The sequence below is a fragment of the Streptomyces sp. NPDC002793 genome, assembly GCF_040295485.1.
In the GTDB taxonomy this organism is placed as follows: Bacteria; Actinomycetota; Actinomycetes; order Streptomycetales; family Streptomycetaceae; genus Streptomyces.
Map to the genome: position 1 here is coordinate 1 of NZ_JBEOVL010000047.1, position 54,421 is coordinate 54,421.

General features: G+C 68.9%; 41 protein-coding genes. 33 read left to right on the forward strand and 8 right to left on the reverse strand.

Annotated features, from left to right (window positions below; translation table 11 throughout):
* Positions 1-178: 178 nt before the first annotated feature.
* The 3 genes from ABT001_RS30480 to ABT001_RS30490 form a co-directional block, all read right to left on the reverse strand.
* Entirely contained in the window at positions 179-703 is a 525-nt protein-coding gene (locus ABT001_RS30480) for a hypothetical protein (protein WP_351284164.1), read from the reverse strand.
* 313 nt (positions 704-1,016) lie between these two features.
* The gene (locus tag ABT001_RS30485; protein ID WP_351284167.1) at positions 1,017-2,153 is read right to left on the reverse strand and encodes a peptidoglycan-binding domain-containing protein; all 1,137 of its coding nucleotides are present in this window, start codon (positions 2,151-2,153) and stop codon (positions 1,017-1,019) included.
* A gap of 584 nt (positions 2,154-2,737) precedes the next feature.
* Entirely contained in the window at positions 2,738-3,337 is a 600-nt protein-coding gene (locus tag ABT001_RS30490; protein ID WP_351284170.1) for a L,D-transpeptidase, read from the reverse strand.
* A gap of 265 nt (positions 3,338-3,602) precedes the next feature.
* On the opposite strand from ABT001_RS30490, the gene ABT001_RS30495 reads away from it, so the two are divergent.
* Positions 3,603-4,808 carry a hypothetical protein gene (locus ABT001_RS30495; protein WP_351284173.1) on the forward strand — a complete coding sequence of 402 codons (1,206 nt, stop codon included), beginning with the start codon at positions 3,603-3,605 and terminating at the stop codon, positions 4,806-4,808.
* A gap of 127 nt (positions 4,809-4,935) precedes the next feature.
* Here the strand turns inward: ABT001_RS30495 and ABT001_RS30500 are convergent, their stop codons facing one another.
* Together ABT001_RS30500 and ABT001_RS30505 are read right to left on the reverse strand one after the other, a co-directional pair.
* Positions 4,936-5,373 (reverse strand): Tn3 family transposase, encoded by a 438-nt coding sequence (locus tag ABT001_RS30500; RefSeq protein ID WP_351284176.1) that lies wholly within the window; start codon positions 5,371-5,373, stop codon positions 4,936-4,938.
* A gap of 287 nt (positions 5,374-5,660) precedes the next feature.
* Positions 5,661-6,560, reverse strand: a complete 900-nt coding sequence (locus ABT001_RS30505; protein ID WP_351284179.1) for a site-specific integrase — start codon at positions 6,558-6,560, stop codon at positions 5,661-5,663.
* A gap of 536 nt (positions 6,561-7,096) precedes the next feature.
* Between ABT001_RS30505 and ABT001_RS30510 the strand changes: the two genes are divergently transcribed.
* From ABT001_RS30510 to ABT001_RS30525, 4 genes are all read left to right on the forward strand, one after another.
* Positions 7,097-8,032 (forward strand): ParA family protein, encoded by a 936-nt coding sequence (locus ABT001_RS30510; protein WP_351284182.1) that lies wholly within the window; start codon positions 7,097-7,099, stop codon positions 8,030-8,032.
* Complete coding sequence (locus ABT001_RS30515) at positions 8,029-9,018, forward strand: hypothetical protein (RefSeq protein ID WP_351284184.1); 990 nt, start codon at positions 8,029-8,031, stop codon at positions 9,016-9,018. The genes ABT001_RS30510 and ABT001_RS30515 overlap by 4 nt, the downstream gene beginning before the upstream one ends.
* Before the next feature lie 993 nt (positions 9,019-10,011).
* Positions 10,012-10,689: a hypothetical protein gene (locus tag ABT001_RS30520; protein WP_351284187.1), complete on the forward strand. Its 678-nt coding sequence runs from the start codon at positions 10,012-10,014 to the stop codon at positions 10,687-10,689.
* Complete coding sequence (locus tag ABT001_RS30525) at positions 10,686-11,090, forward strand: MarR family transcriptional regulator (RefSeq protein WP_351284190.1); 405 nt, start codon at positions 10,686-10,688, stop codon at positions 11,088-11,090. Before ABT001_RS30520 ends, ABT001_RS30525 begins: the two co-directional genes overlap by 4 nt.
* A 74-nt stretch (positions 11,091-11,164) precedes the next feature.
* Here ABT001_RS30525 and ABT001_RS30530 read toward each other — a convergent pair whose 3' ends face one another.
* Complete coding sequence (locus ABT001_RS30530; RefSeq protein WP_351284192.1) at positions 11,165-11,947, reverse strand: GntR family transcriptional regulator; 783 nt, start codon at positions 11,945-11,947, stop codon at positions 11,165-11,167.
* Positions 11,948-12,766: 819 nt separating this feature from the next.
* Between ABT001_RS30530 and ABT001_RS30535 the strand changes: the two genes are divergently transcribed.
* The 11 genes from ABT001_RS30535 (at position 12,767) to mobF (ending at position 28,089) form a co-directional block, all read left to right on the forward strand.
* Entirely contained in the window at positions 12,767-13,243 is a 477-nt protein-coding gene (locus ABT001_RS30535; RefSeq protein WP_351284195.1) for a hypothetical protein, read from the forward strand.
* Positions 13,244-13,471: 228 nt separating this feature from the next.
* Positions 13,472-14,932 carry a DUF2637 domain-containing protein gene (locus ABT001_RS30540; protein ID WP_351284197.1) on the forward strand — a complete coding sequence of 487 codons (1,461 nt, stop codon included), beginning with the start codon at positions 13,472-13,474 and terminating at the stop codon, positions 14,930-14,932.
* 162 nt (positions 14,933-15,094) lie between these two features.
* The gene (locus ABT001_RS30545) at positions 15,095-15,616 is read left to right on the forward strand and encodes a hypothetical protein (RefSeq protein WP_351284200.1); all 522 of its coding nucleotides are present in this window, start codon (positions 15,095-15,097) and stop codon (positions 15,614-15,616) included.
* Positions 15,616-15,843: a hypothetical protein gene (locus ABT001_RS30550; protein WP_351284202.1), complete on the forward strand. Its 228-nt coding sequence runs from the start codon at positions 15,616-15,618 to the stop codon at positions 15,841-15,843. The genes ABT001_RS30545 and ABT001_RS30550 overlap by 1 nt, the downstream gene beginning before the upstream one ends.
* 150 nt (positions 15,844-15,993) lie before the next feature.
* Positions 15,994-18,054, forward strand: a complete 2,061-nt coding sequence (locus tag ABT001_RS30555) for a hypothetical protein (RefSeq protein ID WP_351284205.1) — start codon at positions 15,994-15,996, stop codon at positions 18,052-18,054.
* A 3-nt stretch (positions 18,055-18,057) separates the two neighbouring features.
* A complete protein-coding gene (locus tag ABT001_RS30560) occupies positions 18,058-18,477 on the forward strand; it encodes a conjugal transfer protein TraB (RefSeq protein ID WP_351284208.1) in 420 nt (139 codons plus the stop codon).
* 88 nt (positions 18,478-18,565) lie between these two features.
* On the forward strand, positions 18,566-20,857 hold the full coding sequence (locus ABT001_RS30565) for an ATP-binding protein (RefSeq protein ID WP_351284211.1): 2,292 nt from the start codon (positions 18,566-18,568) through the stop codon (positions 20,855-20,857).
* A 39-nt stretch (positions 20,858-20,896) separates the two neighbouring features.
* The gene (locus ABT001_RS30570; protein ID WP_181396786.1) at positions 20,897-21,043 is read left to right on the forward strand and encodes a hypothetical protein; all 147 of its coding nucleotides are present in this window, start codon (positions 20,897-20,899) and stop codon (positions 21,041-21,043) included.
* Between the two features lie 97 nt (positions 21,044-21,140).
* Entirely contained in the window at positions 21,141-21,725 is a 585-nt protein-coding gene (locus tag ABT001_RS30575) for a hypothetical protein (protein ID WP_351284215.1), read from the forward strand.
* Between the two features lie 520 nt (positions 21,726-22,245).
* Positions 22,246-23,073, forward strand: coding sequence for a DUF3825 domain-containing protein (locus tag ABT001_RS30580; protein ID WP_351284218.1), 828 nt, complete (start codon positions 22,246-22,248; stop codon positions 23,071-23,073).
* A gap of 768 nt (positions 23,074-23,841) precedes the next feature.
* Positions 23,842-28,089 (forward strand): MobF family relaxase, encoded by a 4,248-nt coding sequence (mobF, locus tag ABT001_RS30585; RefSeq protein WP_351284221.1) that lies wholly within the window; start codon positions 23,842-23,844, stop codon positions 28,087-28,089.
* A gap of 218 nt (positions 28,090-28,307) precedes the next feature.
* Here mobF and ABT001_RS30590 read toward each other — a convergent pair whose 3' ends face one another.
* Positions 28,308-28,862 carry a hypothetical protein gene (locus ABT001_RS30590; protein ID WP_351284224.1) on the reverse strand — a complete coding sequence of 185 codons (555 nt, stop codon included), beginning with the start codon at positions 28,860-28,862 and terminating at the stop codon, positions 28,308-28,310.
* Between the two features lie 56 nt (positions 28,863-28,918).
* Entirely contained in the window at positions 28,919-29,968 is a 1,050-nt protein-coding gene (locus ABT001_RS30595; protein ID WP_502967549.1) for a peptidoglycan DD-metalloendopeptidase family protein, read from the reverse strand.
* 1,163 nt (positions 29,969-31,131) lie between these two features.
* Here ABT001_RS30595 and ABT001_RS30600 point away from each other — a divergent pair.
* The 17 genes from ABT001_RS30600 to ABT001_RS30680 all read left to right on the forward strand — a co-directional run bounded on the left by ABT001_RS30600 (position 31,132) and on the right by ABT001_RS30680 (position 54,270).
* Positions 31,132-31,446, forward strand: a complete 315-nt coding sequence (locus ABT001_RS30600) for a hypothetical protein (protein WP_351284227.1) — start codon at positions 31,132-31,134, stop codon at positions 31,444-31,446.
* A 2-nt stretch (positions 31,447-31,448) separates the two neighbouring features.
* Positions 31,449-32,222, forward strand: a complete 774-nt coding sequence (locus tag ABT001_RS30605) for a hypothetical protein (RefSeq protein ID WP_351284230.1) — start codon at positions 31,449-31,451, stop codon at positions 32,220-32,222.
* 22 nt (positions 32,223-32,244) lie between these two features.
* Positions 32,245-34,065, forward strand: coding sequence for a hypothetical protein (locus ABT001_RS30610; RefSeq protein ID WP_351284233.1), 1,821 nt, complete (start codon positions 32,245-32,247; stop codon positions 34,063-34,065).
* A gap of 3 nt (positions 34,066-34,068) precedes the next feature.
* Entirely contained in the window at positions 34,069-35,598 is a 1,530-nt protein-coding gene (locus tag ABT001_RS30615; RefSeq protein WP_351284236.1) for an SCO6880 family protein, read from the forward strand.
* Entirely contained in the window at positions 35,598-37,151 is a 1,554-nt protein-coding gene (locus tag ABT001_RS30620) for a putative type IV secretion/conjugal transfer ATPase (RefSeq protein WP_351284239.1), read from the forward strand. Before ABT001_RS30615 ends, ABT001_RS30620 begins: the two co-directional genes overlap by 1 nt.
* A gap of 4 nt (positions 37,152-37,155) precedes the next feature.
* On the forward strand, positions 37,156-38,892 hold the full coding sequence (locus ABT001_RS30625) for a type IV secretory system conjugative DNA transfer family protein (protein ID WP_351284242.1): 1,737 nt from the start codon (positions 37,156-37,158) through the stop codon (positions 38,890-38,892).
* Positions 38,885-39,397 (forward strand): hypothetical protein, encoded by a 513-nt coding sequence (locus tag ABT001_RS30630; RefSeq protein ID WP_351284245.1) that lies wholly within the window; start codon positions 38,885-38,887, stop codon positions 39,395-39,397. Before ABT001_RS30625 ends, ABT001_RS30630 begins: the two co-directional genes overlap by 8 nt.
* A gap of 77 nt (positions 39,398-39,474) precedes the next feature.
* Positions 39,475-39,762, forward strand: a complete 288-nt coding sequence (locus ABT001_RS30635; protein ID WP_351284248.1) for a hypothetical protein — start codon at positions 39,475-39,477, stop codon at positions 39,760-39,762.
* A gap of 83 nt (positions 39,763-39,845) precedes the next feature.
* Positions 39,846-47,243 (forward strand): helicase-like domain-containing protein, encoded by a 7,398-nt coding sequence (locus tag ABT001_RS30640; protein WP_351284251.1) that lies wholly within the window; start codon positions 39,846-39,848, stop codon positions 47,241-47,243.
* An 82-nt stretch (positions 47,244-47,325) separates the two neighbouring features.
* The gene (locus tag ABT001_RS30645; RefSeq protein ID WP_351284254.1) at positions 47,326-48,048 is read left to right on the forward strand and encodes a ParB N-terminal domain-containing protein; all 723 of its coding nucleotides are present in this window, start codon (positions 47,326-47,328) and stop codon (positions 48,046-48,048) included.
* 40 nt (positions 48,049-48,088) lie between these two features.
* A complete protein-coding gene (locus ABT001_RS30650; RefSeq protein ID WP_351284257.1) occupies positions 48,089-48,367 on the forward strand; it encodes a hypothetical protein in 279 nt (92 codons plus the stop codon).
* Entirely contained in the window at positions 48,360-49,784 is a 1,425-nt protein-coding gene (locus ABT001_RS30655) for a zeta toxin family protein (RefSeq protein WP_351284260.1), read from the forward strand. Before ABT001_RS30650 ends, ABT001_RS30655 begins: the two co-directional genes overlap by 8 nt.
* Before the next feature lie 217 nt (positions 49,785-50,001).
* On the forward strand, positions 50,002-51,276 hold the full coding sequence (locus ABT001_RS30660; RefSeq protein WP_351284262.1) for a pentapeptide repeat-containing protein: 1,275 nt from the start codon (positions 50,002-50,004) through the stop codon (positions 51,274-51,276).
* A gap of 188 nt (positions 51,277-51,464) precedes the next feature.
* A complete protein-coding gene (locus ABT001_RS30665) occupies positions 51,465-51,953 on the forward strand; it encodes a hypothetical protein (RefSeq protein ID WP_351284264.1) in 489 nt (162 codons plus the stop codon).
* The gene (locus ABT001_RS30670; RefSeq protein ID WP_351284266.1) at positions 51,950-52,876 is read left to right on the forward strand and encodes a recombinase family protein; all 927 of its coding nucleotides are present in this window, start codon (positions 51,950-51,952) and stop codon (positions 52,874-52,876) included. The genes ABT001_RS30665 and ABT001_RS30670 overlap by 4 nt, the downstream gene beginning before the upstream one ends.
* 199 nt (positions 52,877-53,075) lie before the next feature.
* On the forward strand, positions 53,076-53,402 hold the full coding sequence (locus ABT001_RS30675; RefSeq protein WP_351284268.1) for a hypothetical protein: 327 nt from the start codon (positions 53,076-53,078) through the stop codon (positions 53,400-53,402).
* Between the two features lie 88 nt (positions 53,403-53,490).
* Complete coding sequence (locus ABT001_RS30680; protein ID WP_351284270.1) at positions 53,491-54,270, forward strand: DUF4145 domain-containing protein; 780 nt, start codon at positions 53,491-53,493, stop codon at positions 54,268-54,270.
* Positions 54,271-54,421 lie beyond the last annotated feature (151 nt).

Here is a 54,421-nt window from a genome sequence, read left to right on the forward strand (position 1 = left end):
CGGCAGTTCCTCTCCCCGGCCTGTCCGGTGCCCTCGGACACCAGGCCAGCGTAGGACGCCAGGCTACTCAGAACCGGGGCTTAGAAACAGGCTCTAACTGAGGCGACCCCTCCGGCGTGCACCGGAGGGGTATGGAAGGACAAAGACTTGACGCGGTTCGGCTTCGTCTCTGCTGCGCTCAGTGGCGTGGTCGGCTGAACCAGGCCACGCCGTCCTTCTGAGCCATGAAAACGATCAGCAGAACACCGGCGGCCAACTCTGCGAGGGCTGCCATGACCATGGTGGCGGGGGCGGCACTGGCGGTGAGGCCGAGAGCGAAGGTGCCGACTACGCAGAGCCAGGCGCCGTAGACAATTGTGCAGATGCGGAGGGCGTTGCCTCCCTTGCCGAATCGTGCGGCAAGGACGAGTGCGAGAGCGGCGTAGATGGTGCCCCAGATCATTCCGACCTGAGCGAGCACCATCTGCGATGCCGCCTTCTGCTCCGCCTCCTCGACAGCGGGGGCCATGAACCCCGAAGAACCGCTGTAAGGGTCGAGGGAGCTCTGTGCTGCATCGGCTTGAGCGAGCGCGGCCAGGCCCAAAATGATCAGGAAGCCCGCCAGCAGGAACAAGACGATGCGAGCTGCCTTGACCCGCTGGGGCATGCCCGGGGAGCCGCTGGCGTACCCCGGCTGCTGCACGTAACCGAAGCCGGGTGACATCTGAGGCTGCGGAGGGTAACTCGGCGGAGGCGGCATATGCGATCCCGGCTGCTGGCCAGAAAGGTTGCTCTGCGCGGACTCCGGACGGGGTGCCTCGTTCATGAGGATCGTTCTCCTTCGGTCTTGAAATTGGCGGGGTCGGATGTCGATCTGATCGGCATGGGCTGGCAGTCGAACCGCTACCGGGCTTGGGGGCGGGAGGTGGGGCTTCCGCCGGGTGAACCCGGCGGAAGCCCTCGGCTGGGGGCCGGCGGCAGCGCCCCGGGGGATTCAGCCACGACCGTCACGTGCTCGTGACCTGCGAAGTCCGGGCCTAGTTGAAGGTGATGTCCCAATGGACGCCGCCCTTCGTGGGAGTCTCGTAGATGTACTCGACCGCGATGTCGCTGAACTTGCCCCTCCAACGCGGGTCGGCCTCGCGGTAGCCGTCCCTGCGCTGGGTGTTCTTGATCCAGTTGGTGATGCAGGTATCGATGCGGAGGTCGAGCTTGTAGCCCTTCGTGTGGGCCTTCGTGATCGTCTCGTCGTGAACTCCGTACTCGGTGCCGCCGGTGATGACGAGGGGACACCCGCTGGCCTTGCGCAGGGCGATGACCCCGCGGATGGAGTCGCTGCGGATGTCGTCCAGGCTCGTGCAGTCCCTGTTGTTGCGGTCGTCGCAGCCGTCGCTTGACGATGTGGTGATGCCGACGGGCCGCAGCAGGGCCATGGCCTGGGCGTGGGTGAGTTTCTCGGAAAGCTGGGACGGCGCAGCCGGGGCTGGGGCAGGCCTGGCGGGGGTGCCGGACTTGGCCAGCGCGGTCCCGCTGATGAGCTTCTGCCACGTGGACGGACCCACGATGCCGTCGGCCGGCAGGCCGCGACTTTGCTGGAACTTCGTCACGGCGGCCGCGGTGGCAGGTCCGAACGCTCCGTCGACGGCGAGCTGGTTGCGGTACATGTTCAGCTGGACCTGCACGGCCTTCACTGCGGGGCCGGATGCTCCGCGGCCGATTGTGCGTCCCAGTTTGTTCCAGGTGGGTTCGTCAATGGAGCCGTTCACAGTGAGGCCGTGCCCGCGCTGAAACGCCGATGTTGCGGCGGCGGTGGCCGGGCCGAAGATTCCGTCGGCAGCGAGGCGATAGCCGCTGGAGGCGAGCAGCAACTGGGCGCTGCGAACGTTCTCGTTGCGCTGGCCCGTCTTGAGGACGGGCCAGCGCGTGCCGCTGGACGACGGCTTGGTCAAAGGCGTCCCGTGCAATCCGGGCTGTGGGTGTCCACCAGCGTCGCTGTTCCCCGCGGCGGCAGAGGCACTGTCGTTCCGTGCCTGGCCGTCACCGAAGGCGTCGAAAGTACTGAGCGAGACGTCGGCGCTGTGTGTTTCTCCCTCATGGGCCACACCGAATACGACGGCACTGACAACAGCGGCTGCCACCGTGGGCGCCATCAGATTCCTGATTGTCTTACGCATATCGCATCCTCATGTTCTAGGCCCCTGCCTATCCGGCGGGGCAATCGGTGGCGGGCGCGCTGATGTGGGCCAGTCGCGTCCGCGATGTCTGAGGTGGTGAGGGCTTGTGCCGGGTGGCAGAAGCCCTCATCGAAAAGCAGGGGTCAGGTCACCCTGTGGCGTTCATGCGGTTAGCCACGGCCGCCGCCCGCCTTGCAGTCGCCGCTGCTGCGGCAGCTGTCGCGCTTCCACACGCCGCGGTGGCCGGATCCGTCGCAGGTGGTGCTCAGCCGCAGCCGTTCAGGCATGCACCAAGCGAAGCGTTGGGGCTGGTCACCAGCCCCAGGACTCTCCGCGGCCCTTGCACGAGTGGCACACGCCGTCACCGCCGCAGGCGTCGCACTTGGGTCGGGAGAAGAAGCCGTCCAGCTCTCCAGTTCCGTCGCACTTCCGGCACTCGCCGTTTCCTTCACATGACTTGCATCGGGGCATGAGTCGATCTCCTCCTGTGGGTTGGAGCAGGCAATTGGATCGGCCCGGGGCCCCTCAGTGGGCGAGGCCCCGGTGATTCGAACGTCTTGGCGCGTCGTTCGGCCTTGAGTGGGTTAGCTGACGACCTTCAGCGTCTTCGGCCATCCGATCCGGTCGAGCAGCCGGAACAGCTTCTTGATCTCTTCGGGCTGCATCTTGATGCAGCCGTTGGAGAGGAAGTCGTTCGGGTTCTTGTCGGTCCACTTGCGCCGCTCGGTGCTGCCCTGGCTCCCGTCCCTGTTCATCTCGCTGTGGATGAACAATTGCGTGCGCAGGCGGCCGGTGCCGTTGTTGCACCTCTTGTCGGACAGACGGATCGCGTAGCCCTTGATCAGGTCGCCGTTGTAGGTCTTGTAGTGCTGCCCGACCGTGTAGGTGCCGTTGGGCAGCCAGCCGCGGCCCGTCGTGCACTCGTTCTCGGTGATGCCAGAGCCGGCCCGGAAGTTGGCCCATACGGTGCTGCCCTTGACGACGGACAGCTTGGAGTAGAACGGGTACTTCGGGTTCTTGTCGAACTTCAGATAGACGGTGTTGGCCGCAGTGACACTGCCCTTGGCGGCGGCACCGATCTCCTCGGCCTGAGCGGCGGGCGTGAGGCCCGCGAGGAGAATGATCGAGGTGGTCGCCAGGGCGGCCGTTGCGGTACGCGCCAAGCGCGTCGTGATGGTGCTCATCAGCGTCGCTCCTTAGTGAGTTGAGAAAGCGGCCCGCGATGATTTATGTCGCTAGGCTCGGCGGATGCCGATGCGGTGAGAGTGGGGGTGACCTGCGAGCTCGACTAGCCATGTGGGCTTCGCGAGATCCAGGGTGCAGGGACATCCAGCAGCTGCACCAGAGCTGTAGGGGGCGCGGCTTCCCGTGCTTGTCCCGTTCCGATCCCGTTACCGCTGCACGGCATCTACCTGCGGAAACGTTGGAATATGGGATGGCGGAGGGACGATGGCGGGAAACGGGGACACGCTCGACGGTGCGGATGTCGAACCGGATGGCGCGCCTGACGCGGCGAGGGTGATGCTTGCTCGGAAACTGCGCTCAGCGTGGGAAGCGTCGGAATCCAAGCTGGCGTTGGACCGGCTCGAAGCGAAGCTCAAGGAAAGGCTGCACGGCCAGAACGTCAAAGGACTGGGCCGCTCGTCTATCGGCCGCTATATGGATCCGGAGCACACGACCCTGCCTGACAAGGCTGTACTCACGGCGCTGGCAGAGATCTTCAGGGTGAGTAACGAAGAACTGGCGGCGTGGCACCGGCTGCAAACCGAAGCGAAGGCCGCTCAACGGCAGCGCCGGCTTCAGCGTCCGGCCGCCGACCACCAAGGGGTCTCCGCCCTGCCCCAGGACGCTGCCGACTCTCCGCCTCCTTCGCAGGAGGAGGACGTACCAGGTGATGCCGATCCAGTCGTGGACGCTTCAGCCGCCCCGTGCATGGACTCCGACCGCGAAGAGTCGGAAGGCCACGATCAGCCTGTCTCTGTAGATTCGCCCGCAGGGCGCTCTCCCGGAGCCCGAAGATCCCGGCCCCGAATCCCCGTGGCGGTGAAATACGCTCTGTACGCGGTAGCCACGGCCGGAGTGATCGCTTTAGGCGTGGTCACGGCGGTAAACGCCGGGGACGATTCGCCTGACCGGACACCAGCGAAGAGCCAGGCACCACAGTCCTCGGCAACGACCGAAACACATCCGGGTGCGGCCGGCTCGTCGACCGGAAACAGCCCCTCTTCCGCCTCGGCGGCAGTCTCGCCCGGGGCCGTGAGCGGAAACTTCCGGTGCGGCCGGGAACGCCATGTGAGCACCGTGACGTGGGCGCCGTGCACACAGGTACGCGGCAACTCGCTTGTCTTCGCAGTGCAACTGAGCAACACCGGGTCGTCGCCGGTCACCGTGAAGGCGAAGCTTGCCTATGTCCAGACCCAGCAGGCACATAGTTGCCCAGCCCCCTGGGGGGCCGGTGCGCAGGTCACTGTGCCGGCGGGAAAGACGGTCACGAGTACGGCCGATGCCTGCTCCGTGACCAAGATCCCCACCACAGCCTTTCAGGGCAAGGCATGGGTGATTGCCACGGATGAGCCGTCCTGGGGTTATCGGGAGATGTCCCAGACGGTTCATGTCCAGCCCGACGCCAGCGTGAGGTGGGCTGACGAGGAATGACCTGGGTGCATTGCGCGATGATGGGATCAAAGACGTCAGCTCTGTGACTACCGGCTCCCCGAGGGGAGCCGGCCCTTCGCTGTACAGACGCGCCCCGTAGCCCGGCACCGGACATTCTCGGTCCGCCCTACAGCCCGGCTGCGGGGTCGTCGGCGGCCAACGTCTGCAGCGGCCTGTGGCCCTTCTCATCGAGCTGGGCGAGTTCGCGTTCGTAGTCGACGGTGATGGAGCCGTAGTAGTTCACGGCCGAGCTGCGGGCCGGGGAGATGTGCGCCAGGACCTCGGCGTCCACCTCGCGGCCCGCGTCGCGCAGTTCGCCGACGGCCAGGCCCAGATACTCGGTGTGCCAGCAGACCACTGCGTTCGTCACCACCGTCAGGCACCACGCCTGCTCGTTCTGCTGCTCGGGCTGGCGCCGGGTGACCTTGCCCTCGCGGGCGTAGTGGAGCTGACGGCGCAGCGAGTGGAGCGACACGCCCTTGTTCAGCTGCCGGGCGATCTTGCGCCGGTACACCGGATCGGACAGGTACTTCGCCGCGTAGACGTGGCCATCGGCCCCTCCCACCCTTATTCGATCATAGCGGGACGGCGCACAGCTGCTGCGGCCCGTCGTGCGCGACGCGGGCCGCGAGGTGGACACTTCGCCGCGTAGACGTGGCCATCGGCCCCTCCCACCCTTACTCGGCATGCACGGCCCGGAACGCCATCCGCCCTCCCAGTTCGGTGATCACCTGAGAGTGTCGCGGCGGCCACCGACAGTCGACACCATCGGATTCGGACGCCCGGCCGAAAGCCGATCGCCGCTTCCCCCGGCGAGGGCGAGAGGGCTGAGGTCACCGTGTCGGAGCGCGGTCAGTCCTGTCGATCCCGGCCGTCGTCCGCGAAGGGGCTGGGGGAGTGGGCCACGATGTCCGGGAGGAGGGTGCGGGCGATGCCCTCGAGGTCGGGGTGGGTGGCGGCGACGTCGCGCAGCAGGCGCGGGAAGGTGACCCGGTCCAGGCCTCTGCCGGTACGGGAGAGCAGGAGAGGGCCGGTCGTCTCGGTGGAGTGCGGGGCTTTGTGGGTGCGCACCGGCAGGTATTCGTCCAGGGCCCACACCACGGGGCGCGGGATGGGCCGGGGGGTGGTGACGGCGGAGGTGCTGTGGTTCTTCGCCGGGAGGCGCCAGGTGGGGCCGGAGGCGTCGTGGCGCTGGACGTGCTGGAGGACGAGGGTGATGGACTGGCCGGGGCGCAGGCCTGCGAGGGTCATGTAGAGGGCGAGCCGGGCGCGTTCGGGGTGCGGGCCGCGGTAGCGGTCGGCGGCGGTGCGCAGCGCGTCGGTCTGGTGGGCGGTGAGCTGGTCGCGTTCGGCGGGCGGGGTGGGCCCGGCGAGCGCCCGGCGGGGAGGGAGGTTCCACCGGGCGGAGCCGAGGTCCTGCTCGCAGTGGGCGTAGAAGCTGCGGACGGCGGAGACTGCGCGGCCCCGGGACGCGGCGGCCATGAGGCTTCCGTCGAGGTTGGTCAGGCGCGTGGCCCAGTCCTGGATGTGCAGGGGTTCGAAGTGCCAGACGAGGTCGCCGATGTATGTGAACCAGTCGCGTTGCCAGCCGGCGGGGGCGTCGATTCCGGCGAGCACCAGGCCGTAGCGGTAGCGGGTGTCCTCGTCCCAGGCGCGGCCGAGGACCTGCTGTCCGTCGGGGCGGGTGTAGGCCCCGGAGAGCCAGGCGTGCAGGATCGCGTGCGGGTCGGGGGAGTCGGTGGCGGGTGTCACCCGCCCACTCTATGGACCTGGTCCCGCACGGCCGCCGGGCATCCCGCGGACTCCGGTGCGAAGCAGGGCTGCAGGCGGCTGGGAGGTTCGGTGGCAACTGGATCGTCCGGCCGCAGCCACTCCGAAGGGGCATTGAATTTTTAGGTTTGAACTTTACGGAACAGACCAGCCCACCCCGGCAAACCGCCATGGAGCGGGCTGGTCTCCGTACCGAAACTGACGGAGCGGCGCCCCGCCCTGGGCGGCCCGGAGGGGGCTAAGGTAGCTGGTCTGTTCCGTAAAGTTGGATGCCTCCAGCCCGGGACGCCTGGATCCGAGGCCGCCGGGGTCTGCGAGGGTCATCGCAAGACCGCGGAGCGAGACGATGGCCACCGCAGCTCCTGGCGAGCACGAAGAGAACGTCGACGCGGCGCCCACTGCAGATCGACCGGTCACGCTCGTGACGGAGTTGGTCGCCCGTAGATGCATGGAGACGATCGACGGTCGTGACGGGGTGGGTGTTCCGGGCAAGTCAAGTGGCCGGTTAGGTTCGCCGCATGACCGAATCACCACGAACGGCACTGCCACCTCTCGACAGCCCTCCTGGCGACCGGCTGGACGTCGTCTCGACCTGGGACGCCGACACCCCGTATCAGGCCTGGCGGCCACAGATCCTGGAACCACCGACGTTCCGCCCGGCGACGCCGCCCCGGGTCTATGTCGCCGTGAACCAGAAGGGCGGGGCGGGCAAGACCACCACGGCGGTGGAGCTCGCCGCCGCCTGGGCCGCTGCTGGCCTCCGGGTCCGCGTGATCGACGCCGACCACCAGGAGGCCGCCCTGTCGGTGTGGTTGCTGCCTCAGTATCCGGAGGGCTCGCCGCGCCACTCGCTGCGCAGCGTCTTCTTCGACGAGTGCACGCTGGCTGAGGCGACCTACCCGACCCTGTTCGAGGGCGTCGACGTCGTGCCGTCCGGGCTGGACCTCTCGCGGGTCGAGTACGAGCGGCCGATCGGTGCGGAGAACGCCATCGCGGCCGCCATCGCTCAGGAAGCGCAAGAGGCCGGCGGACACTCGCCGTACGACGTGACCCTGATCGACGCGGCCCCGTCGCTCGGCCTTGTCACTGTCGCAGCCCTCACCGCCGGGGACGAGGCTCTCGTCCCCGTGAAGGTCGGCGGCCTGGACATGAAGGCGATGGCGTCGCTGGACCGCACGATCCGCAGCGTCCAGCGCAAGACGAATCCGAAGCTCAAGGTCGGGGCCGTCTTCCTCACCGCGTGGGACAAGAGCGACTTTGCCCGGCAACTCGCCACCAAGGTGTCCGAGGATTACCCGGACGCGGTGGTCGTGCCGATCCGGCGCAGCGTCCGGGCAGCAGAGGCCCCGATCGCGGAGCAACCAGTACGCCTGTACGCGCCGAAGTCGACAGCGGCCGGGGACTACGACCAAGCCGCGCACCTCTTCCTGCAGACTCCGGAGGCCGGAGCGTGAGCCGTCGTCCCACTCTGACCATGCCGTCGACCCGCAGCGCCGAGCCGGACGACGAGGAGCTCGAGGCTGGCACCGGCCAGAGGGAAGCCGCGGCCGCGCAGTCCGCTGGAGTCGTCGCGACGCTGACCGGCGCGGACGTGTCGACGCCCGTATCCGTAGCGCAGCTCCCGACGCCGTACGACGTCGCCGAGACCGTGACGGCCCCGCTGGACGACCAGCAGCGCGCGCACTTGGTCGTGTGCGAGCAGGCACTGACCGGCTTCCGGAAGTCGGTGATCGTCGCGGGCAAGGCCCTGGAGGTCATCAGCCGGGGCCGCCTGTACCGGGAGACGCACGCGACGTTCGTGGAATACCTGGACGACGTGTGGGAGATCCGGAAGTCACAGGCGTACCGGATGATCGAGGCGTGGCCCGTCGCCGCCGCAGTGTCCCCAATTGGGGACATCAACGAGGGGCAGGCCCGGGAGCTGCGGCCCGTCTTCACGGACTACGGCCAGGAGGCGGCCGTCGCTCTGTACCGCGAGGTGAAGGAGCTGCGGGGCAATCGGAAGGTCACGGCGGCCGACCTCGCAGAGGCCCGCGCAGTACTGCCTCCGGCCCGGCAGATCTCCCGGCCGGACCAGGTGCGCGACGTCCTCACCACGGCCGCCGCCGAAGGACGCGCACCACGTCTCGCACCGGCCGCTCTCCCGGTGCCGGCGCAGCCCTCCGGCAAGGAGCACGACGACCCGGAGCAGGCGAACAGCGCCAACGTCGACCAAGAGCGCCTGGACCCAGGAGCGGAGGCCGTCGCCACGATGGAACGAGCCCTCGCTCAGCAACGGCAGATCTACGACGCGGTGGGGGACGGAATCCTCGCAGCCGCCCTGCTGTACGACCCGGGTCGAAGTGAGCGGCTGCGTCAAGAGCTGCGCCAGTACGCGAACCGGACGGCGTACCGGATGCGGGACCCTGCCGCCGGGGACAGTGCTGCTCCGGGGGCCTGACCCGGAGTGCATACTCTCCGCCTCCTGCTCGCTGGTGGGCATGGAGACGGGGTACGAGGGGCCTGGCATCGAGCGGCGCGCTGGGCCCCTCATCGCGATGAGGCCGGGCTCTTCTCGGCTGACCGTCCGTGGTGGGCACCGGACCTGCCGGCCCGGTCCGGCCGTGCGTCACCTCCGTCGACCGGACCCTGTCCGGCAATGGTGCCGCGCCGTGGCGGTCGACTACTAGCGACCCCTCCGCTGCGCTCCGGGGCTACGGGCTACGCCCTTGCGCGTCCGATGGGGGGCTCCTCCGGACCCCACCCCCCATCGCCTGGTTCCTGTGACCGGTGCCGTCGTCGATCAGGACGTTCCTGTGGAAGGTGCCCACCTCCCGCTCCCCTGTGGCTGGTGTCGACTACTGCGGATGATCAATTGGGCGGGGGAATGAAGCTCAGCCACAACACGGCAACCCCTGCGGCGCAGCAGGCAGCAACGGTGGTTCGGAGATACCTCAGCTGGGGACGGCAGCGACCCCTTTGATTTGGCTTGTGAAGCCACAGTCGTCCGCAGCCGCTGACGGTGCCCGGGTGCCACAGCGGGGCCCGCAAGCCCTCCAGGGCTGAGGACACGCCGCCCTCCCGCGAAGCCGAGAGCAAGCCGCACCTTTAAGAGGAGCGGAGCTGTGCAGCCTTGCTGCTAAGGCCCAACACGCCGGAGTAACGAGAGTGCTTGCGTTAAGCCTGCACAGAGGGTAAACACGCGCGCGCATTCTGATACAAGAAGGGGACGGTGCCTCTGACCTGGGCGAACGCTGCTGTAAGGCACGAAAAAACGTGCCGTAAGGCCCGGAAAAACGTGCCTTAGCCTCTTTCGCTTGCAGGACGCACCGTGACAGGTCTCTGCTATAGCCCGATCTTTCGGAGGCGGATGTGTAAGATCACGCCTGTAAGGCATCAACGACCGGAGCTAAGGCACGAAAAAGCGTGCCTTACGGAAACTGGACGGAGACCCATGGCAGCCACGCGCAGCGCAGCCCGGCGGCTGGAGCTGGTCGACCTCACCACAGGGGAGGTCGTTGAGCGGAAGCAGCGGGTCCCCCATGCCTTCGACGGCAAGGGCTACACGATCGAGGGCCACGGGGCCGAGGTGCCGAACTTCAGCCTCAACCTCAGCGGCACCGAGTGGGACGTCCTTGACCTGATGAAGCAGCGCGGCGGCTGTGCCAACCCGATTCGGCTGGAGCCGGCAGAGGTCGCGCCACTGCTGTGCAGCACCCCGAACACCGTCAAGGCCGCAGTCGCCCGCCTGATGAAATTGAACCTTCTGCTTCGGATCGGTGGTCAGCGCTCAGGCACCTATCAACTCAACCCGCGCCGATTCTGGGAAGGCAGCGGCGAGGCCCACGTGAAGGCGTGCGCCCGTCTTGATCCACCTGCCGTCGCACCGGACGCCAAGGCCTTGACCGCCGCGCTCAAGGCCGCGCAGAAGGCGGCGGACACGGCACGCGCGGCAGCCGAGTCGGCAGATGAGGCGGAGGAGCTGATGCCTGGCAGCAAACTCGCTGATAAGACCCGCTCCACTGCCGACGCCACCCAGGCATCGGCGATCCTGGCAGTACAGATCGCCGCCAACCTTGGCGCTCAGCTCCCCATGCAGTTGCGCCGTTTCGTGCAGGAGGCCTCGAAGTGACTGCCCCAATCAACGCCGCTGACCTGACCATGGCGCACCCGATCTACACGCTCAGCCTGTCGGCGGCGCAGCGCTCCACACTGGAGTGGCTGACCTGTAACGGCGCTCTGTATGCGCCGCTCGCCGCTGACCCCGAGCAGATCGCGAAGGACTGCGGTAATTCCGTCTCCACGATCTACGAGGCGCTGAACCGATTGGCCGCGCTCCGGTTGATCGAGCGCAAGGGCCCCGAGCTCCGTGTGAATCCGCGGTTCTTCTTCGCACAGAACCCGGAGGTGCTTCAGCTTGTGCTGGACGCACTCCAGGCCCCTGACGTCGAACCCGACGAACGAGCGCAGCAGCCGCGCCGGACTTCACCAGCCGACGCCCGCAGGCGCCGCCAGGTTCGCTCCGTCTCCTGACCCGCACCTATGCCAGTGCCCCCCGCTCTCATTGAAGAGCGGGGGGCACTGGCACGTGCGGTGCCAGGTAAGACCTAGCTCGGCGCTTGGTGGAGCGGCAGGCCCTCGTAGACCAGCTCTAGGCGGTCGGCCGCTCCGGTGACCCGGGCGACCTCCAGCACGTTGCCCTTGTCGTCGCGGGTGACCCGCTCCACGACGAGGACAGAGACCCGTGCGCCGAGGGACAGTTCGGATGCCTGCTCAGCCGTGGGCACCCACGCGGTAACCCGGTGGTCGGTGGAGGTCGGAAGAAAGCCGGCGCCGGTCATGGCGCCGAGGATGCCCCCGACGATCTTCCCAGGCGCGTCCAGTCCGGCCGCGGCTGCGACATCGAGCGGATACCAGGCGTCCTGAATCTGGACCACCTCGTCTCCGATCGTCGCGCGGCGGCGCCGGTGAATCACTGGCGTTCCCGGCTCCACACCGAGGGCCTGGGCGACTTCGGCCGGTGCCTCCTCCTGCTCCGGGGGCTGGACAACCATGCCGCCGGCGAGACCCTGCGCGGCAGTGGCACGTTCCCATGGGCCAAGGTCCCCGCCCGGGGCAAGTACCTCGCCGTACGTACTGAATGGCACACGCACCCGGCGCTGGTCACGGACGACCGTGCCCACGCCCGGCTTCGACTGTGTCAGCCCCTCGGACTGCAGCAGTCGGTAGGCCCGGTTCACGGTCGTGATCGTCGCTCCGAACTCGTCACAGACGGCACGCATCGACGGCAGAGGGTCCCCAGGACTCAGCTCGCCGTCACTGATCTTGCGCCGGAAGTTCGAGGCGATGGCCTCGTAACCGCCCTCCCGGCCCTTCCTTCTGCTGGCCATTGCTTCCTCCTGCTCTCGCGTCGTGGCGCTAAGTGTAGTGCTTGATTTTTGTTAAGTGTAGTGCTCTACTTAATGCCGGGCGCGGTTGCCACGCAGAGTGGCAGCCCGCAAATGAGCTCCCCTCGCAGGTCAGGGGGGCGCACCAACTCCACAACGGTCACCCGGACCAGAACACGGGAGGTCACGCGGACTACCTGGTACGGGTTCGGACCTATGCAGAGGGGGGTCACAGCCCGGGCGCCGGAGAATCACCGTCACTGGTGGAGAGCAACGCAATGCATGACAGAACACCCCGAACGGATTCGATCCGGCGCGCTCCTCATCACGAGCCCGCCGCGGTCGTGGCCGCTCGGTCACCCTTGCGGCCCGATGGCGCTAACGACACTCGGGCTGCGCACCCACCAGCACCGATCACCACCAGGAGGTCCTCATGGACTGGGTCATTCGCCATTGCCCGCGACGCGCCCCTCCTGGTTGCGGGATGAACGCCGCGCAACCAGAACAGCCGTACTGGTTTGGATGCCGTGACGGGTGGCGACCGTGCGGTTCGTCCGCGCGGTCCGTACCGGCGGCGACCTTCCGCAGTTGAGCACGACGTCCCGTGTCACCAGGACGGACCCTCACCACCAACTGACCCCGCATAAGCGGGCGGCCCCCGGAGGCGCTTACGACGCCGCCCGGGGACCTTCGCGTCCGACCGATCACCAAAAACGGAGATGAACGCATGAACGACCGTATCAATGCCCTAGCCGCATACCCGAACGACTCCGACCCGGACATGGACGAGGCGCTGCGCCGGGTCCGGTCGGGCGGTGCCCGATGACCGACACCCCGGAGCACGAGAGGACCAGCGACGGCGATAGGCGGCCGCCGCAGTGGCTGGAGGACGCCGCGCATGAGCGGCTGGTCGCCGAGACGTACACCCGGCTCCAGGCGGCCGAGGACGCCGCGGCCGCCGTCGACCGGATCCGCGCCGAGATGGCCCGGACCCATCCGTCCTTGCCGGCTGACCGGCCACATCCGCTGCGGCGCCTGGTACTGCGTCTGGAAACGTCCCTCGCCGTCGTCCTGCTGCTCCCGGTGATCCTCGCGGACCACGCCCACTACGCCGTGACCCGCCGCTTCACCCACCGATTCGAACCGGTGACCCGCCGGGCCGACGACTACCTCTACCGGCTGCAGACCCGTATCACCGAGAGCGGCGACATCCGGTTCATGGACGCGGTCGCCCGCTGGATGGACCGTGCGGTCGACGGGCTGGACGCGCTCCTCGCCCGCTTCGGCTACCCCCGCTGACGATTCCCGGTACGGCCCCGCCCGGGGCCGTACCGGGCGCACCGGCCGCCGTTCCGGCACCAGTGCCCACCGTTCCGCCCCGTCGCATACCCCGCCTTGGAGGACCCCGCCGTGACCACAGCAGCGCTGCCCCGACGAGGGGCTGATAGCGTCCCCGCGCCGAGCGCCCCGGCCGCCGTTCCGGGAACGCCCCGACCAGTTCCGGTCGCACCGGCCGCCGTTCCGACCATGCCCCCGGCGGCGACCCGCCCCCGCCTCGTCGGCTCGCTGACCCGGCCGCAGCAGATCACCGCCGGGTTGATCGTTGCCGCCGCCCTGGTCCTCTCCGGGATCGGCCTGTACCTCTCGTTCGAGCATGTCGCCGAGTTCGCCCATGACCGGCTCCGCTTCCAGTCGCTGGACAAGGCGCGGCTGTTCACGGTCGGCGTCGACGTCGGCATCCTCGTCCTGATCGTCCTGGACCTGCTTCTTGCCTGGCTCCGCCGCCCGGTCGCCTGGATCCGCTACCCCGTGTGGCTGCTGACCGGTGCCACCGTGGTCCTGAACGCCGCCTCGGCCGCCCCGCCAGAGGGCGCCTGGCAGCGCATGGACTACGTTGCCGGGTTCGCCCACGGCATCGTCCCGCTCCTGTTCATTGTGGTGGTGGAGGTCGGCAAGACCGGCGTCGACCGCATCGTCCGCCCGGACAGCGACGAGACGGCCGCACGAGTGCCGTTGTACCGCTGGTTCCTCGCACCCCTCCCTACGTTCGCCCTGTGGCGCCGTATGCGCCTGTGGGACGTCCCCACGTACGCGGAGGCCGTCCAGCGGGACCAGGACCTCCGGGTCTACAGGGTGATGCTGGAACGCCGCTACGGCCGCAACTGGCGGGCCAAGGCGCCGGCGGACATCCGGCTCCCCCTCACGATGGCCCCGTACGGCCTGACCATCGAGCAGGCCCTGGCCCAGCCCCGGGAGGCCGAGGAGCGCGAGGCCAAGCTGAGCGAGGCCAAGAAGGAGGCTCAGGCGGCTGCGGACGCCCGGGCCGCCGAGAGGGCCGCACAGGCCCGCATCACCGCCCTGCGGACGACCGGAGCCGTCACGGCCGTCGAGCATGAGGTGAGCGCCGCCACCCAGCAGGCAGCCATCGCCGCACGAGCCGGGCTGGTTGCCACCGAGCGGGCCGCCGAGGTCGAGGCGCAGGCGGTGGAGACAGCGGCCGCGGCCGAGGCCGAAGCCCGCCGCGCGGCCGCCGAGAAGCGCGCCGCAGACGACCGCGAGGCCGCCGCCGAAGCGGACCAGCGCGCAGCCGGAACGGAGGCGGCCGCAGCCGAAGAGCGCGAACGCGCTGCCGGAATTCTCGCCCGCGAGGCGGCAGCCACCCGGCGCGCAGCCGAGGACAGGCGGGCCGCGCAGCAGGCCGAGAAGGACGCCGCCGAAGCCGAGCGGACCGCAGCCGAAACGCGGCTCCTCGTCGCCGGAATCGAACGGCGCGCAGTCGAAGCCGAGGACGAGGCGCGGCTGTTGCCCCGTGAGCGGGCCGTCCGCAAGGTCGCCCGCCTGGCCCTGGCCCGGACCGGTGGCGACGTCGAGGCGCTGCCCCTGGAGGACATCGCCGACGTACTCGGAGTGTCCACGTCGACCGCGTCCGAGCGACGCCGCGAGGCGGCCGACCTCCTCGCCACCGGCTACCAGCCGGACGCGAGCTGACCGACCAGCACCCGCCCGGAGGGCGGCCCGGCCACATGCCGGCGCCGCCCTCCGGCACGTCTGGCGCTGCTGCTGCCGTCCCCGGACCGACCGGGTGCGGCTGCGGGACCACCAGGCCCCACCCCCTTCTGACCGATCACCCCGACCCCGACGGAGGGCACCGTGTCCAACTCCCCCGACATCAACCGGCTCGAGCAGTACGAACGACTCCTCGCCCTGCCTGCCATGACCGCTTGGACGGCGGCCCGGCAGCAGGAGCACGCTGCCGACGCCGCCACGTACGACGCGGCCCTCGCCGCTCTGCAGTCCGGTCTCCGCTCTCAGCACGTCGCAGGTGACGGCCGCTGGTCTGCAGTCCTGCGGGCCCGGAAGGTGGAGAAGCACCTCCGAACCATGGCCAAGGCCGCCCGGCAGCAGGAGCGGGCAGCGGAGGCCCTGCGCACCACGTACGCCGGACACGTCGCCCACGTCGCCGCCCTCCCCGCCCAGCGCGAGGAGAAACGCCAGGCCAAGGAACTCCGGAAGGCCGGCGGCCGCCAGGCCCTCGCCGCCGCGACGTCCAAGAGCCTCCACAAGACGGCCGCGGCCACCGCCCCGCAGCAGACGGCCGGAGACACCGCCACCCCGGCCGCCGGTCCTGCCCCGGCACGCGGCATCAGCGACCTGTGGCAGCGGGGCGCCTGATGACCGACCGGCCGATGACCAAGGCGGAACGCACCGCGTACAACCAGCGGCGGCACGCCATCGCCCGGCAGCAGGCACAGCAGAACCGGGGGCCGCGCGGCGTCGCGGAACTCTGGTGGGACCAGGCCCGCAAGCTCGCCAGGGACCGGGCCCACCAGGGAGACGAGGCCGCGTGGAACGACCTCGCGGTGACGCTCAAGAACTACTGCGACCGCTACGCCCAGTAGGCGCCCCGACCCTCACATTCATCATCATCACCATCCGCAGAGGGTGACCGGCCTCGCGCATAATGCGATCGCGTGAGCGCAGGAGCGCACGAGCGCGTGCGCGCATACGTGTACCGGTCACCCTCTGTCAACCGGAGGGACCGCGAGTTCATGACTGACGACACCAACGTGATCACGTTCCGACCCCGGGCGGGGGACCCGCCGAGTCCCCCGCCACTGCCTCCGCTCCCCGGAGCAGCGGCCCCGCCCCCGCTCCCCTCGTCGGCCCCGGCCCCGGACCCTGCTCCGGACCCTGCTCCGGACGCCGGGGCCGACGTCGTCCCCGGCCGGGTCCGCCGGTCGGCCGCCGGGTCCCTCGCCGACGTCCTCGCTGGACCGGCGCCCCTCCCGCCGCTGCCTGCGCAGCCCACGGGCGACGCGCCGGCGACCTTCCGCTCCGAGGGTCTGGACGACGGCCCCAGGCAGCAGGGGCCGGGGCTGGCAGCCTTGTCCCTCTCGGCCGTCCTCGCCGTCGCCCTGGCCGCCCTGCGCGGCACCGTGACCGTGGTGTCCGACTGGCGGCAGCGGCGCATGGAGCGTGCGGCCGAGGAGGCGGCGTGGCGCGAGGCCAAGGTGAAGCGGCGCGCGGCCGAGGAGGACGCCCGGGCCAAGCTCGCCGCCGTCCCGACGTCCGCCGAGTTCGGCCGTAGGGCCGTCCAGGACGGACGCAAGGCGGCCGCCGGGCCGTCCGGGTCGGGGAAGTCCGGCAAGGGCAGCAGCGGCACGGCACGGGGCTCCACCGGCGCCCCGACCCGGAAGCCGAGCAGCAGTCCGAGCAAGGCACCCGCGCCTACAAAAGGGCCGGACAAGCCGCGGCCTTCCGTCGACTCGCCCAAGCCCAAGACGCCTGACCGCACAAGGGATGGGAAAGGGTCGGCGCCCGGCAACGGAAAAGGCGGGGGGGCGACGTCTCCGGAGAAGCCCGGCAAGCCGTCCTCTGGGAACCTCGCCCCGAGCAAGGGCAAGACGCTCGGCGGGTCCGGAAAGGGCGTTTTGGAGCGGGCCAGGGACCGTCGCCCCACGAAGCCCGTCGACGGAAAGGGCGGAGGGGCGCCGTCCCCGGAGAGGCCCGGCAAGGCTCTCGCCCCCGGCAAGGGCAAGATCCCCGGCGGACCGGTGAGGAAGACACCGAAGCCGGAGGCGACGCCAGGCGACGACAAGCCCGGCAGCACGAGGAGCACCCCGAAGGCTGGCCGGTCCCGGTTCCGCCGGAGGAAGCCGCGACCGGTCAAGCCCGTGAAGAAGATCCCCGGAATCCAGCACGGCACTGCCGAGGGCCACGACGTCCACGAGTGCCGGTGCCGCCACTGCCGCAAGGCCGTACGCAACCGGGATGCGTCGACAGGCCCGGGCCCTTCGTCCCCCGGCAGGGGCAACGGGGCGTCGCCCCGCCCGACACAACCACCACGGGGACCGGGCGCCGGCACCGTCCCGCCCCGGCCGACGACACCACCACCGGGAGCAGCAAGCGGCCCGCCGCCCGGCGGTTGGGCGCCGCCTCCTCGAGGGGCGCGGCGCAGCGCGGACGAGGACCTGCACCGCGCGACCACCTACACGGAGACCGTGATCACCGTGGAGCGGGTCGACCGCCCGGGCGACCAGGCCCGCCGCTGGGAGGAGCCCGCTCCCGCCGGTGCCGTCACGACGGGTGCGCCGGGCTTGCCCCGCGCACCTGAGCACCCCGCCGGGCCCCGCCCCGGCACGACCAGCACGACGGAGGAGAACCCCATGGGCGCACCTGCCCCCCGAGCCCACGTACCCGCCGCCCGCAGCGGCGGGGCAGCGGCCGAGCACCTGACGGAGGTGACCCTGGACGACGTCCTGGACCACCTCGCCGCGTCCAAGACCCGGTGCTTCGCCACGTACGACGAATGCGCGGTCCTCGCCGACCAGGCCCGGAAGCTGCGCCGCTCCTTCGAGGACCTGGCCTACGAGCTCGCCGAGCGTCACAACGTGATCGGCCGCCTTACCTCCGGCGCGATGGCCCGGCTGGCCGAGCTGATGGACGTCGTCGCCCGTAAGGCCGAGGAGATGCGCACCAGGTCCCTTGGTGCCGCCGAGTCCGTTGAAGTCGCGCACGACGCCATGCACGACGCGTACCGGCCCGTCCAGCAGGCGACTGCTGACGCCGGTCTCGTGATGCCCTCCGCCCGCATCCACAACGAGGACTGACCCATGAGCGACCTGGTACCGCGCCCCGTCCACCTGCCCGACACCACCGCCGCAGGGCGGCCCTCGTTCCTGGCCCTGGCCGCCCGGGTGACCTCGTTCTCCGCCTCCGCGTTCGCCCTCGTCGAGGGACTGCGGGCGCTGCGGCGGCAGATGGAACACGACGCCGACGACGCCGACCGCTTGGCCGAGATGTGCGACCAGGCCGAGGTAGAACCCCGGTTCACCTCGCTCATCCGGGAGGCCGGCGGGGAGCTGCGCGCAGTCGCCACGGCGTCCGGCGAGATGGCCACCGCAGTCGACGACATGGCCACGGCCGCCGACGACCTGAGCACCTCGCACGACCGGGAGTACCGGGGCGTGTACGAAAGCGTCCAGGCATCTGGGGCCCGACAGGCCCGCCCCGGGTTCTACCGCACCCGCTGACCCGCACCACCACCCGCGAGGGCCCCGACCACATCGGCCGGGGCCCTCGCCCCATTCCCTGCCCCGCGCCGTCCAGGAGGACCGCACCATGACCGCTGTCGAGACCGTTCCCGCCGCCCTTCCGGCCGCCCGGCCGCAGGGACTCACCCCTCGTACCGTCCGGCGCCTGGCGACCGCTGAGCGCGTCCTGTACGGCGCCGGGGGTGTCCTCGTCGCGGCCGGCCCGCACACCAGCCACCTGCCCCTCCACGCGGCCGCCCTGGTCGCCGGAGCGGGCACCCTGGCACACCTGTGGCGCCGGACCCGCAGCGGCGGCAGCGGCCTCCTGACCGCCTGCTACCGAGCCCTGCCGGTCCTAGGCCTGTCCGGCTGCTACACGGCCGCCCTCGCCGCCCCGGGCGCCGCCTGGTGGGAGTTCGCCGCACCCATCGCCACGGCAGCCGCGGCCGGTATCGCCGCACCGGTAACCCGCTCCCTTGGTCTGCAGCAGGCAGCGGACGACCTCCCCCAGCTGGTCGTCGCGCACGGTGCGGAGCTGGACGTCGTCACCCCGGCCGGGCCGATGCCGGCCGACGCGTACGCGGCAGGTCTCCACCACATGTGGACCGCCTCGTCCGCGACCGGCGAGACCGCCCTGACGGCCGTTCACCGGCCCCACGACGACCGACCCGACTTCACCGCCGTAATCCTCGCCCCCGCCGGGGAGGCCGTCCCCCGCAACCTGGACCGGCACGCCGTGGCCGCCGTGTTCGACGTCCCGCCGGACGCCGTCATCCTGACCCCGGTCAAGGACTCCGGCCCCGGCCGTATCGCGCTGCGCGTCGCCCCCGCCGAGACCGATCAGGACGACGACGAGGTCCGCTCCCTATGGGAGCTGCGGGTGTCCGGCCCGTCCGGCGTCGCCCCCGGGATGCTCCTCGCCGACTACCGGCTGACGGACGACCGCCTCGTCGTCCGGGTCCAGGCCGCCGAGGACCACATGATCGACCTGCGCCGTAAGCCGCTGGCCCGGGCGCTGCGCATCGAAGACCCCGAACTGATCATGATCGAGACGGACGGCCTGGCCCACGGCGTCGTCACGATCTACCGGGAACACCCGCTCATTCACATCCGCGATGCGACCCGCGACGACCTCACGATGGACCAGGACGGCCGGGTGACCGTAGGCCTCCGGCATGACGGCCGCCCGGCCCGCATGAGGCTGTACGACCCGGAGCTGGGCGCTCTGACCGACCTCCTCGTCGGCGCCCCCGGGTCCGGAAAGTCGGTCACGCTGCTGACGCTCATCGCGGCTGAGCGGCTGTCCGGCGTCGTATCCGTCGTCGCGGACGCACAGGACGGCATGAGCCTCCCGGAGGCGGACGGCCGGGTGTTCCGCTTCGGCAAGGGCCGCGCCGCCATGGGCGCCACGCTCGCCGCGCTCTGCGCCGTCGCCGACTACCGCGAGCAGATCTCCGCCGCGAACGGCTGGGGCTCCTTCACGCTGGGCGACCCGTGGCCGCTGGTGATCGCGACCCTGGACGAGATCAACCGCGTCCTGGCCGCCGACGCCGACGTCCACGCCGACTTCCGGAAGTGGGTCGCCGGGATGATCTCCCGCGTCCAGCTCACCGGCCGCAAGCTCGGCATGGGCATCCGGTTCGCCGGCCAGTCCATCCACCTGGCCGACCTGGGCGATTCCGACAAGATCCGGAGCGGCGCACGGCAGGGCATGGTCTGGCTCGGCCGGGTCAACGGCACCATGACCAGCCGCATGGCGCAGGACATGACCGACCGCACCGTCGAGGTGACACCGATCCCGCCGTACTTCGGGGCAGGCGGCTCCTCGGAAGTCGCCGCGGCATGGACCGGCGAGGAGACCCCGCCCGGTCCGGTGACCGCCGGATGCGCCTGGATGATCCAGGGCGGCCACCCGGCCATGACCCGCGTGTTCCGCGCGGTGAAGAAGAACCGGACGTACCCGGGCCTGATTGCCCTTATGGAGGCCGCACCGGTCCCCGGTCTCACCCCGGAGGAAGTCGACGTCTTCGCCGTCGCGTACGCGGAAGCGCTGCCGTACGCGGAAGACCTGATGGTCAACGGGAAGGACAAGCCCGCCGCCAAGTCGTCCCCGGACGGCGAGCCCGGAGACTACGACGCCCCCCGCACCCGCCGGGCCGTCACCGTGACGAAAGCGTCGGCACCCGCTCTGTCCCTCCGGGATCGCGTCCTCGCCACCCTCGCCGAAGGCCCGCGCCGCACCCGGGAGATCCGGCAGGCGGTCGGCGTCGGCACCGACGGCGGCCCCGCCTCCGGGTCCGTCGACAACGCCCTGTCGAAGCTCGCCGACGAGGGGCACGTGGTCCGGGCGGGTCACGGAATCTGGTCACGTCCGCAGTAACCGGCCCCGCGGAGTCCATGCCGCCGCCACGATGGCGGCATGGACTTCGAATTCGACTGCTGGCGATGTGACACCACATGCGTCGTCTACGGCCGGCAGGTGGGCTTCTGGGTCGACCGCTACCGCCTCCCCGGCGAGTGGGAGTGCTGGAACTGCGGCGCCACGAACACCACACCCGACGACTAATGACCGCCCATCACACAGCAGCACACAGCAGGCCCGGAGCACCCCCCGCTCCGGGCCTTTCCCATGCCCGCGCACCGCCCTGTAGGAGGACCCCGCCATGTACGAGCCGACCACCGCCGAGCAGCTCCACGACATCGTCCAGTCCCCGACCGTTTACCAGCCGCAGCACCTCGCCCCGCCCGCCTACGCACATCAGCTGCACCCCGCGTTCCCCGCCCCGGCCGCCGACCCGTGCCGCGCCCTCGTCCAGATCGAGGAGACCGGCGCATGGGTGCTGGCCCGAGTGCCGGCCGCACCGCCCGTCCTCGTCCCGGCCGCCCCCGACGCCGCGCCCCGCCGCCCGCTGTCCGCCCTGGAGCGCGGCGCGATCGTCGTCGTCTCGTCCATCTGCGCCTTGACCCTCTCCGTTGGAGGAGCGCTCGCCATGGCCGGGCCGTACCTCGCCGACGTCGCCACGCTGCTCCTCGGTACCGCAGCCGTCATCGGCGCGGCGGCCGCCACGTGGGCCGGGCTCCGCATCTTCGGCGGCCTGTCCGGCGCCACCCGCGACCAGGCGACGACCGCACCCGCCCCCTCTCCGGTGGAGGTCAACATCACCGGCCATGGCGGGCCAGGCGGCCGCTGGGGCTCCCGTGGCGGCACCGGCGTCCGTATCGACCGGCTCACCATCAAAGGCCGCTGAGCAGCACTGTGACATCTCCCCGCTGACTACCGGGCTCCCGGGTCCTCCCTCGCGAAGGGGGCGACCCGGGAGCCCTTTTCGCGTTCCATGCGTGTGGTCACGCGAACGCGGCCGGCACGGCGGCAGGTCCAAGGCCGTCGATGAAGGTGTGGCCATCTACGCGCGATTCCTGCGGGCCAACGGGGTCACCGTCCCCGAGATCGCCCGCAAGCTGGTCATCACCTCGGGCAAGAACCAGGGCAGTGGCCCTCGGTCGCCACCTTCTACCGCATCCTCACCGAAGACACTGGCAACAGCACTTCATGAAGCCCCTGATGATGTCCAGGTACATGGGAAAGACTGTCGGACACTTCCGACACACGACCTTGAGAGAGTTCCTGTGACCAGCGAGAACCGCCCCTTGGCGTCACCAGCAGACCTTGCTCGTCTGAAGCAGCATTTCGACAGTGAGACGTCTCCAGCTCCGCCGACGCCGACGTCTGCGCCACGATCACCCCGCCCGTTTGGAACGTCTGGCAACGTGCTCTACGAATACGCACACATGGGTAAGGTCCGTTCGAGTCTCAACCTTCGCGAGGGCGCTGGTGATCCCGACTTGTTCGATCGCTTGGCGGATATAGCGGAGCCTGAGAACTGGGATGGGCGGGAGGCAGACTCGCCGGGCGGCAACCGCATTCTGCGCAACTACATCCGCTGGACGTTCGAGCGTGCACACCAACAGGGCAAGATCTCGTCGAGCAGCGATGCTTCCTACTCCGCCTTCAATACAGGGCTTGCAACCGCCCGACAGGAGACGATCTACGGGCTCTTCCGCCGCAACGACCGGCCCGACAGCCAGCCGTGGGTCTTCAGCGACTGGCGTTTGGAGAGCAAGCGCGACTTCATGGATCACTTCCCACCCTCCCTCCGCCCCGACTTCGTGACCTACACCGACAACCCGGCGGATTACATCTATGACTGGCGTCGGGAACTCGTTGTCAGCGTGGACCACATCCTCGACGATCAGGGAAACCTTGCCCGATTTCCCACAACACTCCAGGGAAACCCCCACCTTGCACGCATGGCGCTGAAGGGGGCCGTCGACGGAGCGGAGGACCGAGTCCGCCGCAACTACAAGGCAGCAGTGCCCACCTGGTACCCGGCACAGGACACGGTTCAGCTCCTGCTCCCGCTGTCGCTCCTTGACGCCAGCGTGGTGGACCTTGCGCTGGCGGTCTCTCGGCAAGGGGAGTTCTATCGTGGTCACACGGTTCTCACCACCGCCATGGCATACAACAACGCCCGGCTGCTGGCTCGCCCCGACAGCGATTGGCTGCAACCCGCTGCCGACGAAGAAGCTCCGTCGTAGCGAAAGGAACGCCGCCCAGCGGGTGTCGGCGGACATCCGCTGACACCCGCTGCGTTCAAGATCAACTCATTCCCTTTGACGCGTATCTGGGTCACACCCCACGCACGTCCGCCGTGTGCCGGTCATCGCTCCTCCCCGCCGGCGCCCACGAGGTTGCCGAGGCCATCCGGGCCTTTGTAAACGGAGAGCTCGGCGACGTCTTCCCCCGCTGGACCGCCACCGGGTCTCGACCCGGCTGCTGTCGGGCACCTCTGGCGCTCCCGATGAACGTCGCGCCGTCCGCCGTCGAGCCCCCTGGCCCTGTCTAACGACGCAGACTTTTCGTTCCCGCTGACATAGCCCTGCGCATCCCACTGACGCCCACTCCGCGCACGGCAGCAGGGTTCACCCGCAAGAGACACCTACCTGTCCGTTCCCGCGCGAGGCTGCATCGCTCGGCGACGGTGACCAGTGGGGTGAAGGAATGAGTTGGACGACTGGCGGCGCGGAAGATCGGAACGACTCTGCATCTTCGACGTCGAGTACCGACCCGTTCCGCCCATCGCACGGCGAGGCCGCAGCTCGATGCAAGGTCAGATCGACCAGTGCAGACCCGGATGCAGAGTCAGGCTGACATGTGCAGGGTCACCCGGTACACGGCAACACCGATCCGGAGGTACTGTCGACGGACCCAAAGATCAAAAAGAGAAGTACCAAGGTATGGCTGCGCCATACGTCAACGAACTTCAAGATCATCGACGCGGGAGGGGGTGAGTAGCGATGGCGTGGGTGACCACATTGGGCCCGGACACGCAACAGGTGGAGTACCGGCTGACCGGGCAGTGCGGATGCGACCTGGAGCACCAGGAGCAGCGCGAGGGGGAGGTCGAGGAGACCGACGCGCAGGTCGACTACCGCCTCGGCGAAGCGCGTGATCTGGAGTGGATCGGCGGCGGCCTCGCCGATGTCGGCCTGGTCGCCGGGCAGAGCGTCGACAAGGACCAGGCGCGCCTCCTGATGGACGGCCGGCACCCGCTCACGGGCGAACTGCTCGTGACGCCGAAGGTCGCCGTCGACCCGCGCGGCAAGGTTCAGGCGCGGCCCCTCGCCGTGGCGATCGAAGCGGCGGCCGCCGAGCACGGCGTGAGCACCGAGCAGATGCTCGGCGACGACGAGAAACTGGTGAAGCGCCTCGCCCGGCTGCAGCGCGGCGTGCACCGCGAGGGCGACCGTCACCGTGTCCCCTTCCGCGCGGCGGAGCAGCTCGCCGAGGCGACCGGCATCGACCTCGCCGAGCTGTACGGACGCGGCGGCGTGGCGAAGGCCCGCGAGTACGCCGACGTTCGTATCCGCGTCGGCAACCGCGGCTACGACGTGACTCTGGATCTGTCCAAGACCTACAGCACCGCCGTGGCGCTCGCCGGTGAGCAGATGTCCGAGGAACTGCGCGGCGCCTTCCTCGAGGTGGCCCGCGAAACGTTCGGCGCGATGGAGGGCTGGGCCGCGTACGCGATGGCGGGCGAGCACGGCAGCGGCAAGACCGCCGACCGCGTCGACACCTCCGGATTTCTCGGCTGGATGACCGTGCACTACTCCGCCCGCCCGGTGGATGGCGAGGTCGGCGACCCGCACCTGCACGTCCACGGCAACCTGGCGAACATGGCGTACGCCGAGGACGGCAAGTGGCGCACCGTTGGGGCCGGCGGCCGCGACATCCTGCGCCACGCGCACGCCGCCGATGCCCTGGTGAAGGCACGGCTGCGGCAGGTGACCGGCGAGCGGTTCGGGATGCGCTGGGAGCGACACGCCGAGACCGGCGCGTGGGAAGTCGTCGGCATCGACGAGGACCTGCGCCGTGCGTTCTCCCGACGCAACACCCAGATCACCGCGGCGGCCGCCGAGGAGGCGACGACCGGCGAGCAGAAGCTGATCGCCCGCCAGCTTGCCGAGGGCAAGAACATTACGATCACCCAGGCCGATGTGCGGGCCGCCTGGCGGGAGCGCGCCGAGGGTGTCGTCGATGACGTCGACGCGATGATCCGGCGTGCGATCCCCGGCCCCGAAGGCCCCGACGGCCCGTCCGTCGCGGGTCCCGGCGGCGGCCCCATCGTGCCCTCCCCCAGGGAGATCGCCGCGTTCATCTGGCGGCGCGAGGGCGGCCTGACCGAGTCGCGGAAGTCGGTCACCCGCGCCGACGTCCTGGCCCACGTGATCGACGCCTGCCCGTTCGGTGTGCCCGACATCGCGGCCGCCGAGGACCTGACGGACGCGGTGCTCGCCGTCGACGGTGAGGCGGTCGCGCTGCCGACCAAGGGCGCGGCGCACCTGACCAATCCTCAGCGGTACACCCACGCCTCGATCCTGGCTGCCGAGCAGACCATCGCCGAGACGACCGCCGAGCGGCTGAACGAGGGTGCGGCTCTGCTCACCGTCCGGGCCGCCGAGCTTGCCATCGCCGCGTTCGAGGCGCAGCGCACCTCCGACCCCGAGCGCCCGTTCGTCATGTCCGCGGAGCAGCGCGCCGCGACCCTACGGTTCCTCACCGCCGGGAACGGCGTCGACGTGCTGCGCGGCAAGGCGGGCACCGGCAAGACCACCATCATGTCGGCGGCCCGGATGGGCTGGGAGGCCGTTGGCCTTCGTGTCTCCGGGGCCGCCACCGCGGCGGTCGCCGCGTCCAAGCTGCAGGCCGAGTCCGGCATCGCGAGCGCCACGGTGGCGACGTGGCTGATGGACATCCGCGACGGTGGCCGCCGCATGGCCAGCACCGACGTCCTGGTCCTCGAAGAAGCCGCGATGGTGGACGACCGCGACGTCGCCGAGCTGCTCATGGCGGCCGCCGAGCACGGCGTGAAGGTCGTCCAGATCGGCGACTGGGCACAGCTCAAGGCCATCGGCGTCGGCGGCGGCTTCAAGCGCGCCCACGAGATCGTCGACGGACTGGAGCTGTCGGAGAACCGCCGGCAGAAGGACGCGGTGGAGCGGGCCGCGCTGGAGGCGTGGCTGGACGGCGGACGGCGCACCGCGCTGTCGATGCTCGCCGAGCACGGACGTGTCCACGCCGTGGCGACGCCCGACGACGCGTACGCCGAGATGCTCGGCGCGTGGAGGGACATCGTCGGCCGCCTGGAGGGCGACGTCCACGACCAGATCGAGGACCTGGTCGTCCTCGCCGCCCGCAATGCCGACGTCGAGGTCCTCAACCTCGGTGCCCGCGAGCTGCGCAAGAAGGACGGCGAACTCACCGGCGGCCACACCTACGCACTCGCCAGCGGCGAGCGCCTGGAGCTCGCCGCAGGCGACGTCATCCGGATCAAGCGCAACGACTACCGCACCCGCCGCGGCGGCGACGTCGACGTCCTCAACGGCTACCGAGGACAGGTCACCTACGCCGCCAAGGGCGGGGTCGCCGTCGAATGGCGCCGCCCCGCCGACGACGGCGGATACACGGCGGAACGCGCCTGGATCACCGCTGACCAGATCGCCGACGGCACCCTGCAGCACGGCTACGCGATGACCATCGCCGCCGCCCAGGGACTCACCTGCGACTACACCCTGGCCTACGGCGTGGGAGCGTCCGCGAACGACCTGTACCCGGCGATCTCCCGCGACCGGATCGCCACCCACCTGTGGCTGCCCGCCGACGTCGTCGAGAGCGAGGAGACCCGCCTGCGTCTCGGCGAGGCCCGCAGCGAGCAGGAGCGGCTGGAGCGGACTGTCGCCGCGTACGCCGACTCCCTAGAGAGCGACACCGACGACCGGATGGTCTCCGACGAGCTCACGCCGGCGCCCGAGGCCCGGCCCGCGCCCATCCCGCACCAGGTGCAGCCCGAGCTCGAGCGGGTCATCGAGGACACCATCGACCGCCACGACGAGCAGGAGTGCACCGAGGCAGTTCACGGACACTCAGAGCCCGCTGAGAGTGCAGCACAGGCTGTTTCCGTCCTGGCGGAGTCCGACGTGACCACCGAGCGCGCAGCGGACCGTCATCCCCGTCTGGACGCCACCCGGGGATGTCTGAAGGGCGAGAACGCACCGCAGCCCACCGACAGGCGGCAGGCCAGCCCAGACCAGCTGCTCGCTGCCGGGTTCGCCGCCCGCTCCGAGCCGCAGAAGGAGCGGCTGGAGTCGCAGTTCGAGGCGTGGGACGACCGCAAGTATGGGCACCTGTCCGCACAGCGGCTCACCTTCTTGATCGCCGATAGGGACGCTGAGGGCAGCCGCGCTGAGCGGCAGGCCGCCGACCTCACCCACCGGGCCGAGGCCAAGCGGGCACAGCTGGCCGCACCGGTCACCCCCGGACAGGAGCGGGCGGGCGAGGTCGCCACGGTGCTGGACCGTGCTGACGGACTCGCCGCCCTCGCCGCGACGGAGCGGCACAACGAGCACCAGGCGCGCGAGGCCCTGCGGCACGCGCAGGAGATCAACCGGCAACTGGATGAGGTGAAGGGCAAGTCGCGCCTCGCGCTACGGCTGGCCGGCACCAGCCGCAAAGAGAACCTGGCGCTCGCCGCCGAGTACGGCGAGAAGCAGAACGCGGCGTACCGGGAGATCCTCCGGGCCGGGCGGGCCGCCGAGGACGCCCGGCGCGAAGCATGGTCTACGATCCGTAGCCCGGAACTGATCGGCCTGTTCGAAGAACAGGGCTCCCGCCGGGAGGCCCCGCGCGACGTCGACGAGCTGCAGAACCGGCTCGCCGCGATGCGCGAACGACTCCCGGACATCGAGCGGATCACCAACCACACAGTCGCCCGGAGCGCCGACACCGCCGAGCGGCAGGCCACGGAACTCCAGGCCACCGCGCAGAAACACACCACCACGGCGGGCAAGCTCCAGGAGGAGAAGGCCCTGCGCTCGCGTATGGCGACCGAGGCCCCCACCCAGCATGCCCGCGAGGCACAGCAGCGCGCCGCCCACATCAAGCAGGCCCGGCAGCAGGCCGCCGAGCGGGCCCGCGAGAACACCCGGCGCGCACAGGACGAGTACCGGTACCAGCCGCCGACCCAGGGGCGCTCTGGGCCGTCCCTCGGACGCTGACCGTCCGAGGCCGCCACCGGGCTGATGACGCTGGGGCGCCCCGCAGAAGGCGCCCCCCAGGACCGTTTATGCCACCAGCTGGTGCAGGCCGACTGTGGTGGCCGCAGCCACGTCGAGCGCTGCCAGAGGTGCCACCCGCGTCCGCGCTGGATCACGGACCGGCCCCTGGTTCTTCCTGCTGACCTGTCAGCCGGCGACCTTCCGTTCCCAGTCTTTGATCAGGGTGTTGCTGCCGCGTTCTCCTCGGTGGTGAGGGACGCCAGCCGACGGCGCGTCCGCACCGTCAAAGGCGAGGCCGGACCGTGGATCGAGGTGAGCGCCGCGAGTAGGTCCGGTCCCAGCCGCTGGGCGTCGGCCGCAGGAAGCATTCGCCACAGGCTGTAGACGAGCTTGGTGGCATGGGCGGTATCGGAGTGCTGGCCGCCTAGGACGGTGGCGCGGAGCCGCGCTGTGTGCAGGTACCAGCCGACCGCGCCAACATGGTCACCGGCCAGATACGCCAGGTGAGCGCGGACCTCACGAATCTGGATCGTGTGCAGATGGGCTTCGCCGTGCTGCGCAGTGATCTGGGAGTCCAGGCGGTGTGCGTTCGCGGAGGCCTCAGCCAGTTGCCCGGCTGCTCCAGCGGCAGCGATCGCGGTGAGCTCTTTGCGTACGGCCTCCGGTACGGGCGACGGCTGCGCAGCCGAGGCGGAAGACTCCGGCGATTCGCCCGAGTCCCAGAACGCTGGAGTGACGATGCCCCACGGGAGGTAGAGGTCTTGCTCGGACAACTGCAGATCTCCCTGGGGTGCGGTTCGTGCTTGCGATGTACTGCTCATGGCGCAGGTCAGATGCTCAGTCCATGCTGCCGCAAGTACGGGATCGGGCTGATGTCCGAGCCGTACGCTGGACTGGTCCGGACCTCGAAGTGCAAGTGCGGTCCGGAGACGTTGCCGGTGGCGCCGGATAGGCCGATACGGGTGCCGCCCACCACCTTCTGCCCCGCCCTGACCTCGATCCTGGAGAGGTGGGCGTACTGGCTGTACATGCCGTCGGCGTGGTGGATGACGACCTGGTTGCCGTAGGCGCCCCCCGGGCCGGCGGCGACGACGATGCCCGGGCCGATCGACTTGAGCGGAGCGCCGACCGGGACGACGAAATCAATACCCGTGTGATAGCCGCTGGACCACATCGGACCGCGCTGCCGGTACGGGGTGCCCGCAGCTCCGTCGGTCGGCAGGGTCCATCCGTCGGCCGAGCCGCCGTCGGCAACCATCTCCGCGGACATCGCCATGATGTTCTTGACGTAGTGATAGGTCTGACCCTCAGCGAAGGACTCCGGGGGAACTCCCCTGTACTGGTCGACACGGCCCCAGCCTGCGTTGTAGCCAGCCAGCGCCTGTTCTACCGGGCTGCCTTTGTACTCCGGATGCGCCTTGCCCTTCTTCAGCAGTGAGCACATGAAGTCGGCCTGGGCAGGGATAGCGTCCTTGGGATCCCACACGTCCTTCCGACCGTCTCCGTTGCCGTCTCGCCCCCAGGTCTGCCACGTGCCGGGCATGAACTGCGCGATGCCCTGTGCACCTGCGCTGCTGCCCGCGTCGGGCCGAAAGCCGGACTCCTGCTTCAGCTGCGCCGCCAGGATCGCCGGCGGCAGGCCTTGGCTGCAGGACGCGGACGCGTCGAGGATCAGTTGCGCGTACTGGGGCGGAACGCCGTTCTTGCCTCCGATCCTGAGTCCGCTGCCTGTTGGCTGCTGCTCGCCGCCCCCGTCCCCTCCGCTGCCTACATCGTCATCGTCGAATGCGGCGATCAACATGATCAATCCCAATCCGAGTGCGACCGGTGTCATGACCATTCCGGTCGACACCACAGCCAACAGGCGTTTGAAGCTCACCCAGTCCCCCTCTGGCCCGCCTCTTGCGTTTGCTCCCCGAAAGACGCCCTTTCCGGGCCTCCCGTCGTGGGTCAAGTTGCCAAGACTTTGTAATTCTGCGTGACACTATGCCATTAGCACTTATCAGCAGGCCTGTTGATGATCCGCTTGCTCGCTGTTGATGTGACGCGTGTAAGGTCTCTGTGCGCTCTGGACACGCTCGCCGAGATGCGAATGATTTACGTGTGCGAACGTTTGCGGGATGATTACGGGGGGATTGTGGCGAAAAGGAGCGATCCTGCGCCTGTGTTGCCGGACGGTGCCCGCTTGATGGTGCCGGTCATGGCAGCCACAGGCGGCAGTGGACGGTCAACTGTGGCCAATCTGCTGGCCTGCGGGCTGGCGCTCTCCGGCAGAACGGCTGTGCTGGACACCGGGCCACGGTTGTCCTCACCCTGGCCGACTTGGACGAATGGGCAGACCGCGAAGGGCCTGTCCTCGCTGCCTGCCGATCGGCCGCTCTCGCGCACCCTGGTGCAGCAGGCGGCTGCGCAGCGCCCGGGCATGGCGGCGGACAGCAGCTGGCAGGTCCTCACCGACGGCCGCGAGTGGCACAGCGCACCGCTTGTGCTACCTCAGAACCCGGCCGCGTGGCACCAGTTGGCCGCGATCGGCAACTGGCAGGCTGTTATCGCCGACACGTCACATCCGGTCGCTCATGACGTACTCGCCGCCCGCTGTGAGGACCCAGCAGGGATGACCCGCGGATGGTGTGATCTGCCCTGCGCCATCCCGGTTCTGTGCGCGGCCGCCACTGCGAGCGGCATACAGGCGCTGCAACAGGCGGTAATGGCGATGCACGCCGATAGCTTGCCGCTGCGTCGAACGGTCGCCGTGCTGGTGGGTACCTCCGATGGCCGACCACCGGCGGTTGTACGGGCCGGAGCAACGATGCTCGCCCCTCGTACCTTCGCCGTGCTCCACCTCCCGCACGACCCGGGTATCAGAGCCCATGGGCTTCGCGAACCCGCTCGGCTGCGCTCGCGCACCCGACAGGCGGCTACCGCACTCGCGGACGCCGTCCTGGCTGCGGCTCAGGCCGCCTGGGGCAAGCCCCTCCCCCCAGCGCCCCGGCCCCGCCCACTTCCTATGTCTGCCCCCAGCAAGTTGATGAGGTATCCGCTATGAGCCAGATCATGGACACCCTGACCACTATCGCCGCCGACCCTGTGCCCACAGTGGTTCCCGCTCTGCCGGCCGAAGTCAACAATTCCGTCAACCAGATCCTCAGCTGGACAGCGGGCCTCGGGCTGGCCGGTGCAGTCCTTGGCGGCCTGCTGGGCTGGGCCTTCGTTGCCGTCGGCCACAACACAGAACGTGCCCAGCTCGCGGCCCGCGGCAAGCAGGGCATCCTGTGGAGCCTGATCGGCGCAGGCGGCATTGGCTTGACGAGCGCCCTCGTCCTGTCCTTCTACAACATGACGAAGGGCGGAAACTGACCGTGTCCGCCCTCGACCGCAAGGCACGCCGGGCCAAGTTCACGCTGATCGGGCTCGGCGCCCTGGTGGGCGCGGTACTCGTCGGCGGCGGCGTCAGCGCCTTCCTGCTCCTCGGCGGCGAGGAGACGGCGTCCTCGACATCAGGGAAGCCGTCGGCAAGTGCTTCACCGTCGCCGACGCAGTCTTCGACAGGAAGCTCAAAGCGCTATACGCCCGCGACGGGACAAAAAGCAACGCTGGTCGGTCCGACGGGCCATAAGAACGGTGTGTCCATCGGCTTCCCACACACCGCCAATGGTGCGATCTCGGCCGTGGTTTCCTTCTGGGAGGAGTACGCCTGGCTGGACGACACTCAGGCCAGGCAGCAGTTGGCGGTCGTCACCTCACCCGACGCCGTCGGTTACATCGACGAACAGATCTCCGAAGTCCGCAAGCTGCGTGAAGGCGCGGGCCTGCCACCGTCCGGTCCTGCGCCAGCACAGATCACCTTCACCACCGACGTGCACGCGGTGCGAGCAACATCTTTGGACGACACCGGGGATGTGGTGCAGGTCTGGATGAGCTACGACCGTTACGGAACTCCCGCGGACGGAGGCCCCGACAAGGACCCTCTCAAGGGCGAGGCGGACGACCTCATCGTCAGGTGGCAGGACGGCCAGTGGAAGCTCACCAACGAGCCGAAGTACTGGAGTAAGCGGTCATTCCCCGTTGCCTACGACCCGGACTCCTCGTACGCGTGGCAGGACGGATGGTCGCAGGTGCGTCGTGCGGACTGATCGGCACCCACTATGGGGTCGCTTGCTGTGCCTGGTAGCAGCGCTGCTGTGCTGCCTTGGCGCCAGTGTGGTCGTCGCGCCCGAGGCCCTCGCGTACGACCCGGAAATCCATAAAGATTACGGCCCGCCGAAGGCCTGGCCTGAGGAATGGGATCAGTGGCGGCCGGGAATCGACGCGGACGGCAACTACTGCAAGATCGAGCAGGCGGAAGAGGACGACAACTGCCGGGCGCCCAACGCTGGGGAGATGCCCGGCACGATCGACATCTGCGAGGGCGCGGACGGAAGGGGATCTCGCCAGGAGGGCTGCAACGACGAGGACCGGCAGGCCTTCGAGGTGCGCCAGCTGGAGAAGTGGCGTGAGAAGGCCAAGGGCGATCCTGGGTTCGAGAAGCTCGACAAGTTCATCACGGCCTGTGTGGAAAAGGGCGGCATGTTCCTGGACTGCCGCAAGCAGGGCTACGAAAAGCACCCGCCGCCAGCCACGACACCGGCGGACTGGGTCGGCGGGAAGCTCTCGGAGATCGCGCGTGATGCCCTTGAGGAGGCGGCCCAGCACATCGGCAACGCCGTGGTGTGGCTGCTCAAGGAGTTTGCGGAGATCTTCAATTCCGCGTCGACCATCAACCTGGGAGAGACCGGCATCAGGTCGGTTACCGGCATCATGACCGCTCTGTCCCTCGTGATCGCCACGTTTCTGTTGTTGCTGCAATTCGGGAAAGTCGGGATCAGCCAGCGCGGTGAGCCAGCCGCCACCGCATTCGCCGGCCTGGCCAAATGGGCGGTCATCTCCTCCGTGTACCTGCTCGTGACGCAGACCGCCCTTGGCTGGTCCGACGAGGTAAGCACCTGGATCATCAACTACACCTTCGAGGGCGGCGGATCGACCAAAGGGGATGCCACCAAGGCCATGCAGCAGCAACTCGGCACGCTCTTCGGCGGTCTGATCGTCGGCGGCGGCGGTACCGCCACGGCCGCTGGTGCACTCGTCACAGGTGAAGGGGTGGCGGCCGCGGCTATCGGGGTCGTCCTCGTCATCGGCATCGTGTGCATCCTGGCCATCGCTGCTCTGTGGATCGAGATCCTACTGCGCCAGGCCGGAATCATGATCCTTGTGGCGACAATGCCGATCGTGCTTGCCGGGCAGCTGTCGGACGCCACGTCCGAGTGGTGGCCGAAAGCCCGCAACGCGTTGATCGCCCTGATCCTGATGAAACCCATGATTGTGCTCTGCTTCGCGATCGGATTCGGCGCGATGTCGCAGGGCAAGGGCGCCTACAACATGTTCGTCGGCCTGGTCATCTTCCTGATGGCATGCTTCGCCTGGCCAGTGATCGCGAAGTTCATGACGTTCTCCACCGTCGGCGGCGGCAGCTCGATGGCGTCCGGACTGATGAGTTCGATCGGCTCCTCGGCGTCGTCGATGACCGGTGGCTACCGCCCGGAGATGGCCGGAGCCGGCACCGTCGGCGGCGGCAGCGGCTACACCCGCGCCCTGGAACAGGACACCTCCCAGACCATGGCCAGCGGCGCCAACGCCGCAGGAAAGCGCGGCTTCGGTTCCAAGGTCATGGGCTCGATCGGACTGCCCCTGCAGGTCCTGGCCGCCGGTAAGGACGTAATGGAGTCCGGGATGGCCAACACCGCAGCCCACGCCGGCCTGGACAGCGGATCGCCCGGCGGCCGCCAGGCGGTCATCCCCCCGCGGCGCCCAAGCAGTGCAACGGCAGAGGCGGCACCCGCAGGTGCAGCCTTGCCGCCCACCGCCGGGGAATCGGCTCCGGCGCCTGCCCCTCGCCCGTCCAACATCGCGGACGACACACGCAAAAAGAACGGGGGCTGATCCGTGGCGAACACACAACCCGTCACCTACGGCGGCTGGCAGTCGGAGAAGTCCGGCTTCATGGGGCGACTGTCCGGCGCCGGCTTCGCCCTGGTGGCGGTGGCATCGGTCATCGCCCTGATTCCGATCAACATCGGCAGCTGGAGCGCCGCTCTGGTGTGCATGCCAATATCCCTGCTCCTGCTCCTGCTCGCCTTCGGGCGTGTCATGGGGCTGAGCGCCGACGAGTGGATCGTCCTCGCAGTAAGGCATCAGATCGCCGTGGCAAAGCAGCGGAACCTGTTTTTCAGCGGGGCGTTCGCCCCAGCGTCCCAGACGACGGGCGAGCAGCCCATGGACCTTCCCGGGGTTCTGGCGCGGCTACGGATCCTGCAGGCCCCCGACGGGCTCGGCGGACAGCTCGGAGTCGTGCACGATCCGGTCGTCGGCGTATACACCGCTATCGCTCGCGTGACCTTCCCTGGCCTGGCACTGGTCGATACCGACAAGCAGACGTCCCGGGTCGGCGCCTGGGCAGGGCTGCTGCGGTCCTTCTGCACGGAGGACTCGCCCATCGTGCGAATCGGCGTGCATCAGCGATGCCTGCCTGACGACGGCGCGGCCTTGCGGTCGTGGACTGCCCGACACCTCACCCCCGACGCCCCGGCTGCCGCGGTGACCGCACTTGCCGAGGTCATGGAGGGCGCAGGCCCTGCGGCCACATCACGGGAGACCTACCTGTCGGTCACGATGTCTGCCGCACGGGCCCGGCTCGCCATCAAGGGCGCCGGCGGCGGTCAGGTCGGTGCCGCCGCCGTCCTGGTACGTGAGACCACCGCGATGCTCGGCGCGCTGAGCACCGCAAGCGTGCAGGTCGTCGATTGGCTCTCGCCCCGCGCCGTCGCCCAGACCGTGCGTACTGCGTATGACCCCGACGCCCATCTTGAACTCGCAACACGGAACGCGGCCGCGGAGGAGAAGGGCTGGGGCGGGCTTGCGCCAGGTGTCGATCCGGCGCTCGCAGGCCCGGCGGCCGCGGAGAGCGGCTGGGGCACCTACCGGCACGACGGTGCCTGGAGTGTCACTTATCAGGTGCGGACCTGGCCGCAGTCCGAGGTGTACGCCACGTTCTTGCAGCCGCTGCTTCGGCCGCGGCAGAACGCACGCCGGTCCATGAGCCTCGTCTACGAGCCCATCGGCCCCCGCCGTGCCCGCCAGGAGCTGGCGCGGGAGAAGGCCAAACGCAGCTCCGCTCGCCATCTGCGGGCCAAGACCGGCCGGGACGAGTCCGAGGACGAGCGCCGCGAAGCCCTCATCGCCCGTACCCAGGACGCGGCCCGGGCCGCCGGCCAGGGGGTGGTGCGGATGACCGCCCTGCTGGCCGTCACTGTCACCGACTTCGGGGAGCTCGAGACGGCGTGCGCCGAGTTGCAGGCCGACGCCGCGTCGGCCGGCCTGGAGCTGCGGCGTATGTGGGGCGCCCAGGACGTCGGCTTCGCCGCCGCCGCGCTCCCGCTCGGCCAAGGCCTTCCCGATCGACGAATGGGCTTTTGATGAGACTGCTCCCGCGCCGCCGTGCCGACGGCGACACGCTACTGGAAGCTGCCGGGCTCGGTGAGGCCAGCGGCCTGAAGGCCAGGAGCGCTCCGGACCAGACCGCGCAGTCCGCCCGCGACCTGCGCCGGGCACGGCTGCTGGAGAACCCGGACACCGTCATGCGGATCGCTCCGCGCAAGGGGTGGCCACAGCCGTTTGCCGGTCGGGCCGCTTCCCTGCCGCGCACCGAGGTGGTCCGGGCGGACACCACGACGGCCGCCGGGGCCTTCCCATTCCTGCACGCCGCGACCCTGCCGCCGGTGGGCGCCTACATCGGCCAGAACACTCTGACCACGCAGGCGTTCTCCGCGCACCCGGCGGTGTGGGTCAGCGAAGGGCTGTGCACCAACCCGAACGTGATGATCACAGGTATTCCCGGGTCGGGGAAGTCCGCGCACGTCAAAGCGCTCGCATTCCGTTTGATGGCATTCGGGCATCGGACGCTGATTGCCGGCGACGTGAAGGGCGAGTACGCCGGGCTGTGCCGTCACCTGGGGGTCGAGCCGGTCCGGCTCGGCCCCGGGCTGCCGGGCCGACTCAACCCCCTGGATGCCGGGCCGCTCGGCACCGGTCTGGAGGCGGTCAAGGACCCTGCCGAATTCCGCAGCCGTCTGCAGGAGATCCACCGCCGCCGCCTCACCCTCCTCAAAGCGTTGCTGGAGCTCCAGCTCAAGCGGACGCTGCAGCCCCAGGAGGAGGAAGCGCTCGATGTCGCGGTCCGCGAGGTGACCGGCGAATTGCACGGACAGAGCCGCCTCGCCGTGCCGACGCTTCCCCTCGTCTACAACAAGCTCCGCGACCCGACCGACGCCATGGCCCGGGAACTACGGGTGCGTGATGGGGAGGTGCAGCTCGCGCGCGAGCAGATGGTCTCTATCCGCTCCGCACTGGGCGGCATGGTCAACGGCCATCTGGGCGGCCTGTTCGACCAGGAGACATCCATCGGTCTGGACTGGGAGGCCCCGATCCAGTCGGTCGACATCAGCGCCCTGGAGGACTACGGCGACGAAGTCGTCGCCATGGTCCTGTCCTGCGTCTCCTCCTGGGCGCAGTCGGCCATTGACCGGCCAGGGAACCGACCCTGGGTCGTCGTCCGGGACGAATTGTGGCGGCAGATGCGCTCCGGCGGCGCCGCGATGGTCAAGAAGATCGATGCCGACCTGAGGCTGTCCCGGGCCACCGGGACCATCCAGGTCCTCGCCACCCACCGGCTCTCCGACTTCGAATCGGTCGGCGCGGCCGGCTCCGAGGCGGTCGCCGTCGCCAAGGACCTGATCTCCTCCTGCGAGACCCGTATCCAGCTTGCCCAGGACACCAGACCCCTGCAGATCACCCGCGAGGTCATCGGACTGACCGACGCCGAATGCGACCTGATCGGCTCATGGGGAGCAGGACAGCGCGGCCGGGCTCTGTGGAAGGTCGGCCGGGGCGGCGGCTCCCACGCCGTCCAACTGGTCCTGTCCCACACCGAGGAGAAGCTCTTCGAGACCGACGAGAAGATGGTGATCTGAGCCCGTGGGTTCCGAGAAGACCGGACGCGGCGCGGGGGGTGCTGCCCTGGATGACAACACTCTGCTCGCCGCCTACGGGGCCGGCCTTGTCCTCACCGTCTCCGCCGCATCCCTGGCCGCAGCCCCGCTCGCCGCGCTGCTGTCCGGCCGGGGCTGGGCCACCAGTGAGAGACCGCTCCCCGCGACCGTGTTCAGCTCGGTGGTGAGGGGACCTGCCTCCGTCTACGAGCCGGCCCCGCCCAGCTGGCTGTTCTACGGGCTTCTCGTGCTGCTGGCCCTGGTGTTCTTCGCTCTGGTACTCAAGGCGGTGTCGGCGCTCAATGGCTTCGGCAGCACCGGTGGAGCGCAGTGGGGCGGCGCGAAGGTGGAACGCAAGCTCTCCGCACCACAGGACCCGGTCAGGCGCGCCAACCGGATCACGGCCGGGCGCGGGATGCGTACCAAGAAAATCGTGGCTGCCCAGCCCAACATCAGCGCCACGGTGTTCGGGGTCCCAGGATCGTCCAAGACGACAGGACTGGTGCTGCCGAACGCCGCCGAGTGGCAGGGGCCCCTGGTCGTGACGACCACCAAGGCCGCAGACCTGGACATCATCTACGCGCGCCGCCGGCACTTCGGCCCGGTATGGGTGATCGCCCCCGCAGGGATCCCCGGCCGCGCCACACAGAAGTGGTCCCCGGTGGACTACTGCACCGACGCCAAGGCCGCCGACAGGATGGCCGCATGGATGGCGGAGGCATCCTCATCCGGCGACGACAAGCGAGCCGCCCCCTGGATCGACCAGGCCAAGAGCGTACTCAAGGGAGTCCTGCTCGCCGCGAACCTCTCTGGCGGCGGCGTGAGCGCGATGCGCCGCTGGCTGGGCCTGGGCAAGGACGCCGTCGACCACGTCCGCGCCGTCCTGCTGCAGCACGGCTACACCGAAGCCGCTGACGACTACGCCTCACCCTGGCTGCGCCTCCACGACGACGGCATCGGCAGCATTCAGTTCAGCCTCAACGTGCTGGCGCGTGTCTACGCCGACGAAGAAGTCCGCGAGACGTGCTCGGACACCGACTTCACCGTCGAGGAGCTCCTGGACCAGAACGGCACCGTCTGTCTCATCGCGTCCGAAGCCGACGCGGAACGCTTCGCACCGCTGCTGACCTCGATCATCGCGTCGATCATCCACGGCGCGGAAGTCCGCTACAACTCCACCGGAAAGCCCCTGGACCCCTCGCTCGGCGTGATGGTCGACGAGGCCGGCAACATGCTCCGCTACCCGCGACTGCCGAACATTCTCACCACCGGCCGCGGCATGGGAATCGACGTCCTCACGGTGTGGCACGACCTCTCCCAGCTCCGGGACCGGCTCGGCACACAGAAGGCCAACACCGTGCTGTCCGCGAGCGGCCTGCGGATGCTGCTGCCCGGCTGCGGAGACCTGGAGACCCTGCGCTACTTCTCCGGCCTCTACGGACGCACCGAAGTCATGCGGACCTCTCACGGCCGCTCCCGCGGCGAGTACTCCACCAACACCTCCGCCACCGAGACCGACCTCGCCCCGGTGCACTCCCTGCAGCAGCTGCCCGACTTCACGGCGATCGCCCAGTACTCCAACCAGCCTCCGATCAAGGTCAGGATGCGGCTCACCTTCCGCGACAAGGACCTCAAGAAGCTGCTGGCCGCCCCCGTTCCTCCGACGGGGACGGTCAGCTTCACCAAACCCGCCGCACCAGGGAAGGCCGGCCCCCGTGCCTGATGCCCTCGACCACCCAGCCTCCCTATGGCAGACACCGGACGCCGTCCAGCAGGAGCCGCAGCGGTGGGTGTGGGCGGCGATGAACCCACCCGAGCGCCGCGCCCGGATGCGTGAACTCGCGACCTGGGTCGACTGGCTGCGCCGGACTTTCGAACTTCACAACAACATTCCGCCCTGCTGGTACCGCCACCCTCCCGTCGTGGAACATCTGACCGCCCTGTACGCCGGGTGGATCCGCACGTACGCAGGTGAACAGGCGCCCGGGCGGGAGCTCGCCGAGGCCGACTGGATCAACACCCTGCACAACTTCACGCCCCGCCTGCAGCTGGCCGCCTGCGCCAGCGGCCGGCACCAGGACCCTCCGCCGCTTGTGCCCCCACCGCCCGGTGCCGCCGAGGCTTTCGAGATGTACCTCGTCACCGCGGAGGCCACCACCGCCGCCGCCGTGCACCCGGCCGCGGCCGAGCTCGCCCGGCGCACCGCCGAACTGGATGCGCCGCTGTAGGCCATTCGGCGCCACCGAAGCCAGGGCTTGGGAGGATGTAGTGACAGAGAAGCGTCCAGCAGAGGAGACCTCCGCACATGCAGTTGGACCGACACGCGAAGTTGGCCTTGGCGTACTGGACGACGTACCGGCCGCAGGCGCTGCAGGATCTGGGCGATTCCCAGAAGCAGCTGGAGTTTTTCTACGTCCTGGGCCTGCGGGTGACGGAACGGGTGGGCGAGCTGACCGACGATCTGCTGGAGCAGGCACCGACCGGACAGCGCGCCCAACAGCGGAGGGCAGTACGGGCACAGGCGATGGAGATCATCTACGCGGAGGAGATCTACCTTCCCAAGGAGGAGGGGACCGAGCACCGCGAGATGTAGTCCTGCCGCGCTTCCAGCCTTCGGCGCAGACCGATCTCGCGCCCGCCGGACAGACAGAGCGCGCCCGGGCCAATGTGGCAGCCTTGGAGCTGCTGCGTCATCTGCAAGAGTTAGACCGTCCTGCCACAGGGGAAGAGCAGCAGACCCTGGCTCGCTGGTCGGGTTGGGGCGCGCTGCCCGCGGTTTTCAACGTCCGGCCGGCCCGGCCCGCCTACGGATCCGACGCCGAGCACGAGCGGGCCCTGGCCCGGTGGGATTCACTCGCAGAGGTCCGCGGACGTGTCCGTGAACTGCTGACGCCTGCGGAGTGGGATTCAGCCCGCCTCAACACCGTGACCGCGTTCTACACCGACGCTGCCCTCGTCCAGACCATCTGGGACGTGGTACGAGACCTCGGGTTCGATGGCGGAGCTGTCCTGGAACCCGGCAGCGGTTCGGGAAATTTCATCGGTCATGCCCCACAGGGCACCAGCGCTCCCGTGCACATGGTCGGGGTGGAACTGGACCCCGTCACCGCGGGCATCTCCCAGTACCTGTATCCCGACGCCGAAATCACCAACAGCGCGCTGGAGGACGTGCGGCTTCCTGACGCGCATTTCTCCGCAGCTGTCGGAAACGTCCCCTTCGGCAGCTTCAAACCCTACGACGCCCAGATCAGCCCGAACCGTGAGTTCTCGATTCACGACCTGGCCGTCCTCAAAGCGCTGACGGCGGTCCGGCCGGGCGGCGTCGTCGCCCTGGTCACCTCCCGCTTCACCCTCGACTCCCAGGACGACAACGCCCGCCGGCGCCTGTATGAACTGGGCGATCTGCTGGGTGCCGCCCGACTCCCCGCCCGCACGCACCGTGCGGCCGCGGGCACCGACGTGGTCACCGACGTGCTGTTCCTGCGACGGCGCACCAGCACGGAGGAGCCCGGCGACGACAGCTGGCTGCATTCGGTGGAGCGGGTCCTGCCCGGCCGCGACGAAGCCTTGCACGTCAGCGCCTACTTCGATGCCCACCCCGAGCACGTGCTCGGTGAACTGCGCACACGCCTCGGTCGGTACGGGCCCGAGATCACGGTGACCGGCCCGGCCGACCAGGTGGCGGACCTTCTGCGTGAGGCCGCCTGGCCCATTACCGACGCCGCCCGCGAACAGGGCCGTACCGTGACCACCGAGCTCACCGCGTCACGGCCACTACTCATTCCGGCGCGGAACGCTCCCGACGGGGCCCTGAGGGTCGACGAGACCGGCGCGATCACGATCGCGGAGGATGGCTACTTCGTCCCGCTGGAGGTCCACCCCGAACAGCGTGACAAACTCATCCAGCTGGTCGGTCTCAAGCAGCAGGTACGCGCCCTGTACGACGCCGAAGCCGCCACCGCCGGCATCGGCGAGACCGAGGAACTGGACCGGATGCGCACCGAGCTGCGCACCGCTTATCGGGCATACCGCAAGAAGAACGCCTCGCTCGCCAAGCCCCGACAGGCGCGGACCTTCACCCCCAAGGGTGCGGCCGAACAAGCACAGGCCCAAGGGCTCGCCGGCGTCCCCGCCCACTGGAAGCACCACACGGCCTTCGCCTACATCGACGACGACCCCGAAGCCGCCCTGCTGTTCGGACTGGAGGAGTGGAACGACTCCACCAAGAAGGCCACCGAGCAGAAGGTGCTGCACGCCCGCGTACTGGAACCGCGGCTGCTGTCCGAGCATGCCGCATCCCCCGAGGACGCCGTCACCCTGGCTCTGGAACACGACGGTGGTGACCTGCATGTCTCCCGCGTCGCCAGGCTTCTGGGAGTGGACGAGGAAACCGCCGTTCAGCGCATCGGCCACCTCGCGTTCCGTGACCCGGACCGCAACGGGGCATGGGAGCCACGGCACCGCTACCTGTCCGGAGACGTCCGGCACAAGCTGAAGACCGCCCGGGCCGCGGCTGCCGAGGACCTCTCCTACGCCGGGAACGTCGCGGCCCTCGAGCAGATCCAGCCTGCCGATCTCGCCCCGTCCGACATCAAGGCGAAGACCGGCGCCACCTGGATCCCCGTCGACGTCTACAACGACTTCCTCAAGGAGCTCGGCTTCACCGACGCATCCGTCGCGCACGCCGGCGGCACGGTGTGGGAGGTCAAGGGAGCCCACTACGGCGACCTTGCCCGCTCCGAGTGGGGAACCGAGGAACGCAGCACCCGCCAGCTCTTCGAGGCCCTGCTGCGACAGACGGAATCCACCATCCGCATCGCCTGGAGGGACGACCAGGGACACGTCCACGTCGACCAGGAGGCAACCGACGCTGCCCGGGAGAAGGCCAGGCTGCTGGCCGAGGCGTTCGAGGACTGGGTGTGGACCGACGAGGGCCGCGCGCAGCAGCTCGCCGGCATCTACAACGAGCGGTTCAACAACCTGGTCCTGCCCGAGCACGACAAGGCGCCGCTCACCCTGCCGGGTGTGGTGACCGACTGGGAGATGCGACCCCATCAGAATGCGGCGATCCGCCGGATCCTGTCCGAGCCCACGGCGCTGCTCGCTCATGTCGTCGGCGCCGGGAAGACAGCCACCATGGTGGGCGGCGCAATGGAACTGCGCCGCACCGGCTTGGCATCGAAACCGGGCATCGTCGTGCCCAACCACATGCTCAAGCAGTTCGGCCGGGAATTTCGCCAGCTCTACCCCAACGCGAACATCCTGGCGATCAGCGCCGGCGACCTGGGACGCAGCCGACGGGCGAAGTTCCTCGCCCGGATGGCAAGCGGCGACTGGGACGCCGTGATCCTTACTCACGAGGCGTTCAACCGGATGCCACTGCGGGCGCAGACCATCCAGCACTACATGGACACCGAGATCTCGCAGCTGCGGAAACAGATCAATCTGGCCGCCGAGGCGGGCATGGACTCCCGCACGGTCAAACAGGTGGAGACCTCCCTCGCCAATGCCACCGCCCGCCTCAAACAGCAGATGGACAAGGCCACCGAGGACGCCGGCGTCACCTTCGAGGACACCGGCGTCGACTACCTGTTCTTCGACGAAGCCCACGAGTACAAGAACCTGCGCACCATCTCCGCGATCCCCGGAGCGGAGATCGAGGGCTCAGCCAAGGCGACCAAACTGCACATGGTCCTGGACCATCTGCGCGAGCACACCGGCAGCGGACGGGTGGCGACGTTGGCCACTGGAACTCCGGTAGCCAACTCCGTCACCGAGGCGTACGTCCTGATGCGCTACCTGGCGCCGGACCTGCTGGACCGCCTGGACGTTGCGGCGTTCGACAACTGGGCAGCGAACTTCGGCGAAGTCGTCTCAGCGCTGGAGCCCGACCCCAAGGGGGGCGGCTACCGCTACAAGGCGCGCTTCTCCCGGTTCTTCAACGTGCCCGAGCTGATGAGCGGCTACCGAACCTTCGCCGACGTGCAGATGGCCGAAGACCTGAAACTGCCCACGCCGGCCGTGCGGCAGGAGAAAGAAGGCCAGCGCGGGGAAACGGTCCTCATCCCCGCCACCCGCGCCCAGCGCGAGTTCATCAAATCCCTCAAGAACGCATCGTGGGTCAACAAGCCCGGCGGGATCCTCAAGGCCCTCGGCGAGGGGCTGCGAGCCTCCCTGGACATGCGCCTGGTCGGCGGCCAGGAAGAGGAAGGCAGCAAACTCTCCTACGCGGCCGAGAAGATCGTCGAGGTCTGGAGGGAGACCAAGGACACCGTCTACCCCGTGTCGAAGAACGACCCCACTCCGCAGGAGACCCCAGGCGGGCTGCAGCTGGTCTTCCTGGACGAGGGGACCCCCGGCGGCGGCGCCAAGCACGGCATGGACCTCTACGCCGAACTGCGTGACCAGCTCACTGACCAGGGAATCCCGCGCGAACAGGTCCGCTTCATCCACGAGGCCCACACCGACCAGAAGAAAGAGACGCTGTTCGCCGACTGCCGAGCCGGAAAAGTCGCCGTCCTCATCGGCTCCACCCAGAAGATGGGTACCGGCACGAACGTCCAGGCACGGGCGGTGGCACTGCACCACTTGTCCTATCCGTGGCGCCCCGCCGACATGGCCCAGCGCGACGGCCGCATCGAACGCCAGGGCAACCTCAACGTTCCCGCAATCCCGGGCACACCCGACGACGTACGAATCCTCTACTACGTCACCGAACGGACCTTCGACGAGTTCCGTCTCAACACCCTGGCCCGCAAGGCCAAGTTCATCGGGCAGATCCAGCGCCGGAACTTCGCGGAGCGCGAGATCGAGGACATCAGCGCCGACGCCATGAACCTCGGTCTGCTCACCGCGCTCGCCTCCGGAGACCCGGCAGTCCTCCAGCACGCCGAAGCAGCTGCCGAACGAGTGCGTCTCACCGGCCTGGCCCGAGCCTGGGGCCGGGCACAGGACAAACGCGCCATGCAGGTCAGAGGAGCACGCGACTTCATCGGGCGCGCCCGACCTGCCCTCGCAGCGATGCGTGCAGCCCTGCCCCAACGCAGGCCCACCACCGGTGACGCCTTCGTCATGAAGATCGGCGAGACCACCTACCGCAAGAAGGACGAAGCCGGCGCCGCACTCGGCGCCCGCATGTCCGGCCTCGCCCGGGACCAGTCCATCCGGCCCGGAGAGTCCATCCCCGTCGGCACCCTGGGCGCACTCGACTTCCACGCCGAGATCTCTTTCGACCACAAGGGCGCCCGGCAGCTGAAACTCCGGTTCGGCTGGGGCCACGTCGTGCCGGACGGACACCGGGACGACCGTGCCCAGTGGCCGACAGCCAAGATCACCGAGGACAGCGGCCGCGGCGCCGTCCAGGCACTGGAGAACTTCCTCAACCGGTTGGAACGCGACGCCGAGACCCTGGATCAGGAGCTCCAACGTCAACAAGCTCGCAGTTCGGAGATCACCAGCAACCTGCAGAGCAAGGACGACAACCCCTACCACGCCCTCGCTCGGTCCAAGGAACGTGAGGAGCGGCTGCTGGGCAAGCTCGTGATCCTGAACGAAAGGGAGTCCGAGCTCGCTGAACGCGCCGGGGGCGAAGCCGAACCGTCATCGCCATCTGATGAAGTGCTCGAGAGACTGGAAACCCTTCGCTCCGAGATCGGTGACCTGACCGATCGCATCGCCGCCGAGCACAGGCTCCAGGACGACGTGCGCACGGCTACGACCGGCGCGCCAGCAGGGTCGTCGTCAACTGAGCCGGAGGCCGTTCCAGACCCTGCGGCCGGCCAGCTCGGTCTATTTGCCCCTACTGTCGGCGAGGAACCCGATCACCCTTCGTCGTCGGCTGCCACCGAGGAACCGTCGAGCCAGCCCCGGGTACGGCCTGCGCCTCCGTCTGGGAAAGAAGCCGACAAGGAGGACGTCCCCGCATCTCCACCAAGTGCTGGACCCCGATCGGCAGCACCTCCGAAAAACGAACCGGCACCTGCAGAGACGACCGCCTCGAGCGGGCGGGCTGAGTCGAATCCCCCAGCCGATAAGGAACAGCAAGAGCCACAGGTTCCACGGACCAGCCTTGTTTCGTCGGAGGAGAGCGCCAGGACGGCGCAAACGGCGACCACGTACGGGGGGGACCTGCACCATCAGGAGGAATATGCCCGTACCGGCCGAGTGCCCGGTCCGTACTCCTCGCTCGAAGAGTGGCTGGGAGACGGAGCCGAAGCGGCGCGCACTCTGCGCGAGGAGTACCTGGAAACCCTGGTGGCGCGGCGAGCAGCGGCACCGGCACCGCATCCCCCAGAACCGCGCCATCCCGCGGTGACACCGGAGCCTTCCGGGGCGTCGACCAACCACGCCGATGCCCCGGAAGCTGCCGAGAGCAGGAGTTCCGCGGCAGACCGGACAGAGAGCGCCGCTCCGGGTGGCACGGCACGCCCCGCATCGGCATCCAACGGGAGCGATCAGCAGCGCGACGACATCCCGAAGACCACCGCCCCGTCTCTGCCGGCCCCCGCCCCGGAGCCCTCGCACCCGCCCGCGACATCCGACCGTACGGAGGAAGCCACCATGGCCACGCCCACTGCCGATCCATCCACAGAAACGGCTGCCGACTCGACCCGGGCGGCCACCGAGGTCCCCCGGGCCAGCCAGCCGCCCGCCTCCGTTCCTCCCGCGGTGCAGCCAGCCCCGTTGGAGGAGCAGGCACTGACGAACGCTGAGGCAGAGGCCCCCGAGGTACGGGGCGAGTTGCCACTATGGACCGGCAACGACCTTCCGAACGGGGCGGAGTGGACCGTACGCGACGGGGTCCTGTACGACGGCTACGGCGCCCCGACATGGAAGCTGAAGCGCCTTCCAGGCACCCCGGCCCCGACGCAGGAACCGGTGGTCGCGCCCGTGCCGGATGCCGCTCCTCCGGGATCGGGCCGCATTGATCCGGGGAGCGCCTACGACCCTGCGGACCTGTGGGCCACCGACCTCATCGAGCCGGTGAACCTGCAAGAGGCGTTCGAGCGGGTGGAGGAGGCCTGGGCCGACATTGTCCCGCCCGACCTGGGCACCGCCCAGGACCTGCGCGCCGCCGTCGGTAACGACCTGCGCACCCTGGAACAGCAGTGGCGGAGCACCGCGCCTGGACCACAGGTCGCTACGGATAACGTGGGTTCGCAGCCCGCGGCCGCCGGCTCCGCCGCTGCCAGTGCAGCCGACGCTGTCAACACCGCTCTGCAGGAGGCCGATCGTCATGCTCCGGCGCTGAAGGACTCGCCGGAGTGGCAGCAACTGCAGACCGTTCGCGGCGCTGCCGCTCATCTGTGGGACACGATCAAGGAGAAGGCCGGTCCCTACTTCGAGCGGCTGACCGACGATGTGCGCGTCCAGGGGTTCTGGCGGACAGTCTCCGCCCGCTCCTGCGAGACCATCGCCCGCTGGGCGCAGGCCGGGGCAGACCGACTGCGCAGCGGTGCCAAGCGCCCGGACCTGCCGACGGCCGAAGCGCTGCTCAAGCTCTCCGACGCGGCCCTGGCCTACAGCAGTCCGCGCAGCGAACGGCCCGATGCCGCCGTTGTGGACGCCAAGGAATCGAACCTCACCGCGATCCGCACTTTGCGGTCCGGCGCCCCGCTCCCGTACGCCACGCGGGACGACGCAGTGAAGGCGTCCCGTGAGGTCGCCCGGGCATTTCAGGTCTGGGTGGGCACTGACATGGGCAAGGAACTCGGCGCTTCCGCTCATCGCCGGGTAGCTGAGTTCCGCGAGGCATGGCAGCAGTTGCCGTCCTCGGAGCTGCCCGGGGGCCCCGGGCCGGCCGCCGGGCCCTACAGCGCAGTTTCCGAACACGCGCAGGGAATCGTGGCGCGGGCTCAGGCTCAGCCGGGACGGTTCGTGTCGTCCGATCTCACCGCCCTGCAGAAGGTGGCCGATCTCGCTGAGCATCATGGCGGACGGCTCGCCGCCACTCTCCCCCCGGGCCTCACCGGCCCCGCGACCCCGGCCGCAGCCGTCCAGCAGGGTGCTCCGCGCCCCGCAGTGGCGACCCCGGGGCAGACCGTACGCCCGGGGGCACCCCGCCTGTCGGCCTGACTTCGGCACGGCTGTCGATGAGGCAAGGAGGCAACCCTGGTAATCCTTTGTTTTCAAGGAAGGAGATTACTAGGGTTGCACCATGGATGGAGAGATGGGTCGGCCTCCCCTGGAGGAGGTCGAGCGCGGTGAACTGCACTCTCGGCTGGACGATTTGGCCTGGGTCTTCGCACGGCGTGCGGCTGGCCTGGTCCCGGACGAGGTACCGGTCACGGTCTATGACGACAACCTCAGCGACGACCAGATCAAGGCCGCCCGGCTGGCCCGGCTCGCCATCTGCCGACACCTCGAAAAGCTGGTCGGCTCCAGCATCCGCGTCGATGTCGGTGAAGCCTTGGAGCACGGCGCTGACTGGGAGGAAGTCGCCGAGGTTTTGGGGGTCAGCCGCCAGGCTGTCGCCAAGCGTTTCGGAGACCTGCGGCGCGGCGAGAGGGTCGCCGTGGTGATCTCCCGGCGCGATCGCGTGCGTGAATACGCCGCCGACCCCCGCGTTCGTGTTGGGGAGGTCGGCGGCCCCGAGCAGTACGCCAGCGACCGGGGCTTCTGGCCGATCGGCAAGAAGGTCCGTGCCAAAGCGCGGTACGCCATCGTCGCCGTGGACGGCACTGTGCGGCGCCTGTACGAACTCGCTCCCGACAGATGGAGCGAGGTTGAGCCGAACAAGTGGCAGTTCTCCGCCGTCGGCGACCGCGAACTGACCCACCACGAGATCACCGCCGCCTACCAGACCGGGGAGCTTCCGCTACAGCTCGGCGATGACTGCCCCACCCGCGCCGGCGGTGCCTATCGCCCCCACTGGTTCTGACCTTGAACATGAAACCTCACACGATAGCGAAGGAGACCTCTTGAACACCCCGAAGCACTCCGCAGACCCGTACCACGACGTGCCGACCGCAGTCGTATTCGACCTTTTCGCCGAGGCTGCGAATCGCCTGACTGGTCGGCTCACCTACCTCTCCGACCACGCCGGCACGAAGACCGACCGTGACAAGTGGTGGGCCATGGTCATGCGGCTGCGAAACACCCGGCACACGGTCCCTGCCGACGACCGAATTCAGCTCATCTCCTACATCAGCCAGTGGACCAGGGAACTTGAGGAACTGGAGTCCAAGAAGCGTGGCTGACGTCAGCGCATACCACCTCACCGAGACGCAGATCCGGGACCGTTTCGAAGAACGCGTACGGGGGTTCATATTCGACGAACACCGCACGAGCGACCACCCCGTGCTGGTCATGGTGGGAGGCCAGCCAGGGGCTGGGAAGACCATGGCCATGCAGGCCGCCGAGCACCGGCACGCCGTCGGCGACATCATCGCCCTAACCGCCGATGACCTGAGGCCCCTGCATCCGCGCTACGAGGACCTCATGCGGGATGACCCGCTGCTGATGGTGGATGCCACCACCCAGGCCACCTCGGTCTGGATGCAGATGGCGTACGAGTACGCGCGCAACCCCGAGCATCAGTACAGCCTCATGATGGAGGGGACGTTCCGGGATCCAGCGGCAACTCTCCTCGATGCGGAGCGGTTCGCGGAGGCCGGCGTCTCGGTGGAACTGGTGGCGCTCTCCGTCCGCCAGGAGCGCAGCCGTCTGGATGCGCTGCATCGCTACCTGCCCGCCGCCAATGCCCAGCCGGGCCGATGGGTCTTCGCCGACCGCCATGACGAGGCGTACCGGATGGTGGCCGCAACAGTGGAAGCAGCCGAGACCAGTCCTCACATCCAGCGGGTGACCGTAACGAACCGCTCCGGCGCTGATCTGTACGTGAACAGCCGGGGACCGGACGGGCGACTTATTGCCGAGGCTCGAGGAGCCCAGGTGGTGGAGGAGGAACGCAACCGGCCCTTCCCTCCGGAGGAGGCCCGCGGCTGGCTGACCCGGCACGCTGACACACTGATCGCGTTCGCTGCAGCCGGAGAGATCAACGACAACTCCCGGCCCGTGCTTCAGCGAGTCGCTGGACCCGATGCGGACGTAGTGGTCGCGATGGTCGACTCAGATCCCACCAGCGATGTCCGCCGCGCACACGCTTCCAGGCAGCTGCTGCTGCAGACGTTGGTGGATGAGCCGCTGGCACTGGGCTCGGCGCTCCCATATCGGCTAGAGAGCGAACAGGGTCTGAGCAGGCGATTCCGTCACCTCACCCAAGCCGAAGAGACCGCCCGCCGCATCAGCGAGCCGCCAGCGGCCGTCGACGGCACCGAACGGCTTGCGCAGAAGCTGACAGAGCAGGGCACGCCGCCGGACGTTGTCGAGCGCGCGCAGAAGGCGGCTCGCGAAGATCAGCAGTATGCGCAGCTGAACGCCGCCCGAGCCGCGACCCAAGCGGAACGACTTGGCCAGTCGCGTACCGCCGTGACCGCCGAACTGCAGCGCCGCAGCCGCCTCTCTCCCGTCGAACGTCAGGCGGAGGATGCGTTGCGAGTCCACCTGCACACGGCGCTGGGCGTGGTACACGCCCAGCGATCGGAAGCCCCCGTCGTGCACCGGCGAATCGAGGGCCCGCAACAGTCCGTCCGCCGTAAGGGCGAGTCGCTGTAGGCCTGCGTTGACCCTGGTAGGCGGCTTACGTGCATAGGTGATGTGGGGGTTCCTGGGTGGCCCCCAGCATCCAGAGGACCCTTTCCCCCCACCTCGAAGCAATCTCAAGACAGACCGCCGGGATCCGATCAACCGAGGAGGCGGAATTGGTCGATCGTGACCCACCGATCCCGGTTCGACCTGCAACCGTGGATCTCCGAACCTTGTCTCAATTCTCATGACAGCCAACCGAAGGCCGTGGTCTGCCCCGAACGATCGGGAGTTACTGCTGTGGAAGGTCGGGCGAGCGCTGACCCTCGCCTTCGTCACCGCGGTCCTGGTCGCGGGCGGCATCTTCTACGGGCTGGTGGTACTGCTCGATTTCAAGGAGATCGACACCGCCGCGAAACTTGACGCCAAGACACTCTTCGACCTGGTGAAACTTTCCTTTGGGGTGGTCGCCGGGGCCGGTGCGCTCGTGGCCCTGGTCGTCGCCTACCGCCGCCAGCGCGTCGATGAAGTCGGCGCCCACCGGGAAGCCACCCGGCTCCATACCGAGCGCTTCTCTCAGGCCGTCGACAAACTCGGCTCGGACTCCCCGGCCGTCCGGCTCGGCGGCGTCCACGCCCTGGCCGGTCTCGCCGACGACGCTCCCGACGACAGCTTGCGCCAGACCTGCATCGACGTCCTGTGCGCCTACCTGCAACTCCCCTTCACCCCGGATCCCGGCGAAGACCTCGCCCACCAGGAGGAACACCACCGCTATCTGGCCTTTCGCAAGGTCCGGCACACGATCCTGCGCCTTATCGGCGACCACTACCGACGCCCCCAGGGCACCCACCGCTCCTGGCAGGGCTGCGACCTCGATCTCACCGGCGTCACCATCGACGGCAACATGGACTTCACCGGTGCTGTGTTCTCCGGCGGCATGGTGTCCTTCGTCGGTGCGGTGTTCTCCGGCGGCACGGTGGACTTCAACAGCGCGGTGTTCTCCGGCGGCACGGTTGGCTTCCGCGGTGCGGTGTTCTCCGGCGGCAGGGTTGGCTTCCGCGGTGCGGTGTTCTCCGGCAGCACAGTGGACTTCTACAGCGCGGTGCTCTCCGGCGGCACGGTTGGCTTCCGCGGTGCGGTGTTCTCCGGCAGCACAGTGGACTTCAACAGCGCGGTGTTCTCCGGCAGCACGGTTGACTTCTACAGCGCGGTGTTCTCCGGCGGCACGGTTCGCTTCCGCGGTGCGGTGTTCTCCGGCGGCACGGTGGACTTCGACAGAGCAGCGTTCTCCGGCAGCACAGTGCCCTTCAGCAGCGCGATCTTCTCCGGCAGCAGGGTGTCCTTCAACAGAGCAGCGTTCTCTGGCGGCAGGGCGTCCTTCGGCGGAGTGAGGTTCTCCGGCGGCAGAGCGTCCTTCACTGACGCGAGAGGGCGAGTTCCCGACGGGCTTCTCGCTGCCGCCAACACACCTGTTTCTGCGACGGTCATTCTCGCTTCCGCTTGGCTGCCCCCAGTTCCGTAGCACCCAGGGGGTCAAATCGGTCGTCTTCGCCCCCGGTAGCCAATCCAATCCACCGAAACGCCCAAACGGGTCAAAAACGGGTGCTCGGTCCATTGGAATCCGTTCCGTATTTGTGCCCCCCTATTTAGCCCCCCTAGGGTGCTGATCGGACGCCGACGCCACCGGGCCCGGCCGACTGAGGGGGCTTCATGGGCACACCCGCGCACAAGCACTGGACCGACCTCACTGTCCGCCGCCCCGACGACGTCCGCACGATCACCGGCGGACGGGTCTCGCTCTCCTGGCAGCTGGAGAAGCGAGCAGGCCATGTCGACCGGCTGATGAACAGGACGCTGCCCGCAGACTTCCCCGAGCCTGTCGAGCGTGGTGACGCCGGCGATGTGCTGGCCGTGCTCGCCCTGTCGGAGTCGATGCGGCGCGACCTCGCCGCCCGCCGCGGGGGCGACATCCGAGAGGCCATCCTCCTCGGGGCCACCTGGACGGAGATCGCGGCCGCGATCGACGCCACACCGGACGAGGCCCGCGCCGTCCTGCGCGACTGGACTGAGCGTCAGCACCGGCTCCACCAGAAAGAAGTCGAGCGCGGCCGGCCGCTGGGCAGCGATTCGGACCGCCATGCCTCGGTGCTCGCTCTGATCGAGCTGGCAGACGACGAACCGATGGCAGCCGGAGCATGACCGACCGCCTGTACCTGCGCCACTCCACCGACAAGCAGACCGACGCCCGCCAGCGCCACGCGCTCGCCCGCCTCATCAAGGCCGGGGCTCCGGTGTACGACGACCCGGCGACCTCCAGCCGCGTCCTGTCTCTACACCGCACGGGCTTCCAGCAGCTGCTCGATGAAGCCGCCGTCGGCGACACCATCCGGATCGCCGACGCTGCCCGGCTCTTCCGTTCGGTCGCCGACGTCATCGCACTGCGCCCCGTCCTCATCCGACGCGGCCTGCACCTCAAGGTCGAGTCCGGGCTTCTCTCCGGGATCGACCTGGCGGCCGACGACGCCGGCACCAAGATGGTCGTCTCCGTGCTCGCCGCGGTACTGGAGTTCCAGCGCGACATGATCTCGGAGAACACCAAGGAGGGCGTCGCCGCCGCAGCAGCCTCCGGCAAGACCCTCGGGCGCCCGACCGCTCTCGACGAGGATCAGGCCGCTGCCGTCGTTGCCGCGTACACCGAGCAGGGCGTCGCCGTGAAGGCGCTCGCCCGGCAGTACGGCACCTCACCGAAGACGATCCGGCGCATCCTCGACGACGCCGGAGCCCGCGAGGTGAGCGAGCCCCAGGACTCGGACGACCAGCCCGGCCCCACCGCCGTCGACGGCCAGGAGGAGCCCGCCGTCGACCCGACCGTGGTGGTCGACGTCCCCGGGCTGGTCGCCGAACACCTGCAGGACTCCGGGGACGAGGTGATCCGCTGCTTCCTCGAGGGCGGGCAGACGATCCGCCGGGGACAGGGGTACTCGGTACGGGTGCCCGCTCCGTTGTCCGTGCACGTGTCGATGATCGAGCGGTCGTCCACCGGGCTCATGCAGTCGCCCGCCGGCCGCAAGGCCCACCGAATCCATTCCGACCGGGTGACGTCCGTACGGATCACGGACTGACCACACAGCAGAGCCCCGCGCCGCTCGGTGCGGGGCTTTTTGCTGGTAAGAGCGGCTCGCCAGCTAGCAAACTTGCTGGCTTACTGGCTCGCTGGCTCGCTCGTCCGGCCAGGGCCGCACTGCTTCGGCCCGGAAAGTCACCCGACGGGCGGTCAGCGGCCATGCTGGCTGAATTGCCACCTCAGCCCTGGAGAGCAGCGTGGACTTGATCGCCACCGGTGAACCCCTCGTTGCGCCGGATGAAATCCAGGTCCGTGTCGGCATCGACCTTCAGTCGGGCACTCTCACCCTCACTCGGAACCGCGAGGACTTCGCGGCGTACCACGCCCTGGTGCTGTTCGCCTCTGTCGACGGGGACCCCTGGGCAGCGCAGGAGGTCAAGTGGCCCTCGGACAGCTGGTTTACTGTGACAGTTTCCCTCCGCTGGCACCGAGGCGAGTGGAAGATGATCAGCACGGAACAGACGAATGGGCCGACCCCGGACGAGGCGCAACCGGGAGACTTCGGGCAGGCCCCGCCCTTGTAGGCCGGTCGACGACGCCAATACCACATACTTTCGAGCTACTCAAAACCCTTCCTCCGCGCTACCGTTGGCGCTGGCAGAATGTGAAGTTATGGCAAACTTCTTGAATGATGAACTACGTGTGATCGCCAAAGGGTTCCCTGAGAATCTGGAGGACTGGCCCCATATCCCGTGTCCCACGTGCATGCGAGGGGCCTTGCTCCCGGATCCCGACTCGTTCGTGGTGGAGGAGTCGGTTACCAGTAAGTCGTTGCACGCTCATGAGGCGTGGGACCCCGAATGGATTCAGGGTCACTTCCAGTGCGTGCTCATATGCAGAAGAGCGACTTGTGACCGCGTGCGCGTCATCGGGGAGATGTCAGTCGGCTATTCAGGTCGGTACGACGTCCAGTACGAGCAGGATTTGTCGCCGACCATGTTCTTCCCGGCACTGCCCTTGCTCCAAAGCCGCGACCTCTGTCCGCCCGCGGTCTCGGAGCGAGTGGACGCCGCGTCCAAGATCCTTTGGCTCGACCCGAGCGCTGCCGCGAACAGGATCCGGGCGGCGGTCGAGGCCTTGCTCGACGACCAGAAGACCATCCGTGAGAAGACCAATGGTGCGGGGAAGGCCATCAGGCTCAGCCTTGACAACCGGATCGCGACCTTCAAGACAGCGTTGCCGCAGCATGCGGACGCTGCTGACCTGCTCCTTGCCGTCAAGTGGATCGGAAACGTGGGCAGCCACGAGGATGTTCTTCGCATCTCTGACGTCTTGGAGGGAGTCGAGTTCCTGGACCACGCGCTGTCCCTGATTTACGACAAGAACCGCGATGACGTGAAGAAGAGGGCATCCGAGGTCACAGCCCGGCGAGGGCGACCCGGCACTACGTAAGGATCCGTTCGGGGCTGAGCGCGGGGCAGGCCCGAACCGTGGGCTTGCGTTGCTAAGCTTGTTCTTTATCTACCAAGATCTTCCAGGCTTGCCGATGGCCTTGAGGGTCTCGGCGCGTTTGACGGTCTTGCCGACGTCGTAGCGGGGTGCC

Excerpts from the sequence above, each read along its gene's own strand:
- ABT001_RS30480 (WP_351284164.1), bottom strand. The coding sequence starts at position 703 with ATGTCACCCGGCTTCGGTTACGTGCAGCAGCCGGGGTACGCCAGCGGC.
- ABT001_RS30485 (WP_351284167.1), bottom strand. The coding sequence starts at position 2,153 with ATGCGTAAGACAATCAGGAATCTGATGGCGCCCACGGTGGCAGCCGCT.
- ABT001_RS30490 (WP_351284170.1), bottom strand. The coding sequence starts at position 3,337 with ATGAGCACCATCACGACGCGCTTGGCGCGTACCGCAACGGCCGCCCTG.
- ABT001_RS30495 (WP_351284173.1), top strand. The coding sequence starts at position 3,603 with ATGGCGGGAAACGGGGACACGCTCGACGGTGCGGATGTCGAACCGGAT.
- ABT001_RS30510 (WP_351284182.1), top strand. The coding sequence starts at position 7,097 with ATGACCGAATCACCACGAACGGCACTGCCACCTCTCGACAGCCCTCCT.
- ABT001_RS30520 (WP_351284187.1), top strand. The coding sequence starts at position 10,012 with ATGGCAGCCACGCGCAGCGCAGCCCGGCGGCTGGAGCTGGTCGACCTC.
- ABT001_RS30530 (WP_351284192.1), bottom strand. The coding sequence starts at position 11,947 with ATGGCCAGCAGAAGGAAGGGCCGGGAGGGCGGTTACGAGGCCATCGCC.
- ABT001_RS30535 (WP_351284195.1), top strand. The coding sequence starts at position 12,767 with ATGACCGACACCCCGGAGCACGAGAGGACCAGCGACGGCGATAGGCGG.
- ABT001_RS30540 (WP_351284197.1), top strand. The coding sequence starts at position 13,472 with ATGCCCCCGGCGGCGACCCGCCCCCGCCTCGTCGGCTCGCTGACCCGG.
- ABT001_RS30550 (WP_351284202.1), top strand. The coding sequence starts at position 15,616 with ATGACCGACCGGCCGATGACCAAGGCGGAACGCACCGCGTACAACCAG.
- ABT001_RS30555 (WP_351284205.1), top strand. The coding sequence starts at position 15,994 with ATGACTGACGACACCAACGTGATCACGTTCCGACCCCGGGCGGGGGAC.
- ABT001_RS30560 (WP_351284208.1), top strand. The coding sequence starts at position 18,058 with ATGAGCGACCTGGTACCGCGCCCCGTCCACCTGCCCGACACCACCGCC.
- ABT001_RS30565 (WP_351284211.1), top strand. The coding sequence starts at position 18,566 with ATGACCGCTGTCGAGACCGTTCCCGCCGCCCTTCCGGCCGCCCGGCCG.
- ABT001_RS30570 (WP_181396786.1), top strand. The coding sequence starts at position 20,897 with ATGGACTTCGAATTCGACTGCTGGCGATGTGACACCACATGCGTCGTC.
- ABT001_RS30575 (WP_351284215.1), top strand. The coding sequence starts at position 21,141 with ATGTACGAGCCGACCACCGCCGAGCAGCTCCACGACATCGTCCAGTCC.
- ABT001_RS30600 (WP_351284227.1), top strand. The coding sequence starts at position 31,132 with ATGAGCCAGATCATGGACACCCTGACCACTATCGCCGCCGACCCTGTG.
- ABT001_RS30620 (WP_351284239.1), top strand. The coding sequence starts at position 35,598 with ATGAGACTGCTCCCGCGCCGCCGTGCCGACGGCGACACGCTACTGGAA.
- ABT001_RS30635 (WP_351284248.1), top strand. The coding sequence starts at position 39,475 with ATGCAGTTGGACCGACACGCGAAGTTGGCCTTGGCGTACTGGACGACG.
- ABT001_RS30645 (WP_351284254.1), top strand. The coding sequence starts at position 47,326 with ATGGATGGAGAGATGGGTCGGCCTCCCCTGGAGGAGGTCGAGCGCGGT.
- ABT001_RS30660 (WP_351284262.1), top strand. The coding sequence starts at position 50,002 with ATGACAGCCAACCGAAGGCCGTGGTCTGCCCCGAACGATCGGGAGTTA.
- ABT001_RS30665 (WP_351284264.1), top strand. The coding sequence starts at position 51,465 with ATGGGCACACCCGCGCACAAGCACTGGACCGACCTCACTGTCCGCCGC.
- ABT001_RS30670 (WP_351284266.1), top strand. The coding sequence starts at position 51,950 with ATGACCGACCGCCTGTACCTGCGCCACTCCACCGACAAGCAGACCGAC.
- ABT001_RS30680 (WP_351284270.1), top strand. The coding sequence starts at position 53,491 with ATGGCAAACTTCTTGAATGATGAACTACGTGTGATCGCCAAAGGGTTC.